We start from the raw sequence: 57,671 nt of genomic DNA, 5'->3' as shown, positions 1-57,671 counted from the left end.
CCGAGTGCAAGGCCCGGCTGCAGGAACAGGCCATTGCCGCCGGGGTCAGCAGCGAAACCGCCAAAGAGGTGATGGCCGAGGCTGAGCATCTGGATCGGGTCGTTGAACTGGACCGCCGGCAACCGGAGTTCACGACCACCTTTGCCGATTATCTGAACCGGCGGGTTAACGATGACCGGATCAGCAAGGGCCGTGAACTGCTGAAAGAACATCAGGAGCTGCTGGCCCGCGTTACTCGGGAAACCGGCGTGCCGGCTCCTTACCTGGTTGCCTTCTGGGGGCTGGAAACCAACTTTGGCAGCTATTTTGGCAAAATGCCGGTACCCAGCTCCCTGACCACCCTGGCCTGCGATCCCCGTCGGAGCACCTTTTTCACCAAACAGCTGATAGCCGCCCTGCGCATCATCGATGAAGGCGCGATTCCGGCTGACCAGATGGAAGGGTCCTGGGCAGGGGCCATGGGCCATGTACAATTCATGCCCACGGTGTTTTTGCAGCACGCAGTGGATGCCGACGGTGACGGGCGCCGGGACCTCTGGCACAGTCTGCCGGATGCCATGATGTCTGCCGGCAAGTTCCTTCAGTCCATGAACTGGAACGGTGACTATCGCTGGGGCCGAGAAGTTCTTCTGCCCGACAATTTTGACTACTCCCTGGCGGACGGGCGGCGGCTGCCCCTGAAGCAGTGGCGGGAGATGGGCGTTACTGATGCTTTCGGCAAGCCACTGGCCCGGGAACCCATTGATGCAGCCTTGGTGGTGCCTGCCGGGCACCAGGGCCCGGCCTTTCTCGCCTACGACAACTTTAGGGTAATCATGGGCTGGAACCGTTCGGAATTCTACGCCATCGCGGTTGGTCACCTGGCCGATCGAATTGCCGGAGCCGGAACGCTGCAGAACCCGCCGCCGGAGGATACGCCGGCACTGTCCCGGGATAACATCATCAGCCTGCAGGAAGCTTTGCTGGAGCGAGGCTATGAGACTGGCAAACCGGATGGCATCATGGGGTCGGCAACCCGCTCTGCCATCCGCCAGTTCCAGGCCGCCAACGGGCTGATCGCCGACGGTTATCCGGGTGAAACAGTGCTGACCAGGCTGGAGGTTCTGAACAACCAGTGATCCAGAACCCTAGCAACAGGCTACTATTGCAGGTCACTGTTTAAGGCGAGACTGAACCGACATGGATTCCATCACCCAGGCGGCGCTCGGCGCCACCCTGGCCGGCGCCGTTGCCGGCAAGACCCTTGGCCGCTCGGTCCTGCTCACCGGCGCGGTGTTGGGAACCCTGCCCGACCTCGATGTGGTCATCGACTACGGAACCGCCGTAGCCAACTTCACCCAGCACCGGGGCTTCAGCCACTCGTTGTTTGTTCTCGCCCCCCTTGCCACGATACTGGCTTGGTTGCTCTGGCGCTGGAAACCGCAGCTCAGCTTCCAGCGCTGGCTCGCCCTCACTGGACTTATTCTGATCACGCACCCGTTACTGGATGCTTTCACCACCTATGGCACCCAACTGTTCTGGCCAATAGGGCCGCCAGTGGCCATCAACAGCATCTTTATTATCGACCCGCTCTATACCCTGCCATTGCTGGCAGGGTGCATTGCCTTCCTGTTGCGCCCGCCCGCTAAAACGGCGATTGTGGCCGGGCTGGCGCTCTCGACCCTGTACCTGGGCTGGAGTGTGGCGGCGCAGCAGATTATCACCCAACGGGTCCAGCCGGCACTGGCCGAGGCCGGGCTGGCGAGCCCGGACTTGATGGTGCAGCCCATGCCCTTCAACACCTTGCTGTGGCGGGCTACCGCGATTGAAGGCGACCAGCGGGTCGAAATTGTCACCGGCTTTCTTGATGGCGGTGCGCCCCTGAACCTCCAGTATTTCCCACGTCGACGGGATCTTGCCAGGGCCGTTGAGCATCTGCCAGAAGCCCAGCGGTTGGAATGGTTTACCGGCGGCTTTCTCGCGTACAGCCGGTCAGACGGCAGAATTATGGCGACAGATATACGGCTCGGCATCCCCGGCGCCCACCCCTTTACCTTTGTGCTGGCGACAGATAAGGGCAGCAACATACAGCCTACCGCGAGCTTTCGCATGCCAAGGCCTGACGTCAAGGCGGAAGCCCTCGCCCTGTTGTGGTCCCGGATGACCGGAGAAACCCCAGTGCTGTGCCTGGCCAGTCCGAGTGCACCCACGTCGGGAGAACATTGCTGATCACCATGCGACTTGACCAGTTTGTTGCCAACAGCTCCGGGCTTTCCCGTAAAGAGGCCAAACGGGCCATTGCCGGAGGCGAGGTGACGGTTAACGGTGAAACCTGCACAGCGGCCAACACCCAGCTGCCAAGGGATGTACAGGTGGTTCTGGCAGGGGAGCCGCTGGCTTTACCGGGCGAACGCTATCTGATGATGAACAAGCCGGCAGGTGTGGTAAGCGCGACGACCGACAGCGATCACCCGACGGCACTGGATCTGCTACCAACAGAACTGACCCGAAATCTCCACATTGCCGGACGTCTGGATGCGGATACCACCGGATTACTGTTGCTGACCACCGATGGCCAATGGTCTCACCGGGTCACCTCGCCACGAACGGATTGTCCGAAAACCTACCGGGTGACACTGAGTGAGCCGTTAACCTCCAGGGCGGTCCGGGAGCTGGAGCAGGGTGTGCATCTGCACAGTGACTCAAAACCCACCAGGCCGGCCCAAGTAGACATTCTGGGTGAGAGCACCATTGATCTGACAATTTCTGAGGGGCGTTACCATCAGGTCAAGCGCATGCTGGCAGCGGTCGGTGGTCATGTAGAGGCCCTGCACCGATTGCAGATCGGCGCCGTTCTGTTGGATCCTGCCCTCGAACCCGGCGGCTATCGAGAGTTGACCCGCGCAGAAAAGAACAGTCTCGGCTGAGCTCAGGTGCGCTCGAAACGCTGGGCCTTCAGATTCTTCCGGACGGCACCCGCCTCGAACACTTCACCATTCATGGCAATGTAGACGCCGGGCGGCAGCAGTTGCACCGCCGCCCAGGCAAAACCAACATTGAAAACCGCGTCGGTCCGGCGCATGCGCGCCGGCTGCATGGCACCGGTCAGCACAATGGTCTTGTTCTTCAGCCCAGACACGGTCGCCGCGGTATCGGCCATGGTGTCGGTGCCATGAGTTATGATGATGCGGTCACAGTCGCACTCTGTCACCGCTTCCAGCACCAACTGCCGATCCGCGTCGTTCATTTCCAGGCTGTCCTTGCGCATCAACTCCCGCAGACGGTAGCCCTCGTGAATGTTGGACTCGGACAACAGCTCCGGCAGCAGGGTATGGCCCACCTCAAATTCGCTGTTGGCGTCGAAGTAAACCTTGTCGATGGTGCCGCCAGTGGTGAAGATCTGGATCATGCCGTGATTCCTCGAAGATCAGTTTACACTGACCGTATTGTTACCGGCGGTCGCATAGGCCGCGTTCCGTTCCCGTTCATAGCGCCGCGCGGCGGCCGCCACCGACCCACGGGCTCCGGTGTCCAGCCAGCGTTTGATCCGGCCGGCATCGCCCATGGGCGAGCGTGTTCCCAGGGAGTCCAGCAACACGGTGACCACTTTCTTGCCATTCATTTGCGAAATCATCACCAGACACCGCCCGGCTTCAGAGAGATAGCCGGTCTTGCTCAGGGCCACGCCCCAGCTGTCCCTATGCACCAGGGCATTGGTATTGCCGAACGAAAGACTGTAACGGGGATTGCGGAACTGGCCCCGGAAGTAATCGGTAGTGGAATATTTACCAATCTCGGGATGGGCTGCTGCCGCATTCGCCACCTTGACCAGGTCGGACGCGGTAGAGACATTGTCGGATGACAGCCCAGTGGGGTCTACGTAGCGGGTTCCAGTCATGCCCAGCGCCCGGGCCTTGGCATTCATCGCCTCGATGAACGCATCAAAACCACCCGGGTGACTGCGGGCCAGGGTGTAGGCCGCAAAATTCTCAGACGACATCAGCGCGATTCTCAGAACATCCCGACGGCGCATCTGCGAGTCAATGCGGATCCGGCTGTAGGCGTTCGCGGCGGCCGGGGTGTGGCGCTTGTGAAAAGTCAGCCATTCGTCCAGAGACTGCCCGGATTCGAGAACCACCAATGCCGTCATCAGTTTGGTGACAGAGGCAATGGGCACTGAACGATCCGCGTTCTTGCCAAAAACCAGCTCATCTTCACCGGCAACCGCAACCGCCGCATTCACCGAGGCCAGGTTGGGTCCCGCCTCTGGTCTCTCGGCGGCTGATGTAGTCGGGGACTTTTCCTGCTGATGGGCCTGTAAAGACAGTGGCACCACCAGGGCCAGCAAAAACACCCAACAAACCGCAATGCTCCGGTTACGCATGCGTGAAAACCTCTTCTCTTGTTTTTTGTCCGGGCCGAACCTGCCATACCATACCGTCATTGTACCAGCGATCCGCCAGCAGCATCAGCTCATGGCAAATCGGTAATGGCGCCTTTGGACGCCGAACTCACCGTACGGGCATATTTCGCCAGCACGCCCCGGGTAAAGCGCGGCGCTGGCGCCCGCCATGCTTGTCGGCGTTGTTCCAGCTCCTGATCCGATACACCCAGCTCGATCCTGTTGCTGACGGCATCAATGGTAATGGTGTCGCCATCCTCAACCAGCGCAATGGGACCGCCCTCGGCCGCTTCCGGCGTGATATGGCCAACCACGAACCCGTGGCTGCCCCCGGAAAACCGCCCATCGGTTATCAGCGCCACGTCGCTGCCAAGGCCCTTGCCCATAATGGCGGACGTGGGGCTGAGCATTTCCCTCATGCCTGGCCCACCTTTCGGGCCTTCATAACGGATAACCAGCACATCACCGGCCACCACCGTGCCATCCAGAATCCGCTCCTGGGCCTCTTCTTCCGAATGGAATACCCGGGCCCGGCCGGCAAAGTGAGTGCCTTCCTTGCCGGTGATCTTGGCCACCGCGCCGGTCGGCGCCAGATTGCCGAACAGGATGCGCAGATGACTGTCAGCCTTGATGGGGTTATCAAAGGCGTGAATGATGTCCTGCCCCTCCGGATAGGGCGCAACGTCGGCCAGGTTCTCCGCCAGGGTCTGACCGGTCACGGTCAGGCATTCGCCGTGCAGCAGGCCCCGGTCCAGCAGCATCTTCATCAGAGGCTGGATACCGCCAATGGCCACCAGCTCCGACATCATGTAATGCCCGCTCGGACGAAGATCCGCCAGTACCGGCACCCGCTTGCCAATCTCGACAAAGTCTTCCAGCTCCAGATCCACACCCACCGTACTGGCCATGGCCAGTAGATGCAGCACCGCATTGGTGGATCCACCCAGGGCAATCACCACGGTGATGGCATTCTCAAAGGCTTTCCGCGTCATGATGTCGCTGGGCTTGATGTCTTTCTCCAGCAGGTTCAGCACCGCGGCCCCGGCACCACGACAATCCGCCGCTTTGGTGTCTGACACTGCGTTCTGGGCGGAGCTGCCCGGCAGGCTCATGCCCATGGCCTCAATGGCAGACGCCATGGTGTTAGCGGTATACATGCCGCCACAGGACCCCGGCCCCGGAATCGCGGTTTCCTCGATCTGCTTGACCTCAATCAGATCCAGATCGCCCCGGGCGTGGGCACCCACGGCCTCGAAAACGGAGATGATATCGGTATGGTTCTCACCGGGCATAATGGTGCCGCCATAGACAAACACCGACGGCCGGTTCAGGCGAGCCAGCCCCATCATGCAGCCGGGCATGTTCTTGTCGCAGCCACCGATGGCCACCAAGCCATCAAAGCCCTCACAGCCAGCAACCGTCTCAATGGAATCTGCAATTACCTCCCGGGACACCAGGGAATACTTCATGCCTTCGGTACCATTGGCAATGCCATCCGAAACCGTGATGGTATTGAAGATCAGCGACTTGCCTCCGGCCTCATCGGCACCGGCGGCCGACTCTTCGGCCAGCTGATTGATGTGCATATTGCAGGGCGTAAGGTTACTCCAAGTAGACGCAATCCCGATCTGGGGCTTCCTGAAATCGTCATCGGTGAACCCGACCGCCCGAAGCATGGCGCGACTGGCGGATTTGCTAATGCCGTCCACCACAGGCGAAGAATATTTCCGGCGTTTGTCCTGATTTGTGTCTTGCGTCATGGGAGCTCCGTTTTCAAATGACTTATCCGACCAGACTCTCAGAAACCATGGCAATCGGCAACGGGCATTCCGCTTCCAAAGTCCTATGCGGCTCGGCTACCCACCTACACGCCCCTAGTCAAAAGTGGTGAAAGAAAGATGTATTTCCGAATGACCTGAATCAATGGGAGCTTTCAGAGGTGGCTCTACAATTTGCAGACACACTGGAGCCATGGAGGCATACCATGCCATCACCCATTCCATCAGCACCGGTGGATAACACCGCTTCGGACTGCCCGGATTATCGGCGCTGGTGCGACGGCTATGGTGTTGTCCATCATGGAGAAGCAACCAAACAACGGGTACGGGTCCTCGCGGAGCATCTTGTAGCGGCGGGACACCAGCCGGATGCCGCGGCTGTCTATCGCAAGCTTGCGGACCTGGACCGCCTTACCAGTGCCGGGTTGTGGCTGGTGGTCCACATGACCTATGCCCGGCGAGTGGATGTCTCCGGGCAACCACTGACCTCCCAGGATTTTAAAACCAGCCCGGAAGGCCATACCGGCGGCTCCCTGAACATGGTGCCGGCCTATGCTGCCTACCTGGCACTGAACAACCTGACCGGCCACACCCGAAGCTGGCTGATGGGTCAGGGCCACTGCGTGGCCGCCGTGGACGCCCTGAATGTTCTTACCGGCAACCTGCACCCGGAACAAAAGGAACGTTATCGCGGCCCAGACGGACTCTCGGCTCTGGTGGCCGACTTCTACAATTACCGGCAAAACCCGGATGGAACCATGGCTGCTCCCTTGGGGAGCCATGTTAATCCGCACACGGCCGGCGGCATTCTGGAAGGCGGCTATCTGGGGTTTGCCGAGCTTCAATATGCCCATATGCCGCTACCCGGAGAGTCTCTGGTCGCGTTTCTGTCCGACGGTGCCGCCGAAGAACAACGGGGCAGCGACTGGATTCCACGCTGGTGGCGGGCGGAGGATTGTGGCGCCGTGATGCCGGTGATGATTGCCAATGGCCGGCGCATTGAACAGCGCACCGAACTGGGCACTCGCGAGGGCCTTGAACGCTTTGAGGCGCATCTGGAGCACCGTGGCTTCGTGCCCTTCCGGTTTGATGGCCGGGACCCTGCTGCTTTTGTCTGCGCCATCTACGAGATGGAACAGGCACTTGCGGCCAATGGCGAGGCGGCCCTGAAAGGAAACAGTCGCTATCCGGTACGGGTGCCCTACGGCATCGCGGAGACGGTCAAGGGCTACGGGTTTTACGGAGCCGGCAGCAATGCTGCCCACAACCTGCCGCTTCCGGGCAACCCTCGCATGGATGCCCATGCCCGGGAGTTGTTCAATGACCACGTGGCCCGTTTATGGGTGGCACCGGATGAACTTCATAACAGCATAGCCCAGCTGAATCAGCACGCACAGCAGGCCCGCCCGCTGGAGCGGGATCACCCCCTGGCAATCCGAAACCCGCCGGACCTGGTGATTCCGAAACTGCCACCCAACCCGGATCAAACCTCACCCATGAAGGCGGTGGATGACTTTTTCCGGGCACTGGTGGCCGAGAATCCTGGCCTGAGAGCCAGAGTGGGCAACCCGGACGAGCTGGCGAGCAATCGGCTTGGCGGCGTGCTGGAGGATCTGAAACACCGGGTCAACGATCCGGAAAATAATCAGGAGTCGGTTCACGGCAAGATCATCACCGCCCTCAATGAGGAGGCTGTGGTGTCCGCCTGTCTGGCCAACAAGGCCGGGCTGAATCTGGTGGCAAGCTACGAGGCCTTCTGTGTGAAAATGCTCGGGGCCGTCCGCCAGGAGCTGATTTTTGCCCGGCACCAGAAAGAGGTCGGCCGACCACCACGTTGGCTTGGCCTGCCGGTGATTGCCACGTCCCACACCTGGGAAAATGGCAAGAACGAGCAGTCCCACCAGGACACCACCTTCTGTGAAGGTCTGCTAGGAGAAATGAATGACGTTTCCCGGGTCCTGTTTCCCGCAGACTACAACAGCACGCTCGCCTCGCTGCCGTCGGTGTTCAGCGAACGGGGCACAATAAGCTGCATGGTCATTCCCAAGCGCGAACGGCCCTGCGTCTTCAATACTCGTGAAGCCAATTTGCTGGCCAGGCACGGCGCTCTGGTAGTGGACGAGGACACGTCTGCCGGCGAGCCGCTGCTTCTGATGGCCAACGGCGCCTACCAGTTATCTGAAGCCATAAGGGCCTGCGAACGCCTTCGGGAAACCGGCACACCGTTCCGGCTGGTCTACATCCAGGAGCCCGGGCGATTCCGGCAGCCACGGGACACGATGGAAGCCGAGACCTGCCTGTCTGAATTTGAACGCGAGCGGCTATTCCCCCAACGCATTCATTGCCGGGTCGCCCTTACCCACATGCGCCCCGAAGTATTCCGCGGGCATCTGTATCCGCTGTTCCCCGAACCTTCACGAGCACGGGTTCTTGGCTACATCAATCGGGGCGGCACCCTGAACGAGGCCGGCATGCTGTTCGCCAATGGCTGCTCCTGGGCCCATACCCTGGCCGCCTGCGCCAACGTTATGGACAAGCCGCCCGGCGAGTGGCTGTCCAGTGCCGAACTGGCTGCGGTGGAAGGTCGGGGCGACCCGATCGTGATTATCCGGGGCCTGCCCTGAGCAGGCGTTTTCTAATCGCGGTCTCGAGCTCCAGAACCACCAGAAGCGCTACGCCGGAGCCGGCGGCAAAGCCGAGCATCTCGAGGCTCAACCCCTCGCTACCAAAGGTACGGTTGAACCACGGCAGATAGGTGAATAGCAACTGTAACGCAATCACCACTGCCACTGCGGCTAACACAATTGGCGTTCCCAACACACCGCGCAAGGTAATCGAGGCGCTGTCCAGATACCGCACCGCAAACAGGTAAAACATTTCCATGGCCACCAGTGTGTTGACTGCCAGAGTCCGGGCCGTGGTTTCGCTGCCATAATGATGCATGGCCCAGTACCAAGCCGCAAAGATGCCCACCAGGAAAAGCAACGAAACAAAGGCTACCCGCCAGACCACGAATCCCCGAAGCAGGGACTCGTCCCGGGGCCGCGGCGGGTGTTTCATGACATCCGGCTCCGCCGGCTCGAACGCCAGGGTCATGGCCAGGACAACAGAGCTGACCATGTTAACCCAAAGAATCTGCAGGGCGGAGATTGGCAGGGTCAAACCTAGCAACAGAGCCGTAATCAGGCTGATGGATTCGCCACCATTAATCGGTAGCATGAAGGCAATGCCCTTCTTAAGGTTGGCGTAAACGGTTCTGCCCTCGCGCACGGCGGCGGCAATACTGGCAAAGTTGTCATCCAGCAACACCACGGAAGAGGCCTCCCGGGCCGCTTCGGACCCCTTTACCCCCATGGCAATGCCCACATCCGCCCGTTTCAGAGCAGGCGCGTCATTTACCCCGTCGCCAGTCATGGCCACCACACCATGCAAGGCCTGAAGCGCTTTCACCAGCCTCAATTTGTGTTCGGGACTGGTGCGGGCAAAAACATCCACTTCGCCAACAAGGTCACGTAGCTGGTCATCATCAAGATGGTCCAGTTCTTTGCCTGTCAGCACCCGCCCGGTATTTTTCAGCCCCAGCTTCCGGGCAATCGCCCCGGCTGTTACCCCATGGTCTCCGGTGATCATCTTGACCCGGATTCCAGCGTCGTGGCAGTCGGCTATGGCCCGGATCGCCTCATGCCGGGGCGGGTCTAGCAACCCGACCAGGCCGAGCAGCTCCGCGCCTTCCTCCAGATCTTCAATCGCCAGCTCCGTGAAGCCCCGCTCTGCCGGTTTACGGGCCAGAGCCAACACCCGGAGCCCCTCCGATGCCATCTCGGTAATCACCTGATCCCAGAATGCCCGGCTCAGGGCCATTGTCTCACCGGACTCGGCAACCTCGCTGGCACACATGTCGAGAATGCGTTCCGGCGCACCTTTGAGGTAGATAACACTGTGGCCATGATGATCGTGGTTCAACGTTGCCATAAATCGATTCTGGGTATCGAAGGGGATTTCGTCTTTCCGGGGCCAGTCGATGGCTCCACTTTCCACATCAAACCCGGCTTTACGGGCAAACACTGAGAGCGCGGCTTCCATGGGATCGCCATTGATATGGACCTGGCCGGAATCGTGATGCACATGAGCGTCGTTGCACAGCGCCGATGCCCGTGCCAACTCGCCCAGCAGGGGCGATTCCGCCAGCTGGCCGCTTTCACCATTCACCGCGCCATCAAAATCGTACCCTTCCCCGGTTACCTCCAGCCGGGCACCAGACAGCACTGCCCGGGTTACCATCATTTCGTTACGGGTCAGGGTTCCCGTTTTATCAGAGCAGATTACCGAGACGGCGCCGAGAGTCTCGATCACCGGCATTCGCCGGACGACCGCTTTTCGGCGAGCCATCTGGCGAACGCCGATGGCCAGGGTAATGGTCAGGATCGCGGGCAGACCTTCGGGAATGGCTGCAACCGTGAGCCCGACCACGGCCATGAACAGTTCCCGGAACGGCAGGCCGCTGAACCAAAGCCCGCCAAAGAAAATCGCAATGCCGGCAACGATTACAATAATGGACAAAATACGGGCAAATTTGTCCATCTGTTCCAGCAAGGGTGTTTTCAGGGTTGTGGTCTGGGCAAGCAACCCGGATATGCGGCCGATTTCGGTATTGGCACCGGTTCGGACCACGATGCCCCGACCGGCGCCGGTCGCAACCATGGTGCCCGAGAAAGCCATACCGGTCTGGTCCCCAAGTGCCGCTTCCGAAGCAACCGCTCCCGTCGATTTGTCGACGGCTTCGGATTCGCCGGTGAGGATGGCTTCATCGATTTTCAGGTTGTGGGATTTTTCCAGACGAAGGTCGGCGGGAACCCGATCGCCAGGCTCCAGCAGAACGGTATCACCCGGAACAAGCCCGGATGCGTCGATCTGGTGCTGGCCATCCGACCTTACCACCCGGGCCTTGGGGGCCAGCATGTGGCGGATGGCCGACAAAGCCTGCTCGGCTTTCCCTTCCTGGATGAAGCCTACCAGAGTCTGGATAACAACAACCGCCATAATCACCCCGGCGTCCACCCAATGACCGAGGCTGGCCGTAATCACCGCAGCCGTTGCCAACACGTAGATCAGAAAATTGCGGAGTTGCCGGCCAAGCCGAGTCCACGCCCCCTTGGTGCGAGCTTCCGGTAGCGCATTGGGGCCATACTGGGTCAGGCGATTCTGAGCTTCCTCCGTCGGCAGGGGCCCCTCTGCCCACAGTTGTTCCCTGACAGCCACCGGCTCAAGTACGTGCCATTCCGTATCCTGCTGATGCAACTCACCGTTTTTCCGCTCTTCGGCCTCTGCCATGCCGTCATTGCTCCCTACCCCCGCGATATCACCATTAAACCTCAGGAGGAACCCGGGGTGGATTGCGCTGTATCAAGCAAGGATAGCTAACCGCTCACGAAACGTTTACCCGGCACAAGAAAGGGGAGCGCGGAGCTCCCCTTTCTTGTTTCTTGGAATCCGCTGAAAACGGATCTAGCCGCTGATAAAGACCGGCCCTACCCCGAGGTTCCAGAGAATCACGGAACCGACCCGTGTGGAAACCAGGATGACCAGAGCAACCGTGAGCAAAGCCCCCGCGTACATTACCGCCTGTTCCTTTTCGACACCCATGACGATCGGCAAGCCGTCGTACATGAGCCAGGCGCCGTAGCAAGAGGCGATCAGAAAAACGATGGCGTTGAACCAGGGCACCGGGTATAGCAGGGCAAAACCCGCCAGGAAAAGCGGCGTACAGGAATAGGCCGCCAGCGCAATGCCATTGGAGGGCACATGTTCTTCCTTGGCGCCATAGGTTTTCGCCATCCAGTTGATCGCATACCCGAGCGCAAACACGCCAACGAGCATCGCCAGATACGTCAGCACGCTGAGCTGCATTGCGCTGATTTCGGTCAGCTTTATCAGCCGCTCGTTGCCCACCGTCCAGCCAAAGTACGCCGTCGAGATATAAGCGCAGACAGGTGCAATAGCTGCCAAAACAAGGACATAGGCAACGTAGACCCTGCGTGGTGTTTCATGTTCTTTCCGTATGGAAGCCCATTCTTCATCAGGATGGGTAAAGAGACCGAACGCATGTGACAGGAGCATGGACAACCCCCCTTTTTTTGCTGTTGTTGGTATTTTGAAATACGGGATCGGGACACTGTCGGATCAGCAGCCGTTCCTTACTCTTAACTATAGTCAAGAATGGAAGAGTGGAAAGGGCAACCAATGAAAAAGCGTTCGTAATCCTGAATTCAAACAAGTGCGGCCGGAAGATACCGGCCGCGGAGGCATCAGGAGTTGCGGGGATCGGTCTCCGCCACCCAGGGGTAATCCTTGCGGCTGTCGCGAAACGCCAGAAGGCTTTCAATGCCGCTGAAATCCACCAGATCCCGGAAATCCAGCCAGTCTATCAGGCAATACAGACAGATGGCCGGGTAGTTCCAGGTCTCGAACTGACCGTCTTCCACCATTGCTGTCAATGTCCGCAGCGTGGTCATGATCCGCTCCCGCTGCAGGTTATAGAACATCAGGTCCTGGCTGGTATCAATGCCGGACTTTTCTGAAAGCAGCATGGTGACGGCGGAATCATTGGCACCGTCGATCATGGTCAGCTGGTTTTCCTGATTCCAGGTCAGCGGATCCCGGCCCTGCTTGGCACTGGTGTAGCGGGCGATAATGCGCGAATCATAGATCTCCTGACCCTCATCTTCGAGTACCGGAATTTTAAGCGTCGGGTTATTGCGTCTGAGTTCGTCCCGGCCTTCACCATAGATGTTGAGGTTGATGAATTCATAGGGCTCCTCATCCAGCAGAATGCGGATACGTCGAACGTAAGGTGAAGTGGTGGATCCAATCAGTTTCATGGTGTCTCCAGAGTGTTTTCCGCTCAGGATCCCAGCAGGGATTCAGGGTTGGTGTATGAGTGCCCGGTGGCTTCAGCCACTTCCCTGTAGGTTACCTTGCCAGCCGCCACATTAAGCCCGGCCCGCAGGTGCGGGTCTTCCTTCATGGCCCGGTCCGGGCCCTTGTTGGCCAGTGCCGCCACAAACGGCAGGGTCACATTGTTCAGCGCCAGTGTCGATGTGCGCGCAACGGCGCCGGGCATGTTGGCCACGCAGTAATGTACCACACCATCAATAATGTACGTGGGGTCATCGTGGGTTGTTGCCCTTGAGGTTTCGGCACAGCCGCCCTGATCAATCGCCACATCCACCAGTACGCTGCCCTCTGGCATACGCCGGATCATGTCCCGGGTGATGAGTTTGGGTGCCGAGGCACCGGGAATCAGGACACTGCCAATGACCAGATCCGATTCCGTCACCGCCTGATCCAGGGTCTGGGCGGTGGAAAACAGTGTGGTTATCCGGTTGCCATACAGATGGTCGAGGTGTCGGAGAACCGCCATGTTGCGATCCAGCACCGTGACCTGGGCACCGAGCCCCACTGCCATGGCCACGGCATTCTGGCCAACGACACCACCGCCAACGACGGCAACCCGCGCCGGGCTGACCCCGGGCACACCACCCAGCAGTACACCCCGCCCTCCCATGGCCTTTTCCAGACAATGGGCGCCCGCCTGAATCGACATCCGGCCAGCCACTTCCGACATGGGCGCCAGCAAGGGTAAATGGCCGGCGGGGTCGGTCACGGTCTCATAGGCAATGCAGGTGGCGCCGGACTTCACCAGATCATCGGTCTGGGGCTTGTCCGGAGCCAGATGGAGGTAGGTAAACAGCGTGTGATCCGGCCGCAGCATCGCCCGCTCTGGGGCCTGAGGTTCCTTGACCTTGACGATCAGTTCCGCCGTATTGAAGACCTCCTCTGCGGTGTCCAGAATCCTGGCCCCTGCCTGTCTGTAATCGTCATCGGAAAATCCGATCGCGATGCCGGCACCGGTCTCCACAAAGACCTCATGGCTATGGCTGCAAAGTTCATGAACCGCCGCCGGTGTCATGCCAACCCGGTATTCACGATTCTTGATTTCCTTCGGCACACCGATTTTCATGCACTGCCTCCCGACTTTGCTAATTTGTAGGTGTCTGCATGAAGTGTAGTCAAAAGGTCCTATACTGGTTTGGCAACTGATTGCATCGGTTTACCGGTTCCAGGCGTAAGACCCTGGATAAAAGTCAATCCGACCCACAGGGAGCAGGAAAAAAATGATGATTACGCTCAAAAAAGCAGTCGCAACCGCGACCCTTTCAGTGATTTTCACAAGCACACAGGCACTGGCAGAAATGCAGACCAAAACCGTCGAATACAAAATCGGTGATACTGCTTTCACCGGTTACATGGCCTGGGACGATGAGTTCGAGCAGAAGCGCCCCGGCATTCTGGTGGTTCACGAATGGTGGGGCCATAACGAGTTCGCCCGGGACCAGGCAGAGAAACTGGCTGCGGCAGGTTATACCGCATTTGCCCTGGACATGTATGGTTCCGGCAAACAGGCCGACCATCCTGACACCGCCCAGAAGTTCATGCAGGAAGCCACCAAGGACATGGATCAGGTCAAAGCCCGTTTCATGAAAGCAATGGAGATCCTGAAGAGCCATGAAAGTGTTGATAGTTCACGCATGGCGGCACAAGGCTACTGCTTTGGCGGCGCTGTCGTCCTGAATATGGCCAGGATGGGCGTGGATCTGGATGGTGTGGTCAGCTTTCACGGCGCTCTGGGCAGCCCGATCACCGCTGAGCCGGGCATGGTAAAGGCACGGGTTCAGGTGTACACCGGTGGTGCCGACAAGATGGTTCCCTCCGAGCAGGTCGCAGGGCTGGTCAAGGAAATGCAGGACGCACAAGTCGACCTCACGCTGATGACCTTCCCCGGAGTACTGCACTCGTTCACCAACCCTGGCGCAGACAAGGTTGCCGAAGAGTTTGGAATGCCGATTGGCTATGACGAAGAGGCCGCGACCCGCTCCTGGACGGGGGCCATGCGGTTTTATGAGGAAATTTTCGGCCAGTAACCCACCGGCGTACCGGTAAGATCACAAAACCCGGCGATTTCGCCGGGTTTTTTTGAGGCACCCCTCAAGGGGCCGGCCCATAAAACACACAAAAAAAAGGCAGCCGAAGCTGCCTTTTTGGCGGTTATTCCCGAATCCATCAAGGATTACAGGGGAACAACGTTCTCCGCCTGAGGACCTTTCTGGCCCTGGGTAACGGTGAACTCAACCTGCTGGCCTTCTGCCAGAGTTTTGAAACCGCTGCCCTGAATAGCGCTGTAGTGAACAAAAACGTCCGGGCCGCCTTCACGAGTGATAAAGCCAAAGCCTTTTGCTTCGTTGAAGAACTTAACAGTACCGGTAGTAGTAGACATACTTAAACTTCCTGAAATCAATCATATTATCTGCCGCCACACACCTTGATGGTGCAAGGTCGACGTTTTACGGAAATACAGAACTCGCGGAATCAAAAACAGGACGGTCACTACTAACTGCGGAGTACGTCTTATTCATGAAATGCTTTGCTGAATCTTTCCTACGTTTTTAACTCTACTCCTGAATCTGAGACTTGCCAAGGGTATTTTCAAGAAAAAAATGTAGGTAGAGATACCCATCAGCCCTTCACCAGTCCGAAGGTGTAAATTCCCAATGCAGTCATAAGGATGGAGCCGACAACGTGGGCCAGAATACCGGTAATGGCCATCGCCCACTTGCCTTCCTGGAGAGCAGCAAACATCTCGAGAGAGAAGGTAGAAAACGTGGTCAACGCGCCGCATAGCCCGGTAATGGCAAACAACCGCCACTCCGGAGCCAGGGTGCTGCCATGACTGAAATACCCGATCAACAGCCCGATCAGCCAGCCACCACTGAGGTTGGCGACCAGCGTACCGTATGGAACTGCATGGTAGGTTGTGTTGAGCCACAACCCCAGAGCCCAACGAAGGTTGGCGCCGATCATGGCGCCAACACTTACGGCAAGAAAAGACAACCACATGTCAGGGCAGTCTCCGGTCAGGCAGGGTTGTGATCAATCACCGACTTCTTGTTCTGCGCAAAGGCATCAAACGGGAAGTCGTCCACGGTCAGCATCTCCAGCACCACGGTTTCATACTCGCGCATGAAGTCCGCTTCCTCCTTGGTGTAGACGCCTGCTTCAAGGGCCGCTTCGAACCGCTCTTCCGGATGCAGCGCCGTCATGGGCAGTTCGCCCTTGGCGTAGGCTTTGGTGACCTTACGGTAGAGCTGTTCGGCCTTGTCATAGTCTTTCAGCAAACCGTTGTAACGGGCGACCGGATTCTCCACGGTGCCCTCGCCATCGGTGGTCCATACGCTGGCGATCAATTTGGTGCGGATCGGCGTATCGGTAGAAATGGCGCGGGCCAGTTTACGGGCCAGATCGTCCTGGGGGCCGCCCCAGCGCCGACCAAGCGGCATGGTTACCGCGCGCAACACCATCGCCACAGCGCGGTTAGGCAAGTTCTGCAGGAACCCATCCAGCGCATCTTCCGTACGATGCAACAGCAGGCCAAGACTGTATTCCATGACTTCCTTCTCGCCCTCCACCGGCTGGGTCTCATGCCAGTTCTTGAGCACCATGGAGGCAAGATACAGATTGGACAGCATATCGCCCAGGCGCGCCGAGATAAGCTCCCGCATTTTCAGCTCGCTGCCCAGGGTAGTCATGGCCGCATCGGAGCACAGGCCGAAGGCAGCACTGAACCGGGCAACAGCCTGAGCGTATTTGCGGCCGGCACTGTCGAATGGCACGTCCGCCCGGCCGAGGCCCAGTGCCTGGGTGAAGGCCCGGGCAGCATTGCCAAAGATCAGGCCGGCATGGCCAAAGAAGGCGTCGTCAAAGGCGTTGATATCATCGTTATCTTTGGCCGCTAGTTCCTTGAGCACATACGGATGGCAGCGGATCGCGCCCTGACCGAAGATCATCAGACTGCGCGTCATGATGTTGGCACCCTCAACGGTGATCGAAACGGCAGCACCGCTGTAGCCAATGCCCAGGTAGTTACGGGGGCCGAGGGTCACGGTCTTTCCCCCATGAACATCCATGGCGTCGGTGAGGATGCCACGCTGGAACTCGGTCAGGTGATACTTGAGGATGGCAGACGGAACCGCCGGCTTCTCGCCTTTGTCGATCATGTTGGCGGTGTGGTTAACCGCCGCCTGCGAGATATAGGTCTTGGCGGCGATCCGGGCCAGAGGCTCCTGAACACCTTCCATATCTGCAACCGGCGTATTGAACTGGCGACGGATCCGGGTAAAGCCACCTGCCGTGCCCACCGAATAGGCCGCCGCGCCAGCCGCGCCGGAAGGCAGGGTAATACAACGGCCAACCGACAGGCATTCAACCAGCATGCGCCAGCCCTGGCCCGCCATGTCCACGCCACCGATGATGTAATCCAGTGGAATAAACACATCCTTGCCCTTGATCGGTCCGTTCAGGAACGGGCTGCCGATGGGGCAATGGCGGCGACCGATCTCCATACCCTTGGTGTCCCGTGGGATCAGGGCACAGGTGATACCGTAATCTTCGGTCTCGCCCAGCAGACCGTCCGGATCAAACATCCGGAAGGCCAGGCCGACAACGGTGGCGATGGGGGCCAGGGTTATCCAGCGTTTCTCAAAATTGAGCCGGATACCGACCACTTCCTTGCCATCCACCTCCTGCTTGCAGACGATGCCGGTGTCCGGCAGCGAGGTTGCGTCTGATCCGGCACGGGGACCGGTCAGGCCGAAACAGGGAATCTCGCGGCCATCGGCCAGGCGTGGCAGGTAATGATTCTTCTGTTCGTCAGTTCCATATTTGACCAGCAATTCCCCCGGGCCAAGGGAGTTGGGCACGCCCACGGAAACCATCAGCGATTCGTTCGCAGCAAGCTTCTGCAGAACAGCAGTCTGGGCCTTGGCCGAAAATTCCAGGCCACCGAATTCCTTCGGGATGATCATGCCGAAGAATTTTTCCTTCTTGAGGAAATCCCACAGCTCCTTCGGCAAGTCTGCACGCTCAACCGCCACGTCCCACGCGTTGCACATGGAGATGGCCTGGGTGCACTGATTATCCACGAAGGCCTGTTCTTCCTCGCTCAGGCCGGTGTAGCGGTTAACCAGCAGGTTGTGCCAGTCCGGGCGACCGGTAAACAGTTCGCCGTCCCAGCCCACAGTGCCCGCTTCCAGAGCCACTTTCTCGGTATCCGAAACCTTTGGCGCCACTTTCTTGAACATGGCAAAAACGCGCGGCGTCAGCCAGCTCTGGCGGAAGCCCGGCAGACCTGCGGCTGCGGTTGCCGCGGCACCGATAAGCAGCACCAGCGCCAGCCAGCCAGAGGCGAAAACAAGTGAGAGCAGACCGGTCACAGCCATCACACCAATGGCGGACATTGCTCCGGACTCGCGCCGCATCACGATCAATAAGCCAGCCAGCGCCGCTACAAACAGAATGAAAGTCATCATAGGTTCTCTCTGTCATCCATGGTTCGGGAATGTTGAAGACTACAGTTTGTTACGTTCACGGTACCGCATCAGATGATGACTGGCCAGCAAATGCCGCACAGTCAGCCAGTTACGTCGATCACACCCGGGTTCACGCGGTAACAATTACTCGAATACCTTCCAGGGCGAGGCTGGCATGGCCAATGGCATCCCGGGCCGCCTCGAATTGGTCCCGGAAATAGTTGATTTCCTCTTCACGAATCGCCGGATTCACCTTCTGCAGCGCTTTCAGCCTGCGAATTTCCGGTTCAAAGGTGGCAGCCAACTGGTCAAGGGCCTGAGACTTCATGGGCTCCAGGTGCGGCTCGGACAAACGTTCGACATGATCCACCATGGTTTCAACCTGGGGTCGAATCTGCGGCACTATGGCCTGGGCCGTGCGCCGGCGAATGTTTGAACACAGGTCGTTCAAGCGGTCATGGGGCAGCGCACCGGATAACTCCTTGCCATTCACGTCCACCAGCAACCGCAGCGGCGAGACCGGAAGATAGCGGGTCAGCTGCAGGGCATCGGGGGCGGGACAGTGCACTGTAAACAGCGCCTCCATCAGCAGGGTGCCCGCCGGCAGCGCCTTTACTGACAGACTGGCCAGGGCCGCCTTGCCCAGACCGGAACTGGTGACCGAATCCATCACCCCGGTCACCATCGGGTGTTCCCAGCTCATAAAGGCCAGATCTTCCCGTTCCAGGGCATTTTGACGGTCCCAGGTCACCGTTATGCCGTCTTCGGGCAACTCGGCCACGTGACCGGCCTGGTATTGCTCACCCGGGCGGAGAATATCGGAATGATCAGCGTGGTCTTCCACATCCACGCCTAGAATGTCGAAGGCCTCCATCATATAGTCACGCACTCGGACCTCGCCTTCTTCTTCCTCAATGGCGGTGATCAGATCTTCAGCCACATCCCGGCGACAGGAATTGAGTTCAATCAGCGCATCACGGCCGTTCTGAAGCAGCGTTTTCAGACGCCGGGACTCCTCAGCAGAGGCCCTGACCAGCTCATCGGTGGCATCGATGTCACCGTCGACCGCCTTCCGCCACTGCTCCTGAACGTTCTCCTGCACCGCCACACCAACCGCGCAGCTTTCCGCAAACGCGTTCAGACCTTCGTGGAACCACCGGAACTGAACCTCCTGACTGGTCCCTTGCAGGTAAGGAATATGGATATCAATGGCTTCGGTCTGGCCAATCCGATCCAGACGCCCGATGCGCTGCTCCAGCAGATCCGGATTGGCAGGCAGGTCAAACAGCACCAGATGATGGGCGAACTGGAAGTTCCGGCCCTCACTGCCGATCTCGGAACAGATCAGCGCCTGGGCACCCTGCTCACTGTCCGCAAAGTAGGCCGCCGCCCGGTCGCGCTCCAGGAGGCTCAGGTGCTCGTGAAAGGCAGCACTGCGGATACCGGCACGAAGCTGGAGATAGCGTTCAAGGGCCATGGCGGTTTCGGCCCGGGCACAGATGACAACGACCTTGGCTGGGCGCAGGCTGGCCAGTTTTTTCTCCAGCCAGGCCACACGGGGATCATCCGCCAGCCATTGCTCCTCGGGTACCAGCTGCTCAGGCGCCAGCCCCTGGATTCCGGAAACCTGGCCCTCGTACATCTCCGGGCACGACAAGGGCACGGGGGTCGGATGACGCTCGGGGAATCCCTGAATCGCAGCCCGGGTATTACGGAACAGCACCCGGCCGGTGCCATGACGATCCAGCAAGGCATCAATCACCGACTGACGCGGGTCATCACCGGCCAACAACTGATCCAGCTCCTCCCCTAGCCAGGCCTGCAGCAGCTTTCGATCGTCTGCGCTGATCTCGGAACTTTCGTCCTGCAGTCCGCGTACCACCCTGTTGATGGCTTCGTACTGCTGTTCTTCTTCCCGGAATATCTCCAGATCGTGAAAGCGCGCCGGGTCCAGCAACCGCAGCCGGGCAAAGTGACTGGCCATACCGACCTGTTCAGGGGTCGCTGTCAGCAGCAACAGGCCTCGACTGATCGCCGAAAGTTCTTCCACAACCTGGTATTCGGGGCTGGCTTGTTCCGGGCGCCAGGCCAGGTGGTGGGCCTCGTCCACAATCATCAGGTCCCAGTCTGCCCGGAGGGCATCGTTACGGGCCTGCTGGCTGCTCACCAGGAAGTCGAGGCTGCAAAGCACCAGCTGGTCACTCTCGAACGGGTTAACCGAGTCGTCGCCGCCGAAGATATGGTTCACCAGCGCATCGACATCGCTTTGTTCGTCTTTCAGGGCGTCATAGCGGCTCTGGTCAACGATCGAAAAACGCAGGTTGAAGCGCCGGAGCATTTCCACCAGCCACTGATGAGTCAGGGAGTCCGGCACGACGATGAGTGCGCGCTTTGCCCGCCCGGTGTGAAGCTGGTAATGCAGGATCAGACCCGCTTCGATGGTTTTGCCGAGGCCCACCTCGTCGGCCAGCATCACCCTGGGCGCATGACGCCTCGCCACCTCATGAGCAATGTAGATCTGGTGCGGCAGGTGCTGGGCACGGGCACCGATCAACCCCTGGGCCGGCGACGCCCGCAGACGCTCCATGTGCTGAAGCGTGGCAAACCTCAGGCGAAAGGCACCGTTACGGTCAAACTGGCCCGCGAACAGACGCTGGTGCGGGGCCGAGAAATTCACCGAACCGGCCAGTTTCACTTCCGAGATTTCATGCAGATCAGTGCCATCATCCGCGTGATACATCATTACGCCGCCGAGATTGTCGACCGCGCGGACGATATAACGCTTCCCCTCATAGGTCTCGATTTCCTCCCCGATCTGGTAAATGATGCGGGAAAGCGGCGCGTTATCAATCGCGTAGGTGCGCTCCTCATCGGCCGCAGGGAACCCCAGGGTGACCCTTCGGCCCGAGATGTCCGTGACAATACCCAACCCCAGGCCGGTGTCACTGTGGCTGACCCAACGCTGACCGATAACAAATTCCGATGTATCCAAGAAACCTCCAGACCGATTAATTTCTGGTCGCGCCGTTTTCGCGCACCCAGTAAGCCGTAGCCCCGCACACCGCCGCCGGTACCACAAACAGATTCAGAACCGGCACCATGGCCGCCAATGCCACCGGCAGGCCAAAGCCGAATGCCGACAACCGGGTATCACCCAGCAAGCGGCGCAACGCCGGGAAACTGACCTTGTGGTTGTCTGCGGGATAGTCGACATATTGCAACGCCATCATCCAACTGTTGAAAAGAAACCACAGAACCGCTGCAACCAGGTTAACGACCGGGATCAGACCGATGATAAGCAGGCCGATGGCACGGGGCAGATAGTAGAGAATTTTCTGGACCTCGCGCCAGAGCGCGCGAGGAATGTCTTTGATGATCATTGCCCAGCTGTCATCGGTGTTGACCTCCTGGCCAGTCAGGTGTTTTTCGGTCAGTTCGGCAAGGTACCCGTAGAATGGGGAACCGATCAGATTGGCAACAATCACAAAGCCATACGCCAGCATTAACAGAATGACGGCGCCGTAGAGAATCCAGAACAGCCAGTCCATTGCCTGGAGCCAGGCCCAGTCCGGCAGCCAGCCCATGGCGGCGGCAATCAGGCCCGCAAAAAGCTCTCCGAGAAAAAAGAACAGCAAGCCGAAAAGCAGGATATTGATAACAAGTGGAATAACGACGAACAGACGCAGGCCGGGCTGACGAATCAGGCGGAAACCTTCACCCAGATAACCCAGTCCACGAACAAAATTACCTTTGAGCATCGCTGGCAGGACCTCCGCTTCCATGACAATGACGGGGCGCAAAGCATATCATGTTGGCAACATTCCCACAGCCCAGGAACTCTCAGGGACTTCCCCGATGGAAACACTGAAACAACAACTGACCAGCCTGCTGAATTATCGCGCTCTGTGGCGAGTAGCCTTTGTGATCTCCGTGCTGGCCATCGGATACCTGGCGACAACCGATAATCCTTACCCCGTGCCCTCATCATCCAACGACAAGGTCAACCATCTGATCGCCTTCCTTGAGCTCACCATCCTGACCCGCCTCGCCTGGCCGGATCTCCGGGCCGTCTGGTTTGCGCCGGGGCTGCTGGCCTTTGGCCTGGGCATTGAGGTCATTCAGGCGAACCTGCCGTACCGGGAGTTTTCCCTGGCCGACCTGGTCGCTGACGGCGCCGGGATCGCTATCGGACTACTGCCCTGGCCCGGCATCCCGAAGGCGGGAAAACCGGACTTGAGAAATTCGCCCGAATCGTTGTGAGATATCTCCTACAAGCACGTGCGATCTTGCAGTAATGTCACGTGCGCGGAGGCATTATTCGAGCTCAGGAAAAGTCTAACCCATTGATACAAAAATTATATTCTATTTTTCGCTCTTGAAGGCGACGGTGGCACTTGCACATTTCACACGATTGTCAGAATTCAACTGATATAGTCCTCCCATCAAGGATGACAGGGAAAGGGATAATGCACTGGATGCACCCCGGCATGGAATGCAGGGAGAAGCAAGGACACAGGGACGGCTCGCTTAAGGGATAATTATGCGGATAGCTGGCTCGGATGCCGGCACCAGGGAGTGGCTCAAGGATCTCGCAACATGGTTGTTGCCCAATGCGCAAGGATGCGCCGACCTATTCCGACAAAGGGTGACCTCAGGGTTGCCCTTTATTTTTGAGGCCGGATGATTGTGAGCCGGGTTCCTCCGCGCACGCCCCGGCCAGATAGATCCGCACTCGGTTAAATTCTTCGAACTCGTTCAGGTCCGGCCAGGTTCGGGCTTCCACAGTGACCTGCTTACGGTAGGCGCTATCGCCCAGCACCTTCATCCTGGAATCCGCCAGCAACACCCTTGGGGCCGCCTTGCGGAACACCCGCAGTAATGGCCGGTTCTCCGGGTCGTAAAGCACATCGGCCGCCGTCACCACATCCAGCCCATCGGGTCGACTCGCCCAGTCATTGCACAGGGTAATTGAAACGCCATTGAGTTCAGCATTGGCCTGGGCCGCATCGAGGGCGGCAGGGTCCACGTCACAGGCAATCACTTCGCTGGCACCGGCAAGAGCTGCGGCGACGGCCACGATGCCGGAGCCTGAACCAAAATCCAGAATCCGCTTGCCCGCCACCCAATGGGGGTTGTCCAGAATCCAGCTGGCAAGTACCTGACCGCTGGCCCAGCAGAACGACCAATAGGCCGGTTGGGCAACGACTGCCTGGGCTTCGTCATGAGATAGCGGGCCCTCAAGTACCGTCGGATCGAATAGGTAAAGCGCAATCCGCCGACACCCGGCCGGGCGTGACATCGCAACCCTTCCCCGGGAGAGAGTTTTACGTAGGTGCTGGTGAAGGCGTTCGACTGACATGTGCAATCAAGTCCCAATTTCCCAAAGGGTGGTCATTGTAACGGCCTCCGGGGCCGGAAACAGGGCCCGGCGAGCAGAAAACTCATGTATCCGCTATACTGCCGCCTTCATCTGACAACCGGTTAAACGCTGAAATGGCTAGCAGACCCGACACCGACGATTACCTGTCCCTGTTTCTCAATGACGTGCCGCTGATGGACGTCCGGGCACCGGTGGAGTTCGCCAGGGGCAGCTTTCCGAATACGGAAAATGCACCTCTGATGAATGACGAGGAGCGCCATAGGGTCGGCATCTGTTACAAGGAAAAGGGCCAGGACAAGGCGATTGAATTGGGACATCAGCTGGTCTCAGGCGATATCAAGGCTCAGCGGATTGAAGCCTGGAAACGCTTTGTTGCCCGCCACCCTGAGGGCTACCTGTTCTGCTTCCGGGGCGGCCTGCGCTCCCGGCTCACCCAGCAATGGATCCGCGATGCCGGCATTGACTATCCACTGGTAAAAGGCGGGTACAAGGCCCTGCGCCGCTTCCTGATCGACAGCCTGGAAGCCCAGATTGAATCCAGCGAATTCCGCATCCTCAGCGGTCGCACAGGGACCGGAAAAACCCGGATCCTGAAGCAGCTCCCCAATCCGGTCGACCTTGAAGGCCTGGCCAACCACCGCGGCTCCAGTTTCGGGCGGCAGGTGACTCCGCAACCCACCCAGATTGACTTTGAGAACCGGCTCGCCGTGTCTATGCTCAAAGCCCATCATCTTGTTGGCGGACCGGTCTATCTGGAAGACGAGAGCCGCATGGTCGGTCGCTGCGCCCTGCCCGAATCACTCAGGGCAAGAATGGCCGAATCACCTCTGATGACCCTCGAGCAACCTCTGGAAGAGCGTATTGCCATCATCCGCGAAGACTATGTTGAGGGTATGTTCGCGGATTACGTCAACCGCGATGGCGCCGAGGCCGGCTGGCTGAATTTCCGGGACTATCTGCTCAGCGCCCTGGATCGCATTCGTAAACGCCTGGGAGGCGAGCGGCACAAGCAGCTTCGCAGCCTGATGGAGCAGGCGCTTACCGAACAGGAAGCCAGTGGCCGGACAGAGGCCCATAATGCCTGGATCCAGGCATTGCTGCAGAATTACTACGACCCTATGTATGACTACCAACTGAGCCAGAAAGAAGGGCGAATTCTTGTCTGCGGGGGCCCGAAGGCAATTCTGGACTGGGCCAGAACCGGTTCGATTGCGTAATCACACCCTTGGAAATGTAGTTTGCAATACACGCCCGTAAGGTTTTTCTGTTATCCAACGCGGGGGCGAACCAGATTTCTACCAGCTTTTTATTATAATCAAACACTTAAGCAAAGAAACCAATGAACAAGGAGTCCACTATGGAAGACCTGCTTGGAGCTGATGGACGCGCTTCAGAACTTGTGGATCAGGCAATGTCCCTGATTATGACTTATGCCCCGAAAGTGGTGCTGGCCATCATCACACTCGTGGTCGGCCTCTGGCTGATCAACCGGTTTGTCAGTGTGCTCGACAACAAACTGGGCAAAAAAGATCCTACACTCAATAAATTTCTTTGTGGCCTGATTGGCGCAATCCTCAAGATTCTTCTATTCATCTCTGTTGCCTCCATGGTCGGTATCGCAACGACCTCGTTCATTGCCATCATCGGTGCTGCCGGTCTGGCGGTGGGTCTCGCCCTTCAGGGCAGCCTCGGCAACTTCGCCGGCGGCGTACTGATCCTGATCTTCAAACCATTCAAAGTTGGAGACACCATTGATGCTCAGGGATACCTCGGTGCCGTGCGGGAAATCAGCATCCTCTATACGATTGTGGACACCTTCGATAACCGCCGCATTGTCATTCCCAACGGCAGCCTGTCCAACGCGACACTGGTCAACGTCAGCTACTACGACACCCGCCGTTGTGACATGACCTTTGGAATTTCCTACGGCGACGACATCGACAGGGCCAAGGCCGTGATCAAACAGCTTCTGGACGAGGACGAACGGGTACTGCCTGAGCCGGAGCCGAGAATTTCGGTGGGCTCCCTGGGAGACAACTCGGTCAACATCATCGTCCGGCCCTGGACCAAAACCGATGATCTCTGGCCGGTTTACTGGGACATGCACGAGCGGGTTAAGAAAGCCTTTGACAAAGAAGGCCTCACTATCCCGTTCCCACAGCGCGACGTTCATTTCTACAAAAACGAGTGATCCGGTTCGCATTGATACATCCGGTTACTCGCAAACTGTGTAACCTCAACTAAGCTGACCATTAATGGCGGGGTTTTCCGACCCCGCCAGGCCATCGGGGCCAGGCATACCAATAACCGCAGGCTCCGGAACGCTGTCATTGCTGGTTGGGGGTTGTCACTATGCCGGTACAGCAGTTGAAGGAATTCCTCGACGAGGCAGATGTGGAATACATGTGCCTCTCTCACCCTCCTGCGTTTACCGCCCAGGAACTTGCCCACCACGTAAAGATTGCCGGCGACCGCGTCGTCAAAACCGTGATCATCGAGCTAGATGGCAAAATGGCCATGCTGGTCATGCCGGCTACCTGGCGCATCCGTTGGGACAGGCTGTCCCGGATTCTCGATACCGACTTTCTTGATCTTGCCGATGAACAGGAGTTCCAGGACCGTTTTCCGGATTGCGAAGTGGGTGCCATGCCGCCGTTTGGCAACCTGTTCGGTATGACCGTTTACTGCGCCGAGGCCCTGATCGAGCAGCCTGAACTGGCTTTCGCCGCCGGCAGCCATACCGAGTCAGTTCACATGAAAACATCGGACTTCCTAACCCTGGTGCAGCCCATGGTCCTGAATCAGGGCTTCACCAAACCCGGGGCCCAGAAGCCCGCCTGGCTGATCAAAAATCGCCGTCGACCTGAGGACGCCGAGAAACAATGGGTCTCCGGCATGGCAGGGTACTGACACTTTTCATGCCGGCTTGATCCCGATCTCTTGTCTGACCGCCGTCATCGCGTAAACTGAGGGCATCAGACAGGAATCCGATATGACTCAAGCCTTTGATATTGTGGTTGTTGGCGCCGGCATGGTCGGTGCTGCCCTGGCCACCGGCCTCGGCCAGAGTGGCTTCAGTGTCGCCGTGGTCGATCGTGCCCCCCCGCCCGTCTTCGATCCGCAAGCCAACCCGGATATCCGGGTATCCGCCTTGAGCGCCGGAAGTGAGCGTTATCTTCGCAACCTTGATGCGTGGATCAACATCCTTGCTATGCGGGCAACGCCCTACCAGCGGCTAGCTGTGTGGGACGAAACGCAGTATCCACTTCAGAACCTCGTGCCACGGAAACTGAGCGAAGTTGAGTTCGATGCAACAGAACTGGGCACGCACCATCTTGGCCACATCGTCGAGAACTCAGTAACCCAGCGGGCGCTCTGGCAGACTGCAGAGGCAGAACCACGGGTTACCCTGATTCACGGACATGGCATTTCATCGCTGGCCCAATCCAGTGAATCCGCCTCCGTTACCCTGGATGACGGCCGTCAACTCACCGCAGCCCTGGTGATTGGCGCTGATGGCGCCCAGTCCCGGGTCCGGGATCTCGCCGGCATCGGCACTACCCGGAGCCAGTATGAGCAGCAGGCCATGGTGGTCTCAGTGCGCTACCAGGGGCCAGTGGAGGACATAACCTGGCAGGGCTTCCACCCCTCCGGCCCCCGGGCCTTCCTGCCGCTATACAGTGCCGGCCCGAACTACCCGGGTGAAAGCTGGGCCTCGCTGGTCTGGTACGATGCGCCCGACGAACTGGCCCGCCTGAAGGCACTGGACGACAGCGGGCTGATGGCCGAAATCCAGTCGGCTTTCCCGGCGTGCCTGCCACTGCTGACCCATATCGATGCCCGGGCCTCATTTCCCATTGCCCGGCAGCATGCCAGACACTATTTCGCGGGCAGGGTCGTTCTGGCCGGTGACTCAGCCCACACCATCAACCCGTTGGCGGGCCAGGGCGTCAACCTCGGCTTCCAGGACGCCCAGGCCCTGCAGAGTATTCTCAGAGAAGCCAGGCGCGCCGGCGACGATCTGGCTGACCGGAAATGGCTGGATCAGTATGAGCAACAGCGCCGCCCGGCCAACCGCCGGATGATGCTGACCATGGACCTGTTTTACCACTTGTTCAGCAACCAGATTCCTCCTGTGCATCTGCTCCGGAACCTCGGCCTCGGCGCCGCTCGCGCCCTGCCCTTCGCCCGTAATCGGGTGGCCCGCTATGCCATGGGAATCGACGAAGAACTGCCGGCCGTCCTCAAGCAGATCACCGCGCGGATTCCGGGCCTGAACCAGCTTTGAAACCCGAATGCCACAGTCAGTACAACCACAAAGGAGCCATCATGTCAGAGACGATTTTCACCAAGATCATTAACCGGGATATCCCGGCCGATATCATCTACGAGGACGACATCAGCCTGGCGTTCAACGACATCAATCCCCAGGCGCCGGTGCATTTCCTGGTAATCCCGAAAAAGGCCATTGCCACGATCAACGACATTACCGAAGACGATCGCGAACTGGTGGGGCATCTGTACCTGGTGGCCGCGAAGATTGCCAAGGAGAAGGGGTTTTCGGACGACGGCTATCGGGTTGTCATGAATTGCGGAGAAAATTCCGGGCAGACGGTGTTCCATATCCACCTGCACGTGCTGGCCGGCAAGCCGTTGGGCTGGCCGCCTTACACAGACAGAATGAAACAAGCCTGATAGCAATGGTGTAATCGGCTGGCTGGAGGCTCTGTTCAGAAGACGCCCGCAAGTAAATCCCTGTAGGGCTCGGTCGGGCCATCCCTGGCCCTCCACGGTTCTGAACAGGGCCTCCAGCCAGCCTCGACCAAGCACCCAGGCCAAACGATCAGCGGCCGACGACTTTCTCAGCTTCTTCCACCGGCGTATGGCGAACGTCCTCGCCTTTGACCATGAAGATCACATTCTCGGCAATGTTGCAGGCGTGGTCACCTACCCGCTCCAGCGCCCGAAGCACCCACATCACAGACATGCATCGTGAAATGTTGCGGGTGTCTTCCATCATGAACGTCAGCAGGGTACGCGCCGCTGCCTGATATTCCTCGTCGACCCGCTTGTCTTCCTTCATGATCCTCAGGGCCTGTTCGGAATCCAGCCGGGCAAAGGCGTCCAGGGCATCGTGGAGCATGCTGAGCACGTGGCTGCCAATGTGGCGCACTTCGACATAACCGCGGGGAGCCTGTCCTTCTTCGGTCAGTTTGATGGCCAGTTTAGCGATCTTCTTGGCCTCATCGCCAACGCGCTCCAGATCAGCGACCATCTTGATGACGGAGATTACCAGTCGCAAATCCCGTGCGGTGGGCTGGCGACGGGCGATAATAAGGGTCGCCTCTTCGTCGATTTCTATTTCCATCCGGTCGACTTTTTTGTCGTTGGCACGGATTTCGTCGGCCATCTGGCCATCGCCATCCACCAGAGCCTGAATGGCATTCTCGACCTGGGCTTCAACCATACCGCCCATTTTCAGGAACTCGGTTTTGAGCGCCATCAGTTCATCATTGAACTTGTGGGAAATGTGATCCCCGTAAACGTCGTCCTTCTTCGTAGGCATACTGTTTTTCTCCAAAATTCCTCAGGACCGGAATCAGCCGAAACGGCCGGTTATGTAAGACTCGGTCAGTTCATGTTCCGGCGAGGTAAATACCTTGTTGGTCTCGTTTACTTCTACCAGGTGCCCCAGGTGGAAGTATGCTGTGCGGTGAGATACCCGGGCTGCCTGCTGCATGGAGTGGGTCACAATCACAATCGTGTAGCTCTCCGACATTTCCGCAATCAGCTCTTCCACCTTGGCGGTGGCGATGGGGTCCAGTGCCGAACATGGCTCGTCCATCAGGATCACTTCCGGGCTCACGGCGATTGCCCTGGCGATACAAAGTCGCTGCTGCTGGCCGCCCGACATGCCGGTTGCAGTGGCGTCCAGGCGGTCCTTTGCTTCTTCCCACAGGCCGGCTTTGCGCAGGCTGTTCTCGACAATCTCGTCCAGATCGGACTTGCGGTTTGCCAGCCCGTGAATACGCGGGCCGTAGGCCACGTTATCGTAGATCGACTTCGGGAACGGGTTCGGCTTCTGGAACACCATGCCAACCCGGGCACGAAGTTCCACCACATCCCGCTTCGGGTCGTAGATATCGTGATCGTCCAGCTGCAGGGATCCCTTCACACGACAGATATCGATGCTGTCGTTCATGCGGTTCAGACAGCGCAGGAAAGTAGACTTGCCGCACCCGGAAGGTCCGATAAAGGCAATGACCTGATTGCGGGAGATATCGAGACTGATCTTTTTGATGGCACGCGTGTCACCATAGAATACGTCAACATCGCGAAGCTTGAACTTCGGGTCATCAGAAAAGGGTCTGCCAACTGTTTTGCCCTCCTCGATGACGGTTTCAGCCGGTTTCTCTTCCTGAACCGGCACAGCTGCCGTTCCCGACTGAGATGCTTCACTGGCAATCGTGGGGTTTATGCTATTCATCCGAATTCTCCTTACCACCGGCGCTCAAGACGCTTACGCATCCAGATCGCCAGTGCATTCATACTGATCAGGAAGGTCAACAGCACCATGATGGCGGCTGATGCACGTTCAATAAAGGCCAACTCGGGGCTGCCTGCCCACAGGAAAACCTGCACGGGCAATACGGTTGCAGAGTCGAAGAAGCCATCCGGCACATCCACGATGAACGCAACCATACCAATCAGCAGCAGAGGAGCGGTCTCGCCGAGAGCCTGAGCCATGCCGATGATTGAGCCAGTAAGCATGCCGGGCATGGCCAATGGCAACACGTGGTGCAGGACCACCTGCATTTTCGACGCGCCAATCCCTTCAGCCGCTTCGCGAATGGAAGGAGGCACACTCTTGATGGCGGCACGGCTGGAAATGATGATGGTGGGCAGGGTCATCAGCGTCAGCACCAGACCACCCACCACCGGCACCGACCGCGGCATGCCGAACAGGTTGATAAATACCGCCAGGCCCAGGAGGCCGAAGATGATTGAAGGCACCGCGGCCAGATTATTTATATTCACCTCAATGAAATCAGTGAACTTGTTCTGGGGGGCGAACTCTTCCAGATAAATGGCCGCCGCCACACCAATCGGAAACGACAGGATCAAGGTAACGAACATGGTCAGCAGCGAGCCTACGATAGCCCCCAGAACTCCCGCCTTGGAGGGATCCCGGGAGTCACCGTTACTGAAGAACACATCGTTGAAGGCCGTGTCGATCACGCCCCGCTCGAGTAACTGATCAACCCAGGCCTGTTGCTGCTCCGAGAGCTTGATCGAATACGCTTCATCCCCGCCGTGTTTGACATACACATCAACGTCCGTGTGGGACAGAAAGGTCATGGTCCTGTTGGTGCCCAGCCAGTCCGGGTTCGCTTTCAAGGCATCCCTCAGGGTAATCGAGGCGTAGGGATTGATAAGATCCCGGACCGCGTCACGGTTTTCCTCGGTGGCCCCGGGGATTTCCTTGATCAGAGCCTGAACCAGTGGCTCCACGAAATCCGCCATCTTGAGCTGACGCTCATCGGTGGCATCATCCAGGTACATCATTTCACCATCCAGTTCCACCTCCATGGTAATGGTGGTTTTTATGAAGCCGGTGTAGCCCTTGCCAATGATGTCAGCAAACAATACCACCAGTGCAGAGAGCGCTATGGCAATCGCCAGGATGCCGTAGGCACGGAAACGGCGTTCCTTGCGGTAACGGTGCTTGAGTGACTGACGGACAATCTCCGCCTGTGAACGTTGATCAGTCATACTGTTCCCGATATTTACGAACAATTTTCAGGGCAATTACGTTGAGCAGCAGGGTTGCCAGGAAAAGCATGGCACCAAGTGCAAATGCGGCCAGCGTTTTGGCACTGTCGAATTCCTGGTCACCGGTGAGCAGCGTAACGATCTGGACCGTTACCGTTGTCACTGTTTCCAGCGGGTTAGCGGTAAGATTCGCCGCCAGCCCAGCGGCCATAACCACAATCATGGTCTCACCGATGGCCCGGGAAACCGCGAGCAATACCCCCCCCATAATGCCCGGCAAGGCAGCAGGGAAGATGACCTTTTTCATGGTTTCGGACTGGGTTGCGCCCAGGGCCAGGGAGCCGTCCCGAAGGGTTTGTGGAACCGCATTGATCACGTCATCAGACAGGGACGACACAAACGGAATGATCATGATCCCCATCACCCCACCAGCTGCCAGGGCGCTTTGGGAAGACGCGTCGATACCGAATGAGGCGGCAAAATCACTGATGAACGGCGCCACCGTAAGGGCAGCGAAGAAACCGTAAACCACGGTTGGAATCCCGGCCAATAACTCAAGCAGGGGCTTCACAATACTGCGAACATGCTTATTGGCGTATTCCGACAGGTAAATCGCCGACAGCAATCCTACCGGAACGGCGACTAGCATAGCGATTGCCGAAATCAGCAAAGTCCCGGTGAACAGGGGAATCATGCCGAACGCGCCTTCGGCAGCCACCTGATCCGCCCTCAATGCGGTCTGAGGACTCCAGTTGGTGCCAAAAAAGAATTCAACAAACGAAATTTTCTCGAAAAAGCGGAAGGTCTCAAAAGCCACCGAGAAGATGATGCCCATTGTAGTCAGGATCGCCAGGGCAGCACAGGCGAAGAACAGCCACTTCAGAATTGACTCCACCTGAGCCCGGGCGTTAATTCTGGGCTGAATGCGCAGCCATCCCAGGAAGCCTGCCAGTACCGATACCGAAATCACCAGTGCACTCATCAGCATCTGACTCTGTTGACGCAGAGCCTTCAGACGTTCCGCCGCCTCAGCTATGGGCGCCTCCACAAATCCTGGTGGCAGGGCACCACTGGCCACGTTACTGATCTTGCTAAGCAGCAAGCTTGCGTGACCCTGACCGGACTGCAACACCTCAGGTGGCAAAGAGCCGATCACCAGAGTTTGTATCACTTTATCCTGGAACGCCGCCCACAACCCCAGTACCAACAGGCCGGGAATGACGCACCAGAGTGCAGCCCGCGCGCCGTAATAAAACGGTAGCGACTTGAGATGACGTATTCCTCCCAATGGCATCGCCAGTGCCCGGGATCGGACATAGCCGAACCCATAAGCCACCAGGGCCAGGACGAGGGTCAGTAAAAGGAGAGTGGATGCTTGCATGAATTTTCCCGTCTGACACTTCAAATAGGCAACAAGTGTAAAGATTTATAACAAGTTTCGCACTCGGTGCGTTATACGGACGAAAGGGTGCGGGCCCTTTCGGGCCCGCACCCTTATCAGCTACACCTTGTGAGGCGAACTGGTTTACATCAGCTCTTCTTTCTTCAGGTTCGGCATGTTTGCCGCCTTGTCCTGCAGATCCATCAGGGCGTCGCGAGTCGGAACAATCAGGCCAACACTCTTCAGGTAGCCGTTCGGACCCATTGCCGCGCCGCTAACAAACTCTTCAACGTATTCCTTGATACCAGGAATAACGCCAACGTGCGCCTTCTTGACGTAGAAGAACAGGGAGCGGGCAACCGGATACTCGTCGTTCGCGATAGCCTCATTGGTTGGCGCTACACCGTTCAGGGTAGCGGCCTGCAGGCGATCCGCATTTTCTTCCAGGAAGCTGTAACCGAAAACACCATACATGCCAGCGTCGTCAATCAGCTTCTGTACGATCAAGTTGTCGTTCTCACCGGCTTCGATGAAAGCGCCATCTTCACGAATGCTCTGACAAACGGTTTCCATGTCGTCTTCGCTCATGTCGGCAACCGCCGGCAGATCTTCACAGCCACCCTGCAGGGCCAACTCGTTGAAAGAGTCACGAGTACCGGACGTTGGGGGCGGTCCCATCACCTGAATTTTCACATTCGGCAGATCGGAATCAATGTCGCTCCACTTCTCGTATGGGTTTTCGATCAGTTCATTTTCGTTTTCCGGATTCGGCACTTGCTTGCCCAGGGCCAGGAACAGCTGCTCCAGGGTCAGATCCATATTCTGGGCCTTACTAGAGCTGGCAATAACGATGCCGTCGGAACCGATACGAAATTCGGTGATGTCCTTGACGCCATTGTTCGTGCACAGATCGTATTCGGAGGTTTTCATGCGACGTGAGGCGTTGGTGATGTCCGGGTTCTGGGTGCCGATGCCCTGACAGAACAGCTTCATGCCGCCGCCGGAACCGGTGGATTCCAGTTTCGGAGTCGCAAAGTCGGTCTTGGTGCCGAAACGCTCGGCAACTACAGTCGCAAACGGATAAACAGTTGAGGAACCCACGATGCTGATGGTGTCACGAGCCATGGCAGGTGCGGACATGGCAGCTACAGAGCCGGCCAGCGCAACAGTTGCGAGTGCTTTGTTCAATTTCATCACGTCAAGTCTCCATTTCTTGGTTTGGACGTTCTGTCGGATGTGTTTTACCGATGGGTGCAGACTAATGGCACTCTGTGACAACTTTGTTACAGCTTTTGAAATATAGTCCGGAATATTCAAATTTGCTTGCAGCGGCGCCTCAGCCCGCTACCATGCGGGTTAAAACAATTCCAGGCTTCCTAAAGGCAGTACTATGACCGCGTATGACGATGACAAACCCACCCCCCGTGGTGAACTGACGCTTCAGGTAGTTCCCCTTCCCGTCGATACCAACGCCAATGGCGATGTGTTCGCCGGCTGGCTGGTCAAACAGATGGATATCGCCGCTGCCACCATGGCCGGGCGCATTTCTCAGGGCCGCAATGCCACTGTGGCCATGGACCGGATGGAGTTTCTGTCGCCGTTGAGGGTCGGATCGCAGGTAAGTTGTTATTGCGAGCTGGTCGATATCGGACGCAGCTCCATGAAGATCAACGTGGAGGTTTGGACACTGGATCGCACCGCAAAGCATCCTCGCAAGGTGACCGAGGGTCTGTTTGTCTACGTGGCTATTGATGAGCACGGCCGGATTCGGGAAGTGCCCGAACAAGGCCTCTAAACTTCATTTCCAGCCATGCAACAGGCGAGCGTAATTCAATCGCTCCCAGGTTTGGGCATTCGGGGCATTTGCCATGGAGAGGGCGCCCCGGGCTTCGGCCAGTGAGTCGTAGCCCATTCCGGACAGTCTGCGCTTCATCTCTTCAGTGATCCTGGCCAGCGCCTCAGGCCCCTCAGCCAGCAAGGCTGAAACTAGTTGCGCAACCGTGGCGCCCGACAGGATCGCCTTTGCAGCATCGTCACCACTATGAACTCCGCCTGAAACGGCCATTTCAAGGCCTGTCCCGCCATACAGCATGGCAACGCCATGCAGCCGCAACGGCAATTCGGCGTTGGTGGACAGCACCACTTCCCGGCTCAGCTCCAGTTCATCCAGATCCATATCCGGCTGGTAGAACCGATTGAACAGAACCAGTCCTTTCGCACCCGCCGCTTCCACGCCGCCGACAAAAGCCGGCAACGCTGAATAAAATGGCGACAATTTGACGCTGACCGGAATGGTGACCTGCTCTACCACCGAGCGCACCACATCGAGCTGGCGTTGCTCGAGGGTGGTGGCGGTGTCGGAGGGGTCTGTGGCCAGATCATAAAGATTAAGCTCGATGGCGGACGCGCCAGCGTCTTCCAACTCCCGGGCATGCTGGGTCCAGCCGCCGGGGGAAATGCCATTGAGGGACGCAATCACCGGAACATCCAGTGAACTTTGCAGCAGCTCCAGGCGCTTCAGATAGCTGCCAGAACCCATTTCAAACACTTCGGATTCGGGAAAGAAGGACCGCGCCTCGGCATCCATGTTAATGCGGGAATCGATAAAACGATGGGCCGCCATCTGCTCCGCCACCAGCTGCTCTTCAAACAGCGAGTGCATCACGACGGCACCGGCGCCGTTCTGCACGCAGGCTTTGAGGGCGTCCAGGTCATCGGTGAGCGGACCGGCACCAACCACCAGGGGCGAGCGCAGGTCGAGCCCGAGCCATCGGGTTGTCAGGTCAGTCATGATTTGCTGCTCCCTTGCCTTCTTGTGCTGTCTGCTCATGGGGCTCAAAATGAATCCCTGCCAGTTGCATGTACAGCTCACGCTGATCACTCGCTGCTTCGCTGGCTGCGGTCGCCAGCAACTCGTAGCGCTGGGGATCCCGCAATTCCAGCATGCGGAAGCGGGCTTCCTCCTGCATATAGGTTTTCATCGGCACTTTCTGGCGCACGGAATCCAGCTGCAGGGGTGGCAGACCCTCCTGAATCCGACGGGGATCGAAGCGATAAATCGGCCAGGCCCAGCTGTCCACCGCCCGCTTCTGTTGCGCAGGGGAATGCACCAGATCATAGCCGTGGGCAATGCAGGGGCTGTGGGCAATGATCAGCGCCGGGCCATCAAAGCTTTCGGCTTCCTGCAGGGCTTTGGTGGTCTGGTTGCTGTGGGACTGCATGGCAATCTGAGCCACGTAGACATGGCCATAACTCATCGCCAGCAGGCCCAGATCTTTCTTGCGGGTTTCCTTGCCAGCGGCGGCAAACTTGGCAATCGCCCCCATGGGCGTGGCCTTGGATTGCTGACCTCCGGTGTTGGAATACACTTCGGTATCCAACACCAGCAGTTTGATGTTCTGGCCTGAAGCCAGGGCATGATCAAGCCCCCCATAGCCGATATCGTACGCCCAGCCGTCACCGCCAATTACCCACACGCTCTTGGGGCACAGCTCATCCGCCAGACTTGCCAGTTCCTGCACCTGCGGGCCTTGCCGATCCGCCAGCCAGTCGCGCAAACGGCCCACCGCGTCACGTCGTGCCGCGATGGCGGCTTCGTCGAGAACGGCGCAGGGACCCGTTAAATCACGGTATAATTCTGATGGAAGGCTCTCTTGCATGCCCTCCAGCAACTGGCGGGCCCGGCCCACCAATTTGTTCAGCCCCATCCGCATGCCCAGCCCCAGTTCAGCGGCATCCTCGAACAACGAGTTGTTCCAGGTTGGCCCCCGCCCATCCGCGTTCACCGTATAGGGTGTGGTCGGCAGGTTGCCGCCATAGATGGATGAGCAGCCGGTGGCATTGGCAATCAACAAGCGATCACCCAGTAGCTGGGTGAGCAGGCGAATGTAGGGGGTCTCACCACAACCGGCGCAGGCGCCGGAATACTCGAACAGTGGGATCAGCAGTGGTAGCGACTTGAAGTCCCGGGGAATGCGATCCCGGGGCACGTCTGGCAGACCGCGCAGGAACGCCAGGTTCTTTGCCTCCACCTCCCGGTGTTCCTCCAGTGGCCTCATGTTGATCGCCTTGCGTTTGGGCTGGGTACGATCTTTGGCGGGGCACACCTCCACACACAGACCGCAGCCGGTACAATCTTCCGGGGCCACCTGAATCCGGTAATCCAGACCTTCCAGTTCCGGATTATGGGTTTCGGGTACCGCTTCGAAGGCATCCGGGGCACCCTTGCCGGCTTCCGGCTCGAAAACCTTGCTGGTAATCGCCGTGTGCGGACAGATCATTGCGCAGAAGTTGCACTGCACGCAGAGATCGGACTCCCAAATCGGGATTTCCTGGGCAATGCCGCGTTTCTCGTACTGGCTGGTACCGGTTGGCCAGGTGCCGTCCGGTGGAAACGCACTGACCGGCAATTTGTCGCCCTGACCATCCATCAGCAGCCGGGTGACTTTCCGGACGAAGTCCGGTGCATCCTCCGGAACTCGTGGCGGACGAACGCGGGTTGCGGTCACCTCGCCCGGCACCGTCACTTCATGCAGGTTTTCCAGGGCGGAATCCACCGCCTCCACATTTCGTCGGACCACCTCCGGCCCGCGCCGCCCCCAGGTCTGGCGGATCGATTCCTTGATGTGGGCAATGGCCTCGTCACGGGGGAGGATGTCGGCCAGGGCGAAGAAGCACACTTGCATCACGGTATTGATGCGTCGTTCCAGACCGGCTTTTTCTGCCACCTCGGCGGCGTCAATCACGAACAGACGGGCCTTGCGCTCCACCAATACCCGCTGGACCTCCACGGATAGCCGGTCCCAGACCTGGTTCGGTTCCCAGGGCACATTTAGCAGTACCGTGGCGCCCGGAGCCGCATGCTCCAGGACATCAAACCGTTCCAGAAACTGAGGTGCATGGACGGCCACAAACTGGGCCTGGCGGATCTGATAGCTGGAACGAATCGGCAGCGGCCCGAAGCGCAGGTGCGATACGGTGGTGGCGCCGGATTTTTTGGAATCGTAGACAAAATGGCCCTGGGCAAACAGGTCCGTGCCCTCACCGAGGATCTTGATGCTGGCCTTGTTGCTGCTGACGGTGCCATCCGCGCCCAGACCGAAGAACAGGGCCCGGCGGGTTTTCGGCGACTCGATGTCCAGTTCGCTGTCCACGTCCAGCGACAGCTGCGTCACGTCATCGCGAACCCCCACGGTAAAGCGGGTTTTCGGTGCAGACTCGTTCAGCTGATCGAAGACCGCGCAGACCATGGCCGGGGTGAATTCCCGGGAAGACAGACCGTAACGCCCGCCGATCACCCGGGGCAATGCTGACCGATCGCCCCGGCTGTAGGCTTCCATCAGGGCGCCGCTGACTTCCAGCAGCAGTGGCTCGCCCTGGGCACCTGGCTCCTTGGTCCGGTCCAGCACCGCCAGGTGTTTCACGGTATCGGGCAACGCCTGCAGGAAACCGTCGGTGGCGAACGGCCGGAACAAGCGCACCTTGAGTACGCCAACCTTTTCCCCCCGCGCCATCAACCACTCCACGGTTTCATGGGCGCACTCGGCGCCGGAGCCCATCAGGATGACCACCCGCTCCGCCTCCGGATGGCCCACGTAATCAAACAGCTGATACTGACGACCGGTGATTTCGGCAAACCGCGCCATAACGGCTTCCAGGCGTTCGGGGAACGCCTGGTAAAACGGATTGGTCGCTTCCCGTGACTGGAAGAAGGCATCCGGATTCTGGGAGGTGCCCCGCACCACCGGCCGATCCGGTGTCATCCGGCGGCTGCGATGTGCTTCCACCCCCTCGTGAGACACCAGCGCCCGCAAGTTCTCGTCACTGAGCGCCACAATCTTGTCGATTTCATGGGAGGTGCGGAAACCATCAAAGAAATGCATGACCGGTACCCTGCTCTCCAGGGTCACGGCGTGGCCGATGGCGGCGAGGTCCTGGGCTTCCTGCACGGATCCGGAGGCTAGAAGGGCAAAACCGGTGCCTCGGGCGCTCATCACATCGGAGTGGTCACAAAAAATCGACAGGGCATGGGTGGCCACACTTCGGGCGGCAACGTGCATGCAGAAAGGCGACAGCTCGCCGGCAATCTTGAACAGGTTGGGCAGCATCAGCAGCAGGCCCTGGGAAGCGGTAAACGTGGTCACCAACGAACCCGCCTGCAGTGCACCGTGCATCGCGCCAGCAGCCCCGGCTTCGGACTGCATTTCCACCACGCCGGGCACCTGCCCCCAGAGATTGGGTTTGCCGAGGGCCGCCCAGTCATCGGCGTGCTCCCCCATCACCGAGGCCGGAGTAATTGGGTAGATGGCAATGGTTTCGCTCAATCGGTAGGCCACCGAGGCCACGGCTTCATTGCCATCCAGGGTCTGGAACGCCATTGCCACCACTCCTTGTCAAAACCTTCGGACTTTTCTGAGTCTAGGCAGGGGTTCCGTACTCTGCCAGATCTGGGGGTGTGCAGATCATCAAAATTACCGGGAAACCTGAGTTCCGCGGCATAACGGATCAGCAGAATCGCCTTCCAACACAGAATGACCGATCAGTTCGTCAAACAGGGACTGATACTCACCGGCCAGCACCGAGGCTCGCCAGGCGTCTGGCTGGCAGTGGAAGGGCTGCTGCCGCAAAAGACTTTCCAGGCGATCAGCCGCCGCCTCGACTTCCGCCTCTGCATCCTGCTCATGGCTTTCGTATCGGCAGGAATCCGGCACATATTCACGGTAGGCCAGGCGGTCTGGCGCCAGCGGCACACAGCCCGAGGCCATGGCCTCCAGCATCGACAGGCCCTGGAAATCGTGCAGCGCCGTTGAGATAACGACATCTGCTTGAGCCAACAGTTGGTCGTAATCGTCCCGGCTGTCCAGAAAGCCCCATTGCTCAACCCGGTCCTCGAACTGCTGACGGATTTGATCAAACGCCTTCGGGTGGTTCCGGAACCGCTCACCCACCACGCTCAGCCGAAACGGAATCGAGCGCCGGTCCAAAGCCTGCAGCAATTTCAACAGGCGTTCAGGCCCCTTGTCGTATTCCCAGCGGTGGTTCCAGAGCAGGTGTGGGCAAGTCCAGTTTACCGGGCCCGGACGGTCGGAAAACAACCGGTCTTCAATCGGCACCGGTATCACCCGGGATTTTTTGCGCAGAGTGGCGATCAATCCGTCTGGCACTCCGTCGGGCATGTTGTCGAGAAAGTCCCGGGCGCCGTTCAGAAAGCTGTCACGGTTCCAGGCACTGTTGAATACCACACAATCCGCCGAGATGGCGCTGTAAAGGTTCACCATCTGGGGGTCGACACTGGCATTCTGTTGAGGGGACACCGGGAAGGCAAACTGGTTCTCATGCATGTACAACAAGCACGGTGTCTGGGCCAAGCCTGGGTGGAAGCTCCGTAGTGAAGCAAGATCCACCATGGAGGTGGCAATTACCAGATCCCAGGATTCCTTCAAGCAGGGCTCATTTAGCCAGCTCAACGGATTGCCCCGAATGCGCCACCGGAAGAATCTCGGAGTCAACGCGAGAGTGCACCACTCATACTCGTGGAACAGACCCGTAAGCTGCTCCCGCCAGCGCTGGTGGCTGGCTGCGTCATAGCCGGACAGGAGCAGGATACGGGGCCCATAAGCCGGGTTCTCTAATCTGGAATCCGCCATGTTCGCCCCCTACATCCATCCCCGGCGTTTGAAAAACCACAACAGACCGGCGGTAATGACAATCATCACACCCCAGACCATGGGGTACCCGAGGTACCAGCCCAGTTCCGGCATCGCCCAGGGGCTATCCGGGTTCTGAAAGTTCATGCCGTACACGCCTGCCACGAAGGTCAGCGGAATGAAGATAGTGGCAATGATGGTCAGCACCCGCATGGTTTCATTGGTGCGCTGGCTGATGCTGGAAAGGTAGATATCGAGCATGCTCGTCGCCATTTCCCGGAAACTTTCAAGCAGCTCAATAATTTGCACACTGTGGTCATGGCAGTCCCGGAAATAAACCTGCGTGTTCGCATTGATTAGCGGGTCTTCCGTTCGCATCAGACTGGTTAACAGCTCCCGTTGTGGCCATAGGACGCGCCTGAGCACCAGCAACTCTCGCTTCAGGCCGTGAATTTGGGCCAGGGTCCGCTGGTTCGGATTCACGAGCAGATCTGTCTCCAACGCCTCCAGCTGGTCACCGAACTGCTCCAGCACGGGAAATCCGGAATCGGTGACCAGATCAAGCAAGGCATACAACAGGTAATCGATTTGCCGGGTTAGAAATCGCCGGTTATTAGGCAGCCGCATGCGCTTTCGGACCGGTTCGAAGGGGTCTTCGTCAAGCGGGCAGAGACAGATCAGGTAGTTTTTTCCAATGAACAGGCTGATCTGGACGATGTCCAGATTCTCGCCATCGTAAAATGGCATGGCCGCAATGAGAAACAACTGGTCATCATAGAGCTCTAGTTTGGGGCGCTGCCCCGTGTTGAGCACATCCTCAAGGGCCAGGTCGTGCAAATCAAAGAGATCGCCCAGATTTCTGAGGGTTTCCGGATCTGCCTGGCCATTAACCTGAATCCAGGTTTTTGATTCTCTTTCCAGGTAGTCACGGCAGTCAGCGGCATTCGCCAACCGCACCTCCTCGAGGTGGTCGTCGGTGTAATCGATCAGGTGGATGGAAACCGGCGGTCTGCGGTCACTCTTGGCAACGAGAGTTCCGGGCGCGGTGCCGGGGTTGTGGTAATGTTTGCTGAAATAGGCCATGTCGCGTTCCTGTGCGCCTTACCGGTTACTGGTCGTTACCCTTTTCTGGCGTTCTGTTCCCGAGCATAACAGCTTGCAGCTCAGACCGAATGGGCCGACGTCTTGCCCCGGGCCAGCGACCAGAGTCCGAACACCGGCCCGGGCACCAACAGCAGCGCCACCCAGACCTCCAGCTCATTCCACAAGGCGCTGGTCAGCCAGATGGCGGGCAAGGTGAGTCCGAATCCCACCGCATTCATCACCGCCAGCGACGAGCCGATGGATTCCCGTGGCGCCGTGGCGGCCGCCAGGGCAGAAAACTGCGGCGAATCCGCTACCACGGCAAGCCCCCACACCAGTAACAGGGCCACCAGCAGAACCGGCGACAGCGCACTCATCAGGGGATACACCAGGCACAGTAACCCGGAAACCGTAAGCGCCACCCGTGCCACCCACTCGCTGCCCCGGGTTCGACTGAGCCGGCCGCCACCAATACACCCGGCGGCACCGATCCCTATGATGGCGAAGGCCAGCCAGGGCACGAACCCCTGCGCCATTCCCAGGCGCTCCAGTTCCCGGCCCGCCAGCAGGGGGACCAGTGTCCAAAAAGCGTAGAGCTCCCACATATGGCCGAAGTAACCACCGGCAACCGCCCGGAACCGGGGGATCCGCAATGCGGCCAACCCCTGGCTCAGGGGTACAGGGCCGCTGCTTTGGGGCAAATGTGGGCCGTCACCCAACACAGATACCATGCCACCGCCGACCAGAGCCAAGACCGACGCCACCAGTAACGGCAACTCCCAGGGCATGCCGAACGTTGCGCCACGCAGAAGGTGAGGCGACGCCGTGCCGAGTGTCAGCATGCCCACCAGCCATGCCAATGCCGCCCCCGAATATTTCGGCGTCCAGGCAATCACCATTTTCATCCCGAGCGGATAAATGCCCGCTAGGCAGAGCCCCGTGGCAAATCGCAGCACGAAATCCAACGGTGGCAGGTGAGCGACAAAGACAAATCCGCCGTTAACCACGGCACCCAGCAGGCTCGAGACCGCAAAAATCCGACTGGCGCCAAACCGGTCCGCCAGTCCGGTTACGGCAATGGTTAACGTACCAGCGATGAAGCCAGCCTGAACCGCCAGTGTCAGGCGACCCAGGTCCATCTCCGTCAGACCCAGCTCCCGGGAAAGCGACAGCCAGACGCCGTTTATACTGAACCAGAGCGACGTCCCGAAAAGTTGGGCCAGCACAATTACAGGCAGGGGGTAACGTCTTAGCAAGTCGATCATTGTTGTTGTCTTTTCTCCACGAGATAGGCACAGCCTAGCCTCACTGGAAGCGCCTCGCCCATGCTACTTTGGTGTCTGGCATGTGGTTGTTGCCTCCCCGATCAAACTGGCTCAAGACTGTACCAACCGGTCCAGACGCAAACGCTCACGATCATCAAAAAGCCGGCGGCCACCACAGCTGACCGCCATCACTGCACCAATACCGGTGGCTGCCGTAATGATGAGCATCACCAGGATCTGGTATTTCACCGCCACCGCGGGCGGGCTGCCCGCCAGAATCTGACCGGTCATCATGCCCGGCAGACTGACAATACCGGCCGCCGCCATGGCATTGATCGACGGCATCATGCCGCTGCGCATGGCGTCTCTCCGAATATCCTCCAGCGCCTGTTGCCAGGTCTGTCCGAGCATCAGTCGGTTCTCGATAACGCTCCTTTGCCGCCAGACCGATTCATTGAGCCGATCCAGGGCCAGGCTGACACCGGTCATGGTGTTGCCGAGCATCATGCCCAGTAGAGGGATGGCATATTGGGGGGCATACCAGGGGTCGGGTCCGATCACCACGGTCAGGGCCAGAATCGTGATTGTGAACGACGAGACGAACATGGCACCGGTGCCGATACCGAAGGCCCACCAGCCCTGCAAACGCCGACCCTGGCGTGCCACCACCTCTCGGCCTGCGATCAGCAGCATGACCAACGCCAGCAGGGCAATCCAGTAAAACGCAGAGGACGCAAACAGGGCTTCAAGTACCAGCCCGATCAGCGCCAACTGGATGACCGTGCGGATGGCGGCAATCAACAGGCTGCGGGTAATTCCAAGCCGGGCAACGTATCCGGATACACCCAGAGCCAGCACCAGCAGGGCCGCCAGCCCCAGTTTCCACCAGGCAAGATCAATCACTTCCATGGACAGGCTCCAGTCCGGTTCCGTGAATCCGGTAGTGGGCATCGGCCACACGATGAATCTGGCCGGGGTCATGGGCGACCCAAAGGGTAGCGATACGCCGCCGCCGAATCTCTTCAAGCAGCCAGATTTCAATGGCTTCCGTGCTGCCGCCATCCAGATTGGCAGTCGGTTCGTCCAGCAACAATGCCTCTGGCTGAAGCGCAAGCGCCCGCCAGAGGGCCAGCCGCTGACGCTCGCCAGAGGACAGCCGACTGACCGACCAGCCCATCACCTCGGACGGGAAGCCCAGAGCCGTTGGCAGTCGCGAGCCGGCTTCAGCTGGAAAGTGCCCTCCCACTTCATCAAACCACCACTGACTGTCGGCCGGTACCATCACCACGCGGCTCCGCCACTGGTGGGCGGGCGTATCCTGCTGACTGGTCCCCCCCAAAGAAATGCCACCACCATGGGGTTCGAGATCGGCCACTGCCCTCAGCAGGCGACTTTTGCCACTGCCGGAGGGGCCGGACAGGCAAACGACCTGCCCCGCAGGCACCACCAGCGATACCTCTCTCAGGGCGCCAACACTAACGTTCTCCAGCGAAAGTTCTGTCAAAATGGGTTTACCAGGGTCGGCAGAATCAATAATGGTTATACCATTACACAGGATCTTGCCAGCAACCAGCCACACGGGGCCGAATGAATGAACCTCCGAATCCTCACTGCAGTCCTTTTTATCCTCATTCTGCCAGTGCAACCGGTGGCGGCAGAGGTTGGTGTGTCGCCGTTTGCGGGTTTTCGCATGAGCAGTTCGGTGGATGTCGAGACGGCCGGGGCCAGTGCCGACGATCAGATCCACTTCCGCGATTCCCCAAGCCAGGGGCTGTCACTCAATTTTGATCTGGCCGAGCCTGGCAAGCAGGGGGAGCTTTACTTCAGCCGGCAAAGCACCTCAGCCCGGCTGGACAATGGCCTGTTCGCCCCGGGCATCGAGTCCATTGATCTTACGATTTACCAACTCCAGTTCGGCGGGCTCTATTTCCCGGGCGGGAAAAGCTACGGAGGGTTTGTCTCTGGCGTGCTGGGGGTGACCCGCCTGGAACCGGACGATTCGAGATACGATACCCACCACCGTGCGGCACTGTCGCTCGGTGGCGGCTATCAGTTTTTCCTGACCGAACAGCTGCGCCTGAGGCTGGATCTTCGCGGCGTTTACACCGCCCTGAACCCTGGAGGTTCAGTGTTCTGCTCCGGCGGGTGCGAGCTCCGGTTTCGCAGCAACGGCTACTTGCAGGTAGAAGCTGGCGCAGGATTGGTCATGCGTTTCTGACACTGGCTCACGCCACCGCTTGCCGCCGTTCGGGCAACAGCACCGACAGTAACGACGCCATGGCCACCAAAGCCGATGATATCCACAGGCAGGCCTCCAGCCCGTAAGCCTGGTAGACCCAACCAGACAGGATCGTTCCCAACAATCGCCCGGCCGCATTGGACATATAGTAAAAACCCACATCCAGGGAAACACCATCGCCTCTCGCGTAACTGACAATCAGGTAACTGTGCAGGGAAGAGTTGACCGCAAACAACACGCCAAACAACAGCAGACCGCAGATAACGACAAGCTGAGGAGGCCAGCCGGCCATCAGACCACCAGCAATGGCCGCGGGCACCACTGCCAGTGCTGCCGCCCAGAGCACCACAGGTTGTTTGCCCTCCATATTGCCGGTAATGCGCGGCGCTATGGCCTGGATGAACCCATAACCAATAATCCAGATGGCCATGAAACCACCCACTTTCCAGAAGTCCCAGCCAAAAACTGTATGCAGGTAAACTGGCAAGGCCACCACAAACCACACATCCCGGGCGCCGAACAGAAACATGCGCGCAGCCGACAACACGTTAATTGCTCTGCTTTTGGACAGGATCTGACTGAACTTCGGCCTGGCCTTGCTTTTGCCCAACGCCTGCTTGAGCAGCAAGAGACTGGACAGCCATACCACGGCGAGGGCAGCAGCCATGATGATGACCGCTCCTGAGAAGCCGGCAGCCACCAGCAGCACGCCACCGAGGAAGAATCCCACGCCCTTGAGGGTATTCTTGGAGCCGGTCAGGATCGCCACCCATTTGTATAACGTGCCCTGTTGCTCGTCCGGCACCAGCAACTTGATACCGCTCTTGGCGGACATCTTGTTCAGATCCTTGGCAATGCCCGACATGGCCTGTGCCGCCATCACCCAGGGCACGGTGAGCATGGCCGCCGGTACCGCCAGCATGACCAGCGCCACGATCTGCAGAAACAGCCCAATGTTCATGGTTCGGTTCAGGCCCATGCGGGCACCCAGATAACCGCCCACCAGATTGGTCACCACCCCGAACAACTCGTAGAAGATGAACAACAGGGCGATTTCCAGCGGCGAGTAGCCCAGCTGGTGAAAATGCAGCACCACCAGCATCCGCAGGGCCCCGTCGGTCAGGGTAAAAGCCCAGTAGTTGCCGGTGATGACCAGGTACTGGCGGATGGCGTCCGTCATATCAGGCAGAACCGACTCTACGTGCCAACTCGGCGGTGCGGTTGGCGTAGCCCCATTCATTGTCATACCAGGCGTAGATTTTCACCTGGGTGCCGTTGACCACCATGGTGGACAGCGCATCGACAATGGAGGAACGTGGGTCGGTCTTGTAATCGATGGACACCAGCGGCCGCTCTTCGTAGCCCAATATGTCTTTCAGCTCGCCCTCGGCCGCTTCCTTCAACAGCTGGTTCACGGTGTCGCGATTGGTGGGCGTTTCTACTTCAAACACGCAATCGGTCAATGACGCGTTGGTCAACGGCACCCGCACCGCGTGGCCATCCAGTCGCCCTTTCAGTTCCGGGAAAATTTCGATAATCGCCGTTGCAGAACCGGTGCTGGTCGGAATCAGCGAACTGCCACAGGCTCTCGCCCGGCGCAGATCCTTGTGGGGCGCATCGATGATAGTCTGGGTGTTGGTCAAGCTGTGAATGGTGGTGATAGAGCCGTGTTTGATGCCCAGCTTCTGATGAATCACCTTGACCACTGGCGCCAGGCAGTTGGTAGTGCAGGAGGCGGCAGTGACAATGCGGTCGTTGGCCGGGTCGAAAGTATCGTCATTCACACCCACCACGATGTTCCTGGCACCCGCTTCCTTGACCGGAGCGGTGACCACCACTCGCTTCACGCCCTGGTCCAGATACCCCTGCAAGGCACTGACTTTCCTGTTCACGCCACTGGCCTCGATCACCAGATCACAGCCGGACCAGTCGGTTTCACCGATGGTTCTGTTGTGGGTCACGCGGATGCGCTGCCCCGCGATAACGATACCCGTCCCATCCGCCGTGGCCTCCTGACTCCAACGACCGTGGATGCTGTCAAAGCTGAGCAGGTGGGCCAGTGTGCCGGCATCCGCACCCGGGTCGTTGATGGCAACAAACTCCAACTCCGGCCACTGCCAGGCAGCGCGCAAGGCCAGACGACCGATACGGCCAAATCCGTTAATGCCTATTTTGATCTTGCTCATGAGGTGCTCCTGAGGAACCCGTTCCAAACATTAACCAGCGTGCGGATTACAGGCATTGGACAGACGGGCGATCTGCCATGGCCTGCAGCCGTGCAAGCGGGTTCTCGATCAATCCCGGGTTTTTGGTGCCAGTTTCATCCAGCACCCGGGCCAGCCACGGCGGAATACCCGGATGCAAAGAATAATAGATCCACTGGCCCCGACGTTCCGTTGCCAGAAGACCAACCTCCCGCAGTGTCGCAAGATGCCGACTGACCTTTGGCTGGGGAGCGTCAAAGGCTTCGGTCAGCTCGCAAACACAGAGTTGCTCCTCGCTTCGGATCATCAACAGCGCGGCAAGGCGGAAGTCGTCGGCCAATGCCTTGAACACCGCGACTGGCTCATAGCTGGCAGGTTTTCGGCCGGTCGCTTTCTCATGGACAAGGGCAAAAAGAGCAATGCGCTCTCTGATTTCCTTGAGTGTCAGCGCGAAGGTCGCGTGGCGGTTTGCCGGTACCGGATCGGCAAAATCCCAGGCAATCTGCTGGGCAGGTTGGCAGATTGTGCCGCACTCATTGGCAGCTTTCTCGCAAAGAGTAATGACATAATCCCAGTATTGCCCCTGCACATCCGCCAACGGCTTGCTGTGCAGGCCTTCGATGGTGATGCCGGCTTCCTCAAGAACCTGTAATGCCATCGGGTGGGGTCCGGTCGGCTCGGTGCCGGCACTGGCCACCTCAAACCGGTCCCCGGCCATAGCACGGAGCAACGCTTCTGCCATCAATGACCGGGCACTGTTGGCGGTACAGACAAACAAAACGCGACGCTTCATATGCGAATTCCAATATATTCGTATTTATGAATATCTGTTTATGTGCATAATAGAATTGTGAATGCACCGAGTAAAGGAAACCTCACGTTAAAATGGACAACAGCAAGGGAATGAATGCGGCGACCTCTTCCGAAGGCATGGATCTTTTTGGGCGGTACCTGTCAGTCTGGGTAGCGCTGGCGATCGTCACCGGCGTCGCGCTGGGCCAGCTGGCACCTGCGATACCCGAGACATTGTCCCGCTTTGAATACGCCCAGGTGTCCATCCCCATCGCCATGCTGATCTGGGCCATGATCTTCCCGATGATGGCGCAAATCGACTTCAGTGCCATCGTGGATGTGAGAAAAGAACCAAAAGGGCTGGCCATCACTACCATCGTGAACTGGCTGATCAAGCCTTTCACCATGTTTGCTATCGCCTGGTTCTTCCTGATGGTGGTGTTCAGGCCGTTTATTGCGCCACAACTGGCCAGTGAATACCTGGCCGGCGCGATTCTTCTCGGGGCAGCGCCCTGTACCGCCATGGTGTTCGTGTGGAGTTACCTGACCAAGGGCGATGCCGCCTACACCCTGGTACAGGTGTCCCTGAATGACATCATCATGTTGTTTGCCTTTGCCCCCATTGTGGTGTTCCTGCTGGGCATCTCCGATATTCAGGTGCCCTGGGATACCGTGCTTCTGTCGGTGGTGCTGTACATCGTCATTCCCCTGAGCGCCGGCTATCTCACCCGCCGCATATTAATCGCCCGGCGCGGCCAGCGGTGGTACGACGACGTCTTTATGAAGCACTTGAGCCCGGTCACGCCTTCCGCCCTGATAATCACACTGTTGCTGCTGTTTGCCTTTCAGGGCGAAGTGATCCTGAACAATCCCCTGCACATTGTCCTGATTGCTGTGCCACTGATAGTGCAGACATTCCTGATCTTCTTCCTGGCTTATGGCTGGGCCAGGCTGTGGAACGTACGCCATTGCATCGCAGCCCCCGGTGCCATGATCGGCGCCAGCAACTTCTTCGAGCTCGCAGTAGCCGCTGCCATTGCCCTGTTCGGCCTGCAATCCGGAGCTGCCCTGGCAACCGTCGTCGGCGTTCTGGTCGAGGTACCACTCATGCTCGTTCTGGTGCGCATTGCCAACAAGACCCGGAATCGGTTCCCGAGCTGAGGACACGGATCCGGAAATCCGTCGGATACCCTCGCGGCGCGCGCGCAACAGGACTACACCCTGATCATCCCCGGACAGCACGGTCACGTCTGAAAATAAGCCCTGATCGGCAGCACCGCTGATCGGGTCTGCCACATTGCCCAACGACCGCTCTTAGTGGTTCCGGGCTGAATTGACCGACATCAATAAAAGTTGAAATCAACGCTGAAGAGGCTGGTGGAAATTAAGAGCCTGCCCTAAATTTGTACAATATTCATACAAAAACGGGGGCCATGGGCCGTTATAGCGGGGACCCGAAAAAAGGAAAGGGAGAATCCAATGAAACTGTCAAGAAGACGGTTCCTGGCCTTTACAGGCACAACCGCAGCCGGCACCGCCGCCTTGGGCGGCAACCTGTTACTGAACCCGGCCTACGCCGCCGAAGGCAGCCAGCAACCTGGAAAGGTGATGCTGGACTACCCGAAAATTACCGTCAGCAAGGCTGGTGATCTGAAGGTCGGCCAGCCGATGTCCTTCACCTACCCGGATGCCGCTTCACCCTGCACCTTGGTCAAAACCGGACGCAAGACCCGGGGTGGCGTGGGCCCGGAGGGCGATATTGTCGCCTACAGCACCCTATGCTCCCACATGGGTTGCCCCGTGTCCTATTCGGCCGAAGAGCGCACTTTCAAGTGCCCCTGCCACTTCAGCGTGTTTGATTCCGAGCTGAATGGCCAGATGGTGTCTGGCCAGGCCACTGCAAACCTGCCCCGGATACTCCTGAATTACCGGGATTCGGATGATTCCATTGAGGCGGTGGGCGTGGGAGGTCTGATCTACGGCCGCCAGTCCAATCTGCTGCCCGGTGCCTGAAGGAGGGAGCCACCATGTTTGAATACAACAAGGACCGGATTGCGCTGCCACCAGCGAACGCCCAGAAAACCCAGACCTGCTGCCATTTCTGTATTGTCGGCTGCGGTTACCACGTCTACAAATGGCCCGCGGATCAGGAAGGTGGCCTTGCGCCCGAGCAAAACGCCCTTAGTGAGGATTTCCGCCAACAGCTGCCTCCCATGCAGATAACGATGACCGAGGCCATGACCAACGTTGTTCAGGACAGTGACGGCAGCTATCACCGGATCATGATCGTGCCGGACAAGAACTGCAAAGTGAACAGCGGTCTGGCATCGACGCGGGGCGGCCAGATGGCCTCCATCATGTACTCGGAGCAGACGCCGGTTGGAAGCCAGCGGCTGAAATACCCACGGGTATTCGCCGGCGATGAATGGAGGGACACCAGCTGGGATCAGGCCCTAGCGCTTTACAGCCACCTGACCAGGCTGATACTGGATGACGCAGGTCCGGATCAGCTGATGTTCAACCTGTTTGACCATGGGGGTGCCGGTGGCGGCTTCGAAAACACCTGGGGTACCGGCAAGCTGATCTTTACGGGGCTGGGCACCAAGATGGTACGGATTCACAACCGCCCCGCCTACAACTCGGAGTGCCATGCCACCCGGGACATGGGCATCGGCGAGCTGAACAACAGCTATGAAGACGCCCAGATGGCCGACTGTATCTTTTCCATCGGCGCCAACGCCTACGAGACCCAGACCAACTACTTCCTCAATCACTGGCTACCCAGCCTCCAGGGCCAGACAACTGACAAAAAGCGTACGGTCTATGAAGACGGCGAAACCATTCAACAGACCAAAGTCATCCTTGTAGATCCGCGCCGGGCACTCACCGTGGCCCTTCTGGAACAAGCGATTGGCAAGGACAACCTCCTGTTCCTGGATATCGAGCCGGGCACAGATACCGCCTTGTTCAATGGCCTGCTGACCTATGTGGTCGACCAGGGCTGGCAGGATGAGGCCTTTATCAACGAATACACGACCGGCTTCGAGGATGCCCTCAAAGCCAACCGCATGAGTCTGGACGAAACCAGCCAAGTCACCGGGATCAGCAAGGACAAGCTCATCAAAGCTGCGGAGTGGGCTTACAAGCCGAAAGCCTCCGGCCATCTGCCCCGCACCATGCATGGCTATGAAAAGGGCATTATCTGGGGTAACGACAACTACCGCATCCAGTCCGCCCTGGTGGATCTTGTGCTGGCCACCCACAACGTTGGCCGTCGGGGCACTGGCGTGGTCCGCATGGGGGGCCATCAGGAAGGCTACTGCCGGCCGCCGTATCCGGGTGGCCGCCCGGCGCCCTACGTGGATCAGGAAATCATTCAGGGCAACGGCCAGATGCTCACCGTCTGGGCCTGCAATGCTTTCCAGACCACCCTCAATGCCGAGCAGTACCGGAACGAAGTTCTGCGCCGCAGTGACATCGTCAAACAGGCCATGCGAAAGGTACGCGGTGCCAGGCCCGAAGAAATGGCAAAAGTAATCCACAAGGCAGTGAAGGAAGATGGCGGCCTGTTCGTGACCATTATCGACCTATATTCCACCAAGTTTGCAGATGCCGCTCACCTGGTGCTGCCAGCAGCACATACCGGTGAAATGAACCTGACCTCTATGAACGGCGAGCGGCGCTTGCGCTTGTCCGAAAGGTTCATGGACCCTCCCGGAACCGCCAAGCCGGACTGTCTGATTGCTGCAGACATCGCCAACGCTCTGCGCAGGCTTTACGACGCCGAAGGCAACGCCGAAATGGCCGAGCGCTTTGCAGGCTTTGACTGGAAAACCGAAGAAGACGCCTTCAACGACGGCTTCCGCCGGGCAGGCCAGCCAGGGGCACCGAAAATCGACAGCCAGGGTGGCCCCACCGGGCATCTTGCCACTTACGAACGTCTTCGAGCCGCAGGTAATAATGGCGTTCAACTGCCAATCAAGGAATACAAGGACGGCAAGTTGATCGGAACGGAAATGCTGTACACCGACGGCAAGTTCGATACCGACGACGGCAAGGCACATTTCCAGGCTGCGCCCTGGAATGGCATGCCTGATGTCGTGGAAGAACAGCGCAAGAAGTACCGGTTCTGGGTCAACAATGGCCGGACCAACCAGATCTGGCAAACCGCTTACCACGACCAGCACGTGGATTTCCGCCGTGGCCGTTATCCGATGGCCCCGCTGGAAATCAACCCGGAGGATGCCAAGGATTTTGGTATTGAATCTGGCGACCTGGTCGAGCTGTTCAATGACTACGGCGCGACAACGGCTATGGCGTATCTGGAGCCAGACATCAAGCCGGGCCATGTGTTCATGGAGGCCATGTACTTCAATTCCGTTATGGGCGACCTGGTGACTCCCTGGACCGACCGGAATATCATCCCCTACTACAAGGGAACCTGGGCGGATGTCCGCCGTGTAGGGCGCATTGAGGGTTTCGCCGACAAGGTAAGCTTCAAGCGCCGACGGTACGTCTGAGCCAAAGGTACTTTTTGATCTGTGCCGGGCCCCTGATCCGGCCCGGTTTTTCGTCCCCTTATGTAACTGTTCAGCCTCTGCCGGCCCTGCTACTATCGCCCTCCTCTTGCACTTATGACTTCCGGCCCCGAAAACACGGATTCTGAACTATGGACTTTTTCCAGGCCCTTTTCCTTGGCCTCCTCCAGGGACTGACCGAATTCCTCCCCATATCCAGCTCTGCGCACCTTATCCTGACGCCGGTTTTTTTTGGCTGGGATGATCAGGGTGTGGGCTTCGATCTCTCGGTACACTTCGGCACCCTACTGGCCGTGGTGCTCTATTTCCGGGAGGACGTCTTCGGCATCGCCCGGGACGGGCTGATTTCCGTTAGCCGGCGCAAAATCGTCGGCCAGGGTGCTCTGGCCTGGTATCTGGTCATCGGCACCATCCCGGCGGGTCTGGCGGGGCTAGCTCTGCTGGACATGATCGACAATGAATTGCGGGCAGTGGAAGTCATCTTTTTCACTACCCTGTTCTTCGGCCTTTTGCTGGGCATCGCCGACTGGATACCCAAACGCCAACGCACCCTGGATAAACTCAACTGGAAAGACGCCCTCCTGGTCGGCATCGCCCAGGCCTTGGCCCTGGTGCCCGGGACCTCCCGCTCCGGCGTCACCATCACCGCCGGCCTTTTCCTGGGCATGACCCGGGAAACCGCCTCCCGGTTCTCCTTCCTGCTGGCCATTCCCATTATCGTGCTTGCATCTGCCGTGAAGCTGCTGGAAGTGGCGACCTCGGATGTGGTGGTTGACTGGAGCGGCTTCCTGATCGGCGGCGTAACCTCCTTCCTGATGGCCATAACCGCCATCCATTTCTTCCTGAAGTGGCTCAACAAGGTGGGAATGTGGCCATACGTGATTTACCGGGTGATTCTGACCATCGTCATCTATGTGTTCTTGATGCGCTAAACTCCTGTCTGAGGCAATCAAACTGTTCGGAGCGTGCGCATGCTAAGGTTTTTCAGGATTGTCGACGGGTTTATCAAGGAACTGACCATTCCAGAGGGGAATCCGACAGCGCTGCTGAGGCAAGCTGACTGGATCGACGCCTGCGAGCCGGACGACGATGAACGGAAGATACTCCAGAGACTTCTGGAAACCGATATCCCCGAGTTCGATGACGTCGAGGAGATTGAGGCTTCGGCACGTTGTTTCGTAGATCAGGCCGGCGTGCATGTTCATTCGCTCTTTCTGAACCTGGCCGAAGGTCGTCACAACACCGTCTCCGTCGCCTGCATACTGCAGAAAGACTGCCTGATTACGATCCGGGAAAGCGAGCTGGCGGATTTCCGCCTGTTGCGAATGCGGGCCCGCCGGGGGCAGGTGGAGGCCCGGGATCCGGCCGAAATGCTGGTCACTCTGCTGGAACAGAAGGTTGAAAACCACGCCGACGGCCTGGAAGACCTGCACCGACAGCTTGAAGATGTCAGTTATCTGGTGCTGGAAGATGAGGAAGCCGAACTGGACGAGGCGATCAATCGCCTGGCGCGCCTGGAAGACAGCAACGGCAAGACCCGGTTGTGCCTGATGGACACCCAGCGAAATATTTCCTTTCTGCTTCGCCACCTGCGCAACGAGAGCGAGCATCGGGAAACGCTCCGGGAAATCAATCGGGATATCGAAACCCTGATGTCCCACACCACCTTTCTGTTCGACAAGATCAACTTCCTGATGGATTCCACCCAGGGTTTCATCAACATCGAGCAGAACCAGATCATCAAGATCTTCTCGATTGCCGCGGTGGTGTTCCTGCCGCCCACGCTGATTGCCAGCATTTACGGCATGAACTTCGAACATATGCCGGAGCTGGAATGGATCGCGGGCTATCCGGCGGCAGTGGGCCTGATGGTACTGGCGGCGTTTGCGCCCTACTGGTATTTCAAGCGCAAGGGCTGGTTGTAACTCCCTGCCCCTGCGGCTCAGTTTCGCTCAGAACCACGATCGGACGGTCGAGCTCACATGAACAGAATCTTTAGCCCGATCAGCACAATCACCACCCCGCCGACAAATTCCGCTTTGCCCTCAAGGAAGGTGCCACTGCGGGTGCCGATGTAGACGCCAGCCACGCTGAACACCAATGTGGTCACACCAATGATCAGGCAAGCCAGCAAGGGCGCAACGTCCAGCAGGGTCAGGGCGAATCCGGCCGCCATGGCATCAATACTGGTGGCAATGGCCAGCATCAACATAACCCGATGGGTGATGATGGCGATGTCCTCCTCAACCCCTTCGGAAAATGCCTCATAAATCATCTTGCCACCGATCAGCGCCAGCAGGATGAACGCAATCCAGGGCGCGTAGGCCTCAACCCAGCCAAGAACACCCTTACCGCCCAGGTAGCCTATCAGTGGCATCAGGCCCTGGAACAACCCGAAATACAGCCCCGCCATGATGGCGAGCGATGACGTTTTTTTCTTGTGCTTGGACCCCAGACCAATCGATACCGCGAACGCATCCATACTGAGTGCCACAGCCAGCACCAACACTTCAATCATGCTCTTCAAGCTCCCGTTGCAAAAAGGGGGGGAATATATCTGTCAGCAGGCTTCCAGCGGCGCATAGGCCAGCACCAGCCATTTTGCACCCTCATCAAAGTTCACCTGCACCCGTGTGTGGTGCCCGGTTCCCTCTGAATTCAAAACAATACCCTCGCCAAACTTCGGGTGGCGCACGCGCTGGCCCAGGCTGAAGCCGGACTGCTGGGCCGAATCCTGACTGAACATGCTTTGGTTGGGGCGTTCAACCATGGCCGGGCGGGTTACGGTGTTGCGCAGGCGGACTTCCTGCAGGCAGTCCCCCGGGATTTCCCGCACGAAGCGGGACAGGGCGTTGAATTTCTCCTGGCCATACAGGCGACGGGATTCTGCATAAGTGAGCACCAGCTTTTTCATGGCCCGGGTAATGCCCACATAGGCCAGGCGGCGCTCTTCTTCCATGCGGCCGGGCTCTTCCAGGGACATGCCATGGGGGAACAGGCCTTCTTCCACGCCCGCCAGGAACACCAGCGGAAACTCCAGGCCCTTGGCGGAGTGCAGGGTCATCAGCTGGACACTGTCTTCATGATCTTCCGCCTGGGATTCGCCCGCGTCCAGGGCCGCCTGGGCGATGAATTCTGCAAGCGGGTCGACACCGTCTTCCACTTCGTAATCCGAGAGAGCATTAACCAGTTCTTCCAGGTTTTCCACCCGGGCCTGACCTTTCTCGCCTTTTTCGCTGGCGTGGTAATCCTTCAGGCCGCTTTTTTCGATGGTCTGTTTCATCAGGCCCTGCAGCGAAGCATCGCCCACCATTTCGGACAGCCCTTCGATGATGGCGATAAACGACTGCAGTCCGGTTTTGGCCCGGCCTTTCACCTGCCCGGCTTCCAGCAACCGTTCGGCGGACTCCCACAGGGAAATGCTCTGTTCCGTGGCGTATTCCCGTAGCTCTGCCAGGCTCTTGGCGCCGATTCCCCGGGGCGGCACGTTGACCACCCGCTCGAAGGCCGCGTCATCACGCCGGTACTGCACCAGTCGCAAGTACGCCAGCGCATTGCGGATTTCCTGGCGATCATAGAACCGCAGGCCGCCATAGACACGGTAAGGAATGCCCTGACGCATCAGGGATTCTTCCAGCACCCGGGACTGGGCGTTGGAGCGGTACAGGATTGCGGACTCACTGCGAAGGTTGCCGTCCTGCACCCAGGCGGAAATGCTGTCGGCGATGTAGTTGGCTTCGTCCTGCTCGTTGAAGGCCGCGTACAGGCTGATCGGCTCACCCTCCGGGCCGTCGGTCCACAGTTCCTTGCCGAGCCGGCCCTGGTTGTTGGCGATCACCGCGTTGGCGGCTTTCAGGATCATCTGGGTGGACCGGTAGTTCTGCTCCAGCCGCACCAGCCGGGCATTAGGGAAATCCCGCTGGTACTGCTGGATGTTCTCGACCTTGGCGCCTCGCCAGCCGTAGATGGACTGATCGTCGTCCCCCACCACCGTCATTGGCACCCGATTGCTGGCGAGCACCTGCAGCCAGGCGTATTGAATGGTGTTGGTGTCCTGGAACTCGTCCACCAGGATGTGCTGGAACCGGCTCTGGTAATGGGCCAGAAGTTCGGGGCGGTGCAGCCAAAGTTCGTGGGAGCGCAGCAGCAGTTCACCGAAATCCACCAGGCCACCCAGTTGGCAGAGTTTTTCGTACTGGCGATAGATTTTCAGCATGGTCGACAGGAAATGGTCGCCCGGATTCTCCTGTATATGATCCGCCCGCAACCCTTCGTCTTTCTGGCTGTTGATAAACCACTGGGCCTGCTTCGGCGGCCACTTGCTCTCGTCGATCTGGTTCTCCCGCATTACCCGCTTGATCAGCCGAAGCTGGTCGTCACTGTCCAGCACCTGGAAGTTCTCCGGCAGCCCGGCGTCCTGCCAGTGCGAGCGCAGCAGGCGGTGGGCAATGCCGTGAAAGGTACCGAACCAGAGGCCGCGGGCGGGAATCTGCATCATCTGCTCGATGCGGTAACGCATTTCCTTCGCGGCTTTATTGGTGAACGTCACCGCCAGGATGCCCGTGGGCGGAACCCGATCTACGGTCATCAACCAGGCGATCCGATGCACCAGAACCCGGGTTTTGCCACTACCGGCGCCGGCGAGCACGAGCAGATGGTCATTCTGGGCAGTGACAGCTTCGCGCTGAGCATCGTTCAACGGATCGATGATGTGAGAGACGTCCATAGAAAATCGGTTCGCTACTGGTTAAATAAACAGGTCTGAGAGTATAACAGGAGAAATGCGGGA

Annotated in this window: 48 protein-coding genes (1 of these 48 only partly in view); 18 read left to right on the top strand and 30 right to left on the bottom strand. The window is 58.6% G+C overall.

Annotated elements, in window-relative coordinates:
- The 3 genes from ACN0XM_RS12035 to ACN0XM_RS12025 form a co-directional block, all read left to right on the top strand.
- On the top strand, positions 1-1,118 hold the 3' portion of the coding sequence (locus ACN0XM_RS12035) for a lytic murein transglycosylase (protein WP_417567185.1). Its footprint begins 133 nt before the window's first position; the window shows 1,118 of its 1,251 coding nt (coding positions 134-1,251); its start codon lies off the left edge, out of view; it ends in the stop codon at positions 1,116-1,118.
- Positions 1,119-1,179: 61 nt separating this feature from the next.
- Entirely contained in the window at positions 1,180-2,208 is a 1,029-nt protein-coding gene (locus ACN0XM_RS12030) for a metal-dependent hydrolase (RefSeq protein ID WP_417567184.1), read from the top strand.
- Positions 2,209-2,213: 5 nt separating this feature from the next.
- Complete coding sequence (locus tag ACN0XM_RS12025) at positions 2,214-2,906, top strand: pseudouridine synthase (RefSeq protein WP_417567414.1); 693 nt, start codon at positions 2,214-2,216, stop codon at positions 2,904-2,906.
- Positions 2,907-2,908: 2 nt separating this feature from the next.
- Here the strand turns inward: ACN0XM_RS12025 and ACN0XM_RS12020 are convergent, their stop codons facing one another.
- From ACN0XM_RS12020 to ilvD, 3 genes are all read right to left on the bottom strand, one after another.
- Positions 2,909-3,388 (bottom strand): asparaginase domain-containing protein, encoded by a 480-nt coding sequence (locus ACN0XM_RS12020; RefSeq protein ID WP_417567183.1) that lies wholly within the window; start codon positions 3,386-3,388, stop codon positions 2,909-2,911.
- 18 nt (positions 3,389-3,406) lie between these two features.
- A complete protein-coding gene (gene pbpG, locus ACN0XM_RS12015) occupies positions 3,407-4,363 on the bottom strand; it encodes a D-alanyl-D-alanine endopeptidase (protein WP_417567182.1) in 957 nt (318 codons plus the stop codon).
- Positions 4,364-4,452: 89 nt separating this feature from the next.
- Positions 4,453-6,141: a dihydroxy-acid dehydratase gene (gene ilvD, locus ACN0XM_RS12010; protein ID WP_417567181.1), complete on the bottom strand. Its 1,689-nt coding sequence runs from the start codon at positions 6,139-6,141 to the stop codon at positions 4,453-4,455.
- Between the two features lie 224 nt (positions 6,142-6,365).
- Here ilvD and ACN0XM_RS12005 point away from each other — a divergent pair, with 224 nt between their 5' ends.
- The gene (locus ACN0XM_RS12005; RefSeq protein ID WP_417567180.1) at positions 6,366-8,783 is read left to right on the top strand and encodes a xylulose 5-phosphate 3-epimerase; all 2,418 of its coding nucleotides are present in this window, start codon (positions 6,366-6,368) and stop codon (positions 8,781-8,783) included.
- Here ACN0XM_RS12005 and ACN0XM_RS12000 read toward each other — a convergent pair.
- The 4 genes from ACN0XM_RS12000 to ald form a co-directional block, all read right to left on the bottom strand.
- Positions 8,764-11,490, bottom strand: coding sequence for a cation-translocating P-type ATPase (locus tag ACN0XM_RS12000; protein WP_417567179.1), 2,727 nt, complete (start codon positions 11,488-11,490; stop codon positions 8,764-8,766). The two genes, ACN0XM_RS12005 and ACN0XM_RS12000, sit on opposite strands and share 20 nt — an antisense overlap.
- Before the next feature lie 174 nt (positions 11,491-11,664).
- On the bottom strand, positions 11,665-12,276 hold the full coding sequence (locus ACN0XM_RS11995; RefSeq protein ID WP_417567178.1) for a Yip1 family protein: 612 nt from the start codon (positions 12,274-12,276) through the stop codon (positions 11,665-11,667).
- A 188-nt stretch (positions 12,277-12,464) separates the two neighbouring features.
- Positions 12,465-13,037 (bottom strand): glutathione S-transferase N-terminal domain-containing protein, encoded by a 573-nt coding sequence (locus ACN0XM_RS11990; protein WP_417567177.1) that lies wholly within the window; start codon positions 13,035-13,037, stop codon positions 12,465-12,467.
- 23 nt (positions 13,038-13,060) lie between these two features.
- Positions 13,061-14,179 carry an alanine dehydrogenase gene (gene ald, locus ACN0XM_RS11985; protein ID WP_417567176.1) on the bottom strand — a complete coding sequence of 373 codons (1,119 nt, stop codon included), beginning with the start codon at positions 14,177-14,179 and terminating at the stop codon, positions 13,061-13,063.
- A 154-nt stretch (positions 14,180-14,333) separates the two neighbouring features.
- Here ald and ACN0XM_RS11980 point away from each other — a divergent pair, with 154 nt between their 5' ends.
- Positions 14,334-15,140, top strand: a complete 807-nt coding sequence (locus tag ACN0XM_RS11980; RefSeq protein WP_417567175.1) for a dienelactone hydrolase family protein — start codon at positions 14,334-14,336, stop codon at positions 15,138-15,140.
- Positions 15,141-15,286: 146 nt separating this feature from the next.
- Here the strand turns inward: ACN0XM_RS11980 and ACN0XM_RS11975 are convergent, their stop codons facing one another.
- The 5 genes from ACN0XM_RS11975 to cysZ all read right to left on the bottom strand — a co-directional run bounded on the left by ACN0XM_RS11975 (position 15,287) and on the right by cysZ (position 22,339).
- Entirely contained in the window at positions 15,287-15,493 is a 207-nt protein-coding gene (locus ACN0XM_RS11975) for a cold-shock protein (RefSeq protein ID WP_044389091.1), read from the bottom strand.
- Between the two features lie 239 nt (positions 15,494-15,732).
- Positions 15,733-16,113: a fluoride efflux transporter CrcB gene (crcB, locus tag ACN0XM_RS11970; RefSeq protein WP_417567174.1), complete on the bottom strand. Its 381-nt coding sequence runs from the start codon at positions 16,111-16,113 to the stop codon at positions 15,733-15,735.
- Between the two features lie 17 nt (positions 16,114-16,130).
- Positions 16,131-18,581: an acyl-CoA dehydrogenase gene (locus tag ACN0XM_RS11965; RefSeq protein ID WP_417567173.1), complete on the bottom strand. Its 2,451-nt coding sequence runs from the start codon at positions 18,579-18,581 to the stop codon at positions 16,131-16,133.
- 130 nt (positions 18,582-18,711) lie between these two features.
- The gene (gene rapA / locus ACN0XM_RS11960; RefSeq protein WP_417567172.1) at positions 18,712-21,573 is read right to left on the bottom strand and encodes an RNA polymerase-associated protein RapA; all 2,862 of its coding nucleotides are present in this window, start codon (positions 21,571-21,573) and stop codon (positions 18,712-18,714) included.
- A gap of 16 nt (positions 21,574-21,589) precedes the next feature.
- Positions 21,590-22,339: a sulfate transporter CysZ gene (gene cysZ / locus ACN0XM_RS11955; protein WP_417567413.1), complete on the bottom strand. Its 750-nt coding sequence runs from the start codon at positions 22,337-22,339 to the stop codon at positions 21,590-21,592.
- A 97-nt stretch (positions 22,340-22,436) separates the two neighbouring features.
- Here cysZ and ACN0XM_RS11950 point away from each other — a divergent pair, with 97 nt between their 5' ends.
- Positions 22,437-22,841: a VanZ family protein gene (locus ACN0XM_RS11950; protein WP_417567171.1), complete on the top strand. Its 405-nt coding sequence runs from the start codon at positions 22,437-22,439 to the stop codon at positions 22,839-22,841.
- Positions 22,842-23,232: 391 nt separating this feature from the next.
- Here ACN0XM_RS11950 and ACN0XM_RS11945 read toward each other — a convergent pair whose 3' ends face one another.
- Complete coding sequence (locus tag ACN0XM_RS11945) at positions 23,233-23,880, bottom strand: class I SAM-dependent methyltransferase (protein WP_417567170.1); 648 nt, start codon at positions 23,878-23,880, stop codon at positions 23,233-23,235.
- Positions 23,881-24,074: 194 nt separating this feature from the next.
- Here ACN0XM_RS11945 and mnmH point away from each other — a divergent pair, with 194 nt between their 5' ends.
- The 5 genes from mnmH (at position 24,075) to ACN0XM_RS11920 (ending at position 28,656) form a co-directional block, all read left to right on the top strand.
- Entirely contained in the window at positions 24,075-25,178 is a 1,104-nt protein-coding gene (mnmH, locus tag ACN0XM_RS11940) for a tRNA 2-selenouridine(34) synthase MnmH (RefSeq protein WP_417567169.1), read from the top strand.
- A gap of 140 nt (positions 25,179-25,318) precedes the next feature.
- Positions 25,319-26,152, top strand: a complete 834-nt coding sequence (locus ACN0XM_RS11935; RefSeq protein ID WP_417567168.1) for a mechanosensitive ion channel family protein — start codon at positions 25,319-25,321, stop codon at positions 26,150-26,152.
- 161 nt (positions 26,153-26,313) lie between these two features.
- Positions 26,314-26,871, top strand: a complete 558-nt coding sequence (locus ACN0XM_RS11930) for an aminoacyl-tRNA deacylase (protein ID WP_417567167.1) — start codon at positions 26,314-26,316, stop codon at positions 26,869-26,871.
- 82 nt (positions 26,872-26,953) lie between these two features.
- A complete protein-coding gene (locus ACN0XM_RS11925; protein ID WP_417567166.1) occupies positions 26,954-28,249 on the top strand; it encodes an FAD-dependent monooxygenase in 1,296 nt (431 codons plus the stop codon).
- Positions 28,250-28,290: 41 nt separating this feature from the next.
- Positions 28,291-28,656 carry a histidine triad nucleotide-binding protein gene (locus tag ACN0XM_RS11920; protein WP_417567165.1) on the top strand — a complete coding sequence of 122 codons (366 nt, stop codon included), beginning with the start codon at positions 28,291-28,293 and terminating at the stop codon, positions 28,654-28,656.
- 148 nt (positions 28,657-28,804) lie between these two features.
- Here ACN0XM_RS11920 and phoU read toward each other — a convergent pair whose 3' ends face one another.
- The 5 genes from phoU to ACN0XM_RS11895 all read right to left on the bottom strand — a co-directional run bounded on the left by phoU (position 28,805) and on the right by ACN0XM_RS11895 (position 34,312).
- Complete coding sequence (phoU, locus tag ACN0XM_RS11915) at positions 28,805-29,527, bottom strand: phosphate signaling complex protein PhoU (protein ID WP_417567164.1); 723 nt, start codon at positions 29,525-29,527, stop codon at positions 28,805-28,807.
- Positions 29,528-29,560: 33 nt separating this feature from the next.
- Positions 29,561-30,448 carry a phosphate ABC transporter ATP-binding protein PstB gene (gene pstB, locus ACN0XM_RS11910; protein WP_417567163.1) on the bottom strand — a complete coding sequence of 296 codons (888 nt, stop codon included), beginning with the start codon at positions 30,446-30,448 and terminating at the stop codon, positions 29,561-29,563.
- A gap of 11 nt (positions 30,449-30,459) precedes the next feature.
- Positions 30,460-31,734 carry a phosphate ABC transporter permease PstA gene (gene pstA / locus ACN0XM_RS11905; protein ID WP_417567162.1) on the bottom strand — a complete coding sequence of 425 codons (1,275 nt, stop codon included), beginning with the start codon at positions 31,732-31,734 and terminating at the stop codon, positions 30,460-30,462.
- On the bottom strand, positions 31,727-33,115 hold the full coding sequence (gene pstC / locus ACN0XM_RS11900) for a phosphate ABC transporter permease subunit PstC (RefSeq protein WP_417567161.1): 1,389 nt from the start codon (positions 33,113-33,115) through the stop codon (positions 31,727-31,729). The genes pstA and pstC overlap by 8 nt, the downstream gene beginning before the upstream one ends.
- A 144-nt stretch (positions 33,116-33,259) precedes the next feature.
- Positions 33,260-34,312, bottom strand: coding sequence for a substrate-binding domain-containing protein (locus ACN0XM_RS11895; protein ID WP_417567160.1), 1,053 nt, complete (start codon positions 34,310-34,312; stop codon positions 33,260-33,262).
- A 193-nt stretch (positions 34,313-34,505) separates the two neighbouring features.
- Between ACN0XM_RS11895 and ACN0XM_RS11890 the strand changes: the two genes are divergently transcribed.
- The gene (locus ACN0XM_RS11890) at positions 34,506-34,910 is read left to right on the top strand and encodes an acyl-CoA thioesterase (RefSeq protein WP_417567159.1); all 405 of its coding nucleotides are present in this window, start codon (positions 34,506-34,508) and stop codon (positions 34,908-34,910) included.
- Between the two features lie 3 nt (positions 34,911-34,913).
- Here ACN0XM_RS11890 and ACN0XM_RS11885 read toward each other — a convergent pair whose 3' ends face one another.
- From ACN0XM_RS11885 to ACN0XM_RS11855, 7 genes are all read right to left on the bottom strand, one after another.
- Positions 34,914-35,906 carry a dihydroorotate dehydrogenase-like protein gene (locus ACN0XM_RS11885; protein WP_417567158.1) on the bottom strand — a complete coding sequence of 331 codons (993 nt, stop codon included), beginning with the start codon at positions 35,904-35,906 and terminating at the stop codon, positions 34,914-34,916.
- Positions 35,899-39,492 (bottom strand): pyruvate:ferredoxin (flavodoxin) oxidoreductase, encoded by a 3,594-nt coding sequence (nifJ, locus tag ACN0XM_RS11880; protein WP_417567157.1) that lies wholly within the window; start codon positions 39,490-39,492, stop codon positions 35,899-35,901. The genes ACN0XM_RS11885 and nifJ overlap by 8 nt, the downstream gene beginning before the upstream one ends.
- Before the next feature lie 93 nt (positions 39,493-39,585).
- A complete protein-coding gene (locus ACN0XM_RS11875) occupies positions 39,586-40,761 on the bottom strand; it encodes a tRNA-queuosine alpha-mannosyltransferase domain-containing protein (protein ID WP_417567156.1) in 1,176 nt (391 codons plus the stop codon).
- A gap of 9 nt (positions 40,762-40,770) precedes the next feature.
- On the bottom strand, positions 40,771-41,844 hold the full coding sequence (gene corA, locus ACN0XM_RS11870; RefSeq protein WP_417567155.1) for a magnesium/cobalt transporter CorA: 1,074 nt from the start codon (positions 41,842-41,844) through the stop codon (positions 40,771-40,773).
- Between the two features lie 80 nt (positions 41,845-41,924).
- Positions 41,925-43,109, bottom strand: coding sequence for an MFS transporter (locus ACN0XM_RS11865; RefSeq protein ID WP_417567154.1), 1,185 nt, complete (start codon positions 43,107-43,109; stop codon positions 41,925-41,927).
- A gap of 111 nt (positions 43,110-43,220) precedes the next feature.
- Positions 43,221-44,018 (bottom strand): ABC transporter permease, encoded by a 798-nt coding sequence (locus tag ACN0XM_RS11860; protein WP_417567153.1) that lies wholly within the window; start codon positions 44,016-44,018, stop codon positions 43,221-43,223.
- Positions 44,005-44,613 carry an ABC transporter ATP-binding protein gene (locus tag ACN0XM_RS11855; RefSeq protein WP_417567152.1) on the bottom strand — a complete coding sequence of 203 codons (609 nt, stop codon included), beginning with the start codon at positions 44,611-44,613 and terminating at the stop codon, positions 44,005-44,007. The genes ACN0XM_RS11860 and ACN0XM_RS11855 overlap by 14 nt, the downstream gene beginning before the upstream one ends.
- An 87-nt stretch (positions 44,614-44,700) precedes the next feature.
- Between ACN0XM_RS11855 and ACN0XM_RS11850 the strand changes: the two genes are divergently transcribed.
- Entirely contained in the window at positions 44,701-45,327 is a 627-nt protein-coding gene (locus ACN0XM_RS11850; RefSeq protein WP_417567151.1) for a hypothetical protein, read from the top strand.
- A 7-nt stretch (positions 45,328-45,334) separates the two neighbouring features.
- Here the strand turns inward: ACN0XM_RS11850 and arsJ are convergent, their stop codons facing one another.
- Genes arsJ through ACN0XM_RS11835 form a run of 3 tightly spaced genes read right to left on the bottom strand, consistent with a single transcriptional unit; the run spans position 45,335 to position 48,345 of the window.
- On the bottom strand, positions 45,335-46,528 hold the full coding sequence (arsJ, locus tag ACN0XM_RS11845; protein ID WP_417567150.1) for an organoarsenical effux MFS transporter ArsJ: 1,194 nt from the start codon (positions 46,526-46,528) through the stop codon (positions 45,335-45,337).
- Between the two features lies 1 nt (position 46,529).
- On the bottom strand, positions 46,530-47,534 hold the full coding sequence (locus tag ACN0XM_RS11840) for an ArsJ-associated glyceraldehyde-3-phosphate dehydrogenase (RefSeq protein WP_417567149.1): 1,005 nt from the start codon (positions 47,532-47,534) through the stop codon (positions 46,530-46,532).
- A gap of 46 nt (positions 47,535-47,580) precedes the next feature.
- Positions 47,581-48,345, bottom strand: coding sequence for a metalloregulator ArsR/SmtB family transcription factor (locus ACN0XM_RS11835; RefSeq protein WP_417567148.1), 765 nt, complete (start codon positions 48,343-48,345; stop codon positions 47,581-47,583).
- Between the two features lie 92 nt (positions 48,346-48,437).
- On the opposite strand from ACN0XM_RS11835, the gene arsB reads away from it, so the two are divergent.
- The 5 genes from arsB (at position 48,438) to corA (ACN0XM_RS11810) (ending at position 54,807) form a co-directional block, all read left to right on the top strand.
- Positions 48,438-49,505, top strand: a complete 1,068-nt coding sequence (gene arsB, locus ACN0XM_RS11830; RefSeq protein ID WP_417567147.1) for an ACR3 family arsenite efflux transporter — start codon at positions 48,438-48,440, stop codon at positions 49,503-49,505.
- 318 nt (positions 49,506-49,823) lie between these two features.
- The gene (locus ACN0XM_RS11825) at positions 49,824-50,357 is read left to right on the top strand and encodes an arsenate reductase (azurin) small subunit (RefSeq protein ID WP_417567146.1); all 534 of its coding nucleotides are present in this window, start codon (positions 49,824-49,826) and stop codon (positions 50,355-50,357) included.
- 14 nt (positions 50,358-50,371) lie between these two features.
- Positions 50,372-52,864 (top strand): arsenate reductase (azurin) large subunit, encoded by a 2,493-nt coding sequence (locus ACN0XM_RS11820; protein ID WP_417567145.1) that lies wholly within the window; start codon positions 50,372-50,374, stop codon positions 52,862-52,864.
- Between the two features lie 149 nt (positions 52,865-53,013).
- Positions 53,014-53,814, top strand: a complete 801-nt coding sequence (locus ACN0XM_RS11815) for an undecaprenyl-diphosphate phosphatase (protein WP_417567144.1) — start codon at positions 53,014-53,016, stop codon at positions 53,812-53,814.
- Between the two features lie 39 nt (positions 53,815-53,853).
- Complete coding sequence (corA, locus tag ACN0XM_RS11810) at positions 53,854-54,807, top strand: magnesium/cobalt transporter CorA (RefSeq protein WP_417567143.1); 954 nt, start codon at positions 53,854-53,856, stop codon at positions 54,805-54,807.
- A 53-nt stretch (positions 54,808-54,860) separates the two neighbouring features.
- Here the strand turns inward: corA (ACN0XM_RS11810) and ACN0XM_RS11805 are convergent, their stop codons facing one another.
- Together ACN0XM_RS11805 and uvrD are read right to left on the bottom strand one after the other, a co-directional pair.
- Positions 54,861-55,400 (bottom strand): manganese efflux pump MntP family protein, encoded by a 540-nt coding sequence (locus tag ACN0XM_RS11805; RefSeq protein ID WP_417567142.1) that lies wholly within the window; start codon positions 55,398-55,400, stop codon positions 54,861-54,863.
- A gap of 42 nt (positions 55,401-55,442) precedes the next feature.
- Positions 55,443-57,608, bottom strand: coding sequence for a DNA helicase II (uvrD, locus tag ACN0XM_RS11800; protein WP_417567141.1), 2,166 nt, complete (start codon positions 57,606-57,608; stop codon positions 55,443-55,445).
- Positions 57,609-57,671 lie beyond the last annotated feature (63 nt).

The sequence above is a fragment of the Marinobacter sp. genome (genome assembly GCF_048269445.1).
Lineage (GTDB): Bacteria > Pseudomonadota > Gammaproteobacteria > Pseudomonadales > Oleiphilaceae > Marinobacter.
This window is presented reverse-complemented; position numbering and strand designations above follow the sequence as displayed.

Coding starts and splice junctions, on each gene's coding strand:
- arsJ (WP_417567150.1), bottom strand. CDS start 46,528: ATGACGGACGCCATCCGCCAGTACCTGGTCATCACCGGCAACTACTGG.
- ACN0XM_RS11805 (WP_417567142.1), bottom strand. CDS start 55,400: ATGATTGAAGTGTTGGTGCTGGCTGTGGCACTCAGTATGGATGCGTTC.
- ACN0XM_RS11835 (WP_417567148.1), bottom strand. CDS start 48,345: ATGAAGCGTCGCGTTTTGTTTGTCTGTACCGCCAACAGTGCCCGGTCA.
- cysZ (WP_417567413.1), bottom strand. CDS start 22,339: ATGCTCAAAGGTAATTTTGTTCGTGGACTGGGTTATCTGGGTGAAGGT.
- corA (WP_417567143.1), top strand. CDS start 53,854: ATGCTAAGGTTTTTCAGGATTGTCGACGGGTTTATCAAGGAACTGACC.
- pstC (WP_417567161.1), bottom strand. CDS start 33,115: ATGCAAGCATCCACTCTCCTTTTACTGACCCTCGTCCTGGCCCTGGTG.
- uvrD (WP_417567141.1), bottom strand. CDS start 57,608: ATGGACGTCTCTCACATCATCGATCCGTTGAACGATGCTCAGCGCGAA.
- ACN0XM_RS12020 (WP_417567183.1), bottom strand. CDS start 3,388: ATGATCCAGATCTTCACCACTGGCGGCACCATCGACAAGGTTTACTTC.
- ACN0XM_RS11935 (WP_417567168.1), top strand. CDS start 25,319: ATGGAAGACCTGCTTGGAGCTGATGGACGCGCTTCAGAACTTGTGGAT.
- ACN0XM_RS11965 (WP_417567173.1), bottom strand. CDS start 18,581: ATGATGACTTTCATTCTGTTTGTAGCGGCGCTGGCTGGCTTATTGATC.
- ACN0XM_RS11995 (WP_417567178.1), bottom strand. CDS start 12,276: ATGCTCCTGTCACATGCGTTCGGTCTCTTTACCCATCCTGATGAAGAA.
- ACN0XM_RS11950 (WP_417567171.1), top strand. CDS start 22,437: ATGGAAACACTGAAACAACAACTGACCAGCCTGCTGAATTATCGCGCT.
- ACN0XM_RS11820 (WP_417567145.1), top strand. CDS start 50,372: ATGTTTGAATACAACAAGGACCGGATTGCGCTGCCACCAGCGAACGCC.
- mnmH (WP_417567169.1), top strand. CDS start 24,075: ATGGCTAGCAGACCCGACACCGACGATTACCTGTCCCTGTTTCTCAAT.
- ACN0XM_RS12025 (WP_417567414.1), top strand. CDS start 2,214: ATGCGACTTGACCAGTTTGTTGCCAACAGCTCCGGGCTTTCCCGTAAA.
- ACN0XM_RS12005 (WP_417567180.1), top strand. CDS start 6,366: ATGCCATCACCCATTCCATCAGCACCGGTGGATAACACCGCTTCGGAC.
- ilvD (WP_417567181.1), bottom strand. CDS start 6,141: ATGACGCAAGACACAAATCAGGACAAACGCCGGAAATATTCTTCGCCT.
- ACN0XM_RS11990 (WP_417567177.1), bottom strand. CDS start 13,037: ATGAAACTGATTGGATCCACCACTTCACCTTACGTTCGACGTATCCGC.
- ACN0XM_RS11865 (WP_417567154.1), bottom strand. CDS start 43,109: ATGATCGACTTGCTAAGACGTTACCCCCTGCCTGTAATTGTGCTGGCC.
- ACN0XM_RS11920 (WP_417567165.1), top strand. CDS start 28,291: ATGTCAGAGACGATTTTCACCAAGATCATTAACCGGGATATCCCGGCC.
- phoU (WP_417567164.1), bottom strand. CDS start 29,527: ATGCCTACGAAGAAGGACGACGTTTACGGGGATCACATTTCCCACAAG.
- ACN0XM_RS11815 (WP_417567144.1), top strand. CDS start 53,014: ATGGACTTTTTCCAGGCCCTTTTCCTTGGCCTCCTCCAGGGACTGACC.
- nifJ (WP_417567157.1), bottom strand. CDS start 39,492: ATGGCGTTCCAGACCCTGGATGGCAATGAAGCCGTGGCCTCGGTGGCC.
- ACN0XM_RS11840 (WP_417567149.1), bottom strand. CDS start 47,534: ATGAGCAAGATCAAAATAGGCATTAACGGATTTGGCCGTATCGGTCGT.
- arsB (WP_417567147.1), top strand. CDS start 48,438: ATGGACAACAGCAAGGGAATGAATGCGGCGACCTCTTCCGAAGGCATG.
- ACN0XM_RS12030 (WP_417567184.1), top strand. CDS start 1,180: ATGGATTCCATCACCCAGGCGGCGCTCGGCGCCACCCTGGCCGGCGCC.
- ACN0XM_RS11875 (WP_417567156.1), bottom strand. CDS start 40,761: ATGGCGGATTCCAGATTAGAGAACCCGGCTTATGGGCCCCGTATCCTG.
- ACN0XM_RS11850 (WP_417567151.1), top strand. CDS start 44,701: ATGAACCTCCGAATCCTCACTGCAGTCCTTTTTATCCTCATTCTGCCA.
- pstB (WP_417567163.1), bottom strand. CDS start 30,448: ATGAATAGCATAAACCCCACGATTGCCAGTGAAGCATCTCAGTCGGGA.
- pbpG (WP_417567182.1), bottom strand. CDS start 4,363: ATGCGTAACCGGAGCATTGCGGTTTGTTGGGTGTTTTTGCTGGCCCTG.
- corA (WP_417567155.1), bottom strand. CDS start 41,844: ATGGCCTATTTCAGCAAACATTACCACAACCCCGGCACCGCGCCCGGA.
- ACN0XM_RS11975 (WP_044389091.1), bottom strand. CDS start 15,493: ATGTCTACTACTACCGGTACTGTTAAGTTCTTCAACGAAGCAAAAGGC.
- crcB (WP_417567174.1), bottom strand. CDS start 16,113: ATGTGGTTGTCTTTTCTTGCCGTAAGTGTTGGCGCCATGATCGGCGCC.
- ACN0XM_RS11925 (WP_417567166.1), top strand. CDS start 26,954: ATGACTCAAGCCTTTGATATTGTGGTTGTTGGCGCCGGCATGGTCGGT.
- ald (WP_417567176.1), bottom strand. CDS start 14,179: ATGAAAATCGGTGTGCCGAAGGAAATCAAGAATCGTGAATACCGGGTT.
- ACN0XM_RS11945 (WP_417567170.1), bottom strand. CDS start 23,880: ATGTCACGCCCGGCCGGGTGTCGGCGGATTGCGCTTTACCTATTCGAT.
- ACN0XM_RS12000 (WP_417567179.1), bottom strand. CDS start 11,490: ATGGCAGAGGCCGAAGAGCGGAAAAACGGTGAGTTGCATCAGCAGGAT.
- ACN0XM_RS11860 (WP_417567153.1), bottom strand. CDS start 44,018: ATGGAAGTGATTGATCTTGCCTGGTGGAAACTGGGGCTGGCGGCCCTG.
- ACN0XM_RS11890 (WP_417567159.1), top strand. CDS start 34,506: ATGACCGCGTATGACGATGACAAACCCACCCCCCGTGGTGAACTGACG.
- ACN0XM_RS11825 (WP_417567146.1), top strand. CDS start 49,824: ATGAAACTGTCAAGAAGACGGTTCCTGGCCTTTACAGGCACAACCGCA.
- ACN0XM_RS11885 (WP_417567158.1), bottom strand. CDS start 35,906: ATGACTGACCTGACAACCCGATGGCTCGGGCTCGACCTGCGCTCGCCC.
- ACN0XM_RS11930 (WP_417567167.1), top strand. CDS start 26,314: ATGCCGGTACAGCAGTTGAAGGAATTCCTCGACGAGGCAGATGTGGAA.
- pstA (WP_417567162.1), bottom strand. CDS start 31,734: ATGACTGATCAACGTTCACAGGCGGAGATTGTCCGTCAGTCACTCAAG.
- ACN0XM_RS11980 (WP_417567175.1), top strand. CDS start 14,334: ATGATGATTACGCTCAAAAAAGCAGTCGCAACCGCGACCCTTTCAGTG.